This is a genomic window from Knoellia altitudinis (assembly GCF_042666355.1).
Lineage (GTDB): Bacteria > Actinomycetota > Actinomycetes > Actinomycetales > Dermatophilaceae > Knoellia > Knoellia altitudinis.
Genome location: NZ_JBHTDK010000001.1, coordinates 283,866 through 340,667, shown reverse-complemented (window position 1 = coordinate 340,667; position 56,802 = coordinate 283,866). Strand labels below are relative to the sequence as shown.

Genomic DNA, 56,802 nt, shown 5'->3' with positions numbered 1-56,802 from the left:
CAGTCCCTGGCGCCCGAGCTGGTCAGCCTGCGCCACGACCTGCATCGTCATCCCGAGCTCGGCAACGACCTGCCGCGCACGCAGCAGGCGGTGCTTGACGCGCTCGAGGGCGTCGACCTCGAGATCACCGTGGGGCAGAGCCTCAGCAGCGTCGTCGCGGTGCTCCGTGGTCGCGGCGGTTTGGGCGATGGGGGCGAGCGACCCGTCGTGCTCCTGCGAGGCGACATGGACGCGCTGCCCGTCACCGAGACCACCGGCCTCGACTTCGCCTCCGAGCGCGACGGACTCATGCACGCCTGTGGCCACGACCTGCACGTCGCTGGTCTCGTCGGTGCAGCCCGCATCCTGCACGAGGTGCGCGACCACCTCGCCGGCGACGTGGTCTTCATGTTCCAGCCGGGCGAAGAGGGCCCCGGAGGGGCCGAACCGATGCTGCGCGAGGGACTCCTGGACGTCGCCGGACGGCGGGTCGACGCGGCATACGCCATTCATGTGTATGCCGCGGAGCACCCCCGCGGTGTGTGGTTCGGTCGCCCCGGCCCCCAGATGGCCGCGGCCGACGAGGTGCTGATCACGGTTCAGGGCAGGGGCGGTCACGGCTCGCAGCCGCAGTACGCCCTCGACCCCGTGCCCGTCGCGTGCGAGATCGTGCTGGCTCTCCAGACCATGGTGACGCGGCGGTTCGACGTCTTCGACCCCGTCGTCGTCACGGTCGGTCGGATCAGCGCGGGCACGGTCAACAACGTCATCCCCGACACCGCCGAGATCGAGGCGACGCTGCGGACCTTCTCGCCGGAGCACCGCGACAAGGCGCACGCCGAGATCCGACGGGTGGCCGAGCACGTCGCCGCAGCGCACCACCTCACCGCCTCGGTCGATATCGGCGGGGGATACCCCGTGACGGTCAACGACGCGGAGGAGTTCGGCTTCGCGCAGGCCACCGTCGTCGACCTCTTCGGCGCGGAGCGCTGGGCCGACATGGTCAACCCTGAGGCGGGGGCTGAGGACATGTCCTTCGTGCTCGAGGAGGTGCCCGGCGCCTACCTCAACGTCGGCGCCTGCGTCGTGGACGACCACACGAGCGCAGACGACAACCATTCTCCGCGGGCGGCATACGACGACTCGGTCATCCCGGACATGGCCGCCCTGCTCGCTGAGCTGGCGTTGCGACGCACCGCCGCAGGAGCTCAGCCGCGCTGAAGCCGCACCGTCAGCGGCCGGCTCGTGAGGACGGCGACGGCGGCACGGTGGTCAGCACGACCGACGTCGAGGTCGCTGACCTGCATCGGACCCGGGAGGTGCTGGGCCGCCTTCCACTCGAGCAGCTCGGCGGGGGCGTCATGGGCGGACACGACGACCTGGCTGGGGTCGACCACGAGACCGTGCCCGGTGGCCTTGAGGATGGCCTCCTTGCGCGACCACAGCTGGGCACGCACACCGAGGAGGGCGTCGCCGTGCAGGTGGGCCAGCCGGGCCGCCTCGGTGGGGTCGAGGGTCACCGAACCGAAGCCGTCGAAGTCCGCGGACTCGAGGTCCTCGACGTCGACACCCACCTCGCCCAGGCGGGTCACGGCCGCCACGGCCATCCGCTCGCCGTAGGACACCGACACATGGACGTCACGCATGCCGACGACGTGGGGCTTGCCGTGCCGGTCGGTGCCGCACGTGGCGCACCGCCTCTCGAAGTCGATCGCCCGGGGATCCATACCGGTCTCGTCCGCGACGAGGCGACGCAGGAGGGCGTGGGCGGTGACGAACGGATGGGGATCCGCGCGGCGTTCGGCCCGCTCGCGCTCGCCGGCGTCGAGCAGGTCGAGCAGTCGCTGGTCGTCGACCACCTGGGTGGCCCGGATCGCGACGGACATGGCCCGATCATCGCATCTCTCCTGGCCGAGTCCACGGCGTCGCTGGACCAGGCCGAACCACGTGGCGCTCGACGCCTTCTCGCCTCGATCGCGGTCTCGGTCCGAGGCGGGGCTGCGAGGCGTGATACTTGACCCATGACGACCCCAAGCTCGCGCGAGACGACCTCAGCCTTCGCCTCCCTGGCGCAGCTGGTCTACACCGGCAACGGACCGGACGACGTGCTCGGCGCGATCTGTCGTACTGCGGTCGAGATCATCCCCGGCGCCGACCACGCCTGCATCTCGACGCTGCACAAGAACCAGCAGCTGGTGACCCGGGCCGCGAGCGACGACGTGGCCGCCCTGATGGACCGGCTCGAGTCCGAGGCGCACGAGGGGCCTTGCCTCGACAGCATCGTCGAGGACTCCGTGCAGCACGACCCGGACATCCGCAGCAACAGCAAGTGGCCCCGCCTCGCCGAGCTGACCCTGGCCCGCTCGACGGTGCGAGGGATGCTCGGCTACCAGCTGCTCGACGGTCTGAGCGGACGGGCGGCACTGAACGTCTTCTCCGAGACCCCCGATGCGTTGACGCAGGAGTCCGTGGACGTCGGCGCGGTCCTTGCGGCCTTCACCTCCGTCGCCCTGGCCGCGGCGGAGCGTGAGGCCAGCGCCGACAACCTCCGCCGGGGGCTGCACAGCAACCGTGAGATCGGCAAGGCCGTCGGACTGCTCATGGCGGCCCACAAGGTCGGCGACGAAGAGGCCTTCCAGATCCTTCGCAGTGCTTCCAGCCGGACGAACACCAAGCTCGCCGACCTGGCAGAGCGGATCAACGCGAGCCACCGCGACGGCCTGACCTGACGCGCGCTCCACGGGCACCAGTTCGGGTGGGTGATCGTCCGGACACCGCAGGGGGCGTTAGGTTGGCTGGACGTCCACGGCGGTCAAGAAGCGTGCCGTCTGCCCATCGGTCGCGCGACCATCCCCGCGCGCCTCGTCACGAAGGTCAGCCGTGATCAACGTCGCCTCGATTCCCTCTGCCCACGTCTACGTCAGACACCTGGCACACCCGTCTGCCGGAGCAGGCTCGGTCGTCCGCCTGGCCGATCCACCTTCCGGCGAGTCGGCGGACTCCCCGTGGTGGCCGCCGCGCATGCTGAGCCGGACGTGGATCTGCGAGCACGCCGCCGAGTTCGACGTCATGCACATCCACTTCGGCTTCGACGCCCTCTCTCCCGAGGACCTGGAGGACGTGGCAGCGGCCCTGCGAGAGCACGACAAGCCGTTGGTCGTCACCGTCCACGACCTGCGCAACCCGCATCATGACGCCGCGCTGCTGCACGACGCGCAGCTCGGTGTCCTCGTCGACGCCGCCGACGCCCTCATCACCCTCACCCCGGGGGCTGCGGCGGAGATCCGCCACCGCTGGGGGCGGGAGGCGACCGTGCTGCCTCACCCCCAGGTGGTGCCCGACGAGTGGCTGGTCCGGGACCGTCCGGAGCGTGGCGAGTTCGTCGTGGGAATCCATGCCAAGAGCCTGCGCGCCAACATGGACCCGTCGCCGCTCATCGACGCCCTGGTGACAGCACTTCCTGGTATGCCGGGTGCGCGGCTGCGCGTGGACGCCCACACCGACGTCATGACTGCGGGCTTCGTGCGTCACGACGCAGGGTTCTCGGAGCGTGTCACCTCCCTGGCCCAGCAGGGACTTCTCGAGCTGCAGGTGCACGACTACTTCTCCGACGACGAGCTCTGGGCGTACCTTCTCGGGCTCGACGTGTCGGTCCTGCCCTACCAGTTCGGCACCCACTCGGGCTGGCTCGAGGCCTGCCACGACCTCGGGACGTGGGTCGTCGCCCCGGACTGCGGGTTCTATGCGGAACAGCGACCCACCCTGTCGTACTCCGCCACCGGGCCCACGCGGCTCACGTCCCTCGTCGACGCCGTGCGCAGCGCTCACGACCGGTGGCTGTCCGGTGAGAGCGCGTCACGGGCCACCGCCACCGAGCGGCACGCTGAGCGCGTGAGCCTCGCCCGAGCCCACGAGGCGATCTACTCCGCGGTCCGGACCCTGGCTGCGTGAGCCCACGCTGACCTTCAGAGCGCGCTCAGCCGCCGTGGCCGAGGTCGAGCCAGCGGCAGCAGAGATCTGTCGACACGGTCGGTCCACGCCGCCGGACGGTTGCCGGCTCCTCCGCGAGGAGCGTGTCGGTCGTTTTGCACCCATCGACTCGGGTAGGCAGTCAGTGCACGTCGTCCGTCTCCAACAGCGTGGGACGGGCGGCGTGCCTCCACGGTGGATCAGCCATGCCTCGAGCCCGGCAGCCCCCGACCAGCAGCGGCAAGGGTCGTACACCTCTGGGCGAGCCCAGCGGTCAGGCAGCGGGCAAGCCACACGGTCACACGGTGCCCCCGGCGTGACTCGAACACGCGACCTAGAGATTAGAAGGCTCTTGCTCTATCCAGCTGAGCTACGGGGGCTGATCGAGAAGGGAGTCTAATGTCCGGTGGCGGCCGACCGTCGTGGACCGACGAACGACAACAACGCAGGTGGGAGCGTCGGCACGTCGGCGTGCGGCACCTCGCCACTTCGTTAGGCTGAGCGCGTGACCACATCCGAGACGACCGAGGCGAGTGTCCTTGTCGAGGCCGTGACCGGACTGCGCGACGCCGTCGAGTCCTCCGTGCTTCCACTCAGCACCCCCGGTCAGGCACGCGGCGTCACCGTACGCCGCGAGCTCATCCAGCAGCTCGACGACTACGTCCTGCCCCGACTGCGCTCCATCGACGCACCGCTCCTGGCGGTCGTCGGAGGGTCGACCGGCGCCGGCAAGTCCACTCTCGTCAACTCGATCGTGGGAGCCCAGGTGAGCCGCTCCGGCGTGCTCCGCCCCACCACCACGAGCCCGGTGCTCGTGCACCACCCCCAGGACCGGAAGTGGTTCGCCGACCAGCGCATCCTCCCCAGCCTCGCCCGAGTCACGGGTGGCCCCGGCGAAGAGTCGGCGCCGGGCACGGTGCGGCTCGTCGACTCGTCCTCGCTCCCGGCAGGCATGGCCCTGCTCGACGCACCTGACATCGACTCGGTCGTCCACGCCAACCGTGAGCTCGCCGGCCAGCTGCTGGCCGCCGCCGACCTGTGGCTCTTCGTGACGACTGCGGCCCGTTATGCCGACGCCGTGCCCTGGGACCTGCTGCGCACCGCCGCCGAGCGAGGCACCGCCGTCGCCATCGTCCTGGACCGCATCGCGCCCGAGGCCGTCGACGAGATCCGCCCCCACCTCGCAGCCATGTTGCGCGAGCAGGGGCTCCCGACGGCCCCGATCTTCACCGTGCCCGAAGCCACGCTCTCGCCCGAGGGCTTCCTCCCGCCCGAGGCCATGGGCCGGCTCAAGGCCTGGCTCGATGCCCTTGCCGGAGATGCCAGGGCCCGCTCCGTGGTCGTGAGCCAGACCCTCAAGGGCGCGATGAGCTCACTCTCGGGCCGCACGTCCACCCTCGCCGAGGTGTCCGACGAACAGGCCCTGGCGGCCGAGGCGCTGAAGAGTGCGGCCTCCGGCAACTACGAGCGCGCGACCCAGGGCGTCAAGGACGGCATGACCGACGGCACCCTGCTGCGCGGCGAGGTGCTCGCGCGCTGGCAGGAGTTCGTGGGCACCGGCGAGTTCTTCCGCCAGATCGAGTCGACCCTGTCCAAGTGGCGCGACAAGCTCACGGCTGCCGTCAAGGGTCAGCCGGCTCCCGCCGAGGACCTGGGCGAGGCGCTCCAGTCGGGCGTCGCCAACCTCCTCGTCTCGCATGCGTCTGCGGCATCGGCCGACACGGCGCGTGAGTGGCGTCGCCTGCCCGGTGGGGACACCCTGCTGGCCGACCACCCCGAGCTGGCCAAGCCGTCCGCCGACTTCAACCCACGCGTCGAGGCCATGGTGCGCCAGTGGCAGGGCGAGGTCTTCGACATCGTCCGCAACGAGGGCGGCAACCGACGCACCAACGCCCGCATCGCGGCATACGGCGTCAATGGCATCGGACTGTTCCTCATGCTCGTCTCGTTCGCTGCGACCGGTGGGCTCACCGGCGCCGAGGTGGGCATCGCGGGCGGCACGTCCGTGCTGGCCCAGCGCGTTCTCGAGGCGATCTTCGGGGACCAGGCCGTGCGTGAGATGGCGGCCAAGGCGCGAGCGAGCCTGCTGGCCCACGTCGCCGAGCTCTACGAGACCGAAGAGCAGAGGTATGCCGCAGTCGTCGCCTCCGTGGGTGACACCGCAGAGCAGTCGGCCGCGCTCCACGCCGCAGCGAACCGCGTGCGCGAGGTCTCCGCATGAGCCCACTGCGCATGGGCAGCGCCACGATCAAGGGTGTGTCCGCCGAGTCGCTGACCGCTGCCTCCACGTCGCTCAGCGCCGCCATCGACAGTGGCGGCTCCGAGCTGCCCGCCGCGCCCGTCGCCAAGGCCGCGGCCGTCGTCACCAAGGTGGGGGAGCGGACCTCGCTCGTCGGCGGTCACACGGTCGTCGCGCTGGCCGGCGCCACGGGTAGTGGCAAGTCGTCCCTCTTCAACCAGCTTGTCGGCTCCGACGTCGCCACCGTCGGAGCGCGCCGCCCCACCACGTCCAAGCCGGCCGCAGGCGTCTGGGGCGACGAACCCGCCGGACCACTGCTCGACTGGCTCGGTGTCGCGACCCGGCACCACGTCGCCGCTGACCAGATCAGCGACAAGGCCAGTAACAAAGCCAGTGACAAGGCCGGCAACACAAGGATCGGCTCCCTCGACGGGCTGGTGCTGCTCGACCTGCCCGACTTCGACTCCCGCGAGACCTCGAACCGGGTCGAGGCCGAGCGCGTCCTCGAGCTCGTCGACGTGTTCGTCTGGGTCACCGACCCGCAGAAGTATGCCGACGCGCGCCTCCACGACGACTACGTCTCCGCGCTGGCGACCCACGACGCCGTCACCATCGTCGTGCTCAACCAGGTCGACCGCCTCAGTGACGCCGAGGTCGACCAGTGCGTCACCGACCTCACCCGGCTCATGGCCCGCGACGGCATCGCCAAGGCCACCGTCATCCCCACCTCGGCCCGCACCGGCGCAGGCCTGGACGTCCTGGGCCAGCGACTCAGCAACGCCGTCTCCGGCTCGAACGCCGCCAGGGCCCGGCTGGCTGCGGACGTGCGACAGTCGGCTGCCGCCCTGCGTCCTGGGGTGGCCGACTCCGAGCCGGCCATCAAGGCCAAGGGGGAGGGCGAGCTCGTCGACGCCCTCGCCCGGGCCGCCGGTGTCCCGACCGTCGTGCGGGCCGTCGAGCGCGACTACTCGATGCAGGCCGTGAGCCACACCGGGTGGCCGATGACGCGATGGGTGCAGCGCCTCCGACCGCGACCGCTGCGGCGGCTGCGCCTCGACCCGGGTCGTGACGACATCAGCGTGACCCAGGCCGATGTCCGTTCTGTGCTGGGCCGCTCGTCCCTGCCGCCGCCCACGCCGGCGGCACGCGCCGCAGTCGACCTCGCAACCCGACGGCTCGCCGACAAGGCTGGTTCGACGCTGCCCACACCGTGGGCCGACGCCATCGACGTCGCCGCTGCGCCCCCCGGCCATGCGATGTCGGACGCCCTCGACCAGGCCGTGATCCACACCTCGCTGCGTTCGCGCACTCCCGTCTGGTGGCGGGTCGTCGGCTTCGTCCAGATCCTGCTCGCCCTTGCTGCACTCGCGGGGGCACTGTGGTTCGTCGTCCTCTGGGTGCTGGGCTGGCTGCAGTTCCCCAGCATCGAGACTCCCATGTGGGGGCCCCTGCCGTGGCCGTTCGTGCTGCTCTTCGGCGGGATCGCGGCGGGTCTGCTGCTCGCGCTGGTCTCACGCTTCCTCGCGGGCATCGGAGCCCGACGTCGAGGAGCGGTGATCAACAAGCGGCTGCGCGACTCCATCTCGGTCGTGGCCGACGAGCGGGTCCTCTCGCCGGTGACGGCGGTCCTGGAGCGGCATCGCCAGACGCGCCAGCACATCGACACGGCCGCGAAGGTCTGACCCCTTCCACGCACAGGCCGCTGTCCACAGCGCAGCGGTCCAACCGGGGCTGTCCACAGATCCGCGACTCAGGGTTGTCCCGTCGATCCGCCTTCCCGAGGCTGGCTCCAGCGCACCGCACGAGCGGTGCCTGATCAGCAGAGGAGCAGCCATGCAGGACACCATCGTGACCGTCCACGGACGCCTCGTCGCCGACCCCGAGGTCTGCGTGGGGCGTAGCGGTCAGCCCTACGCGAAGTTCCGGGTCGCCTCGACCCCACGTCGACCGGTCTCCGGTCACCCGGGTGCCTTCGAGGACGGCGACACGGCGTTCTACACCGTCTACGCCTTCCGCAACCTCGGTGCCAACATCGTGAAGTCCTTCACCAAGGGCGAGCCGGTCGTCGTCCACGGACGTCTGCGGGTCCGCGAGTTCCAGCGGGAGGACAAGTCCTACGGGACGTCGGTCAACATCGACGCCAACGTCGCGGGGCACGACCTGAGCTGGGGGCAGGCCGTCTACGAGAAGGTCGCCAAGCCTTCCTACGGTTCGGGGGACCGGATGGACGACGCCTTCGGAGCGGAGGAGGAGTCGGAGGGCTACGGGGACCCGGAGCGTGACGAGTACCTCCTGGCGGAGCGTCCGGCCGACGTCGCCTCGGGGCCGTTGGTCCAGGAGGCGGCGGCCTGACCGCAACGGATTCGGGTATGGGGCGGGCAGTCGATAGCCTTGCCCCATGCCCGAGTTCATTTATGTCATGTCGCGCGCCCGCAAGGCCCACGGCGACAAGGTCATCCTCGATGACGTCACGCTGTCGTTCCTGCCCGGCGCCAAGATCGGCGTCGTCGGCCCCAACGGTGCCGGCAAGTCGTCCGTCCTCAAGATCATGGCGGGCCTGGACCAGCCCAGCAACGGCGAGGCGCGACTGACCCCGGGCTACAGCGTCGGCATCCTCATGCAGGAGCCCGAGCTGAACGAGGACAAGACCGTCCTCGGCAACGTCGAGGAGGGCGCCGGCGAGATCAAGGCCAAGCTCGACCGCTACAACGCCATCTCCGAGGAGATGGGTGAGCCGGACGCCGACTTCGACAGCCTCATGGTCGAGATGGGCAAGCTGCAGGAGGACATCGACGCTGCCGACGCCTGGGACCTCGACTCCCAGCTCGAGCAGGCGATGGACGCGCTGCGCTGTCCGCCGCCGGACTCCGACGTCACCGTGCTCTCCGGGGGCGAGCGACGACGAGTCGCCCTGTGCAAGCTGCTCCTCCAGAAGCCCGACCTGCTCCTTCTCGACGAGCCCACCAACCACCTCGACGCCGAGTCGGTCCTGTGGCTCGAGCAGCACCTTGCCGCCTACCACGGCGCCGTCGTCGCCGTGACCCACGACCGCTACTTCATGGACAACGTGGCCGAGTGGATCCTCGAGCTCGACCGAGGTCGCGCCTACCCCTACGAGGGCAACTACTCGACCTACCTCGAGAAGAAGCAGGCCCGCCTCCAGGTCCAGGGCAAGAAGGACCAGAAGCTCTCCAAGCGCCTCGCCGACGAGCTCGAGTGGGTGCGCTCCAACGCCAAGGCCCGCCAGACGAAGTCCAAGGCCCGCCTCGCCCGCTACGAGGAGATGGCCGCCGAGGCCGACCGCACCCGCAAGCTCGACTTCGACGAGATCCAGATCCCGCCCGGCCCGCGCCTGGGCAGCAAGGTCATCGAGGTCAAGGACCTCAAGAAGGGCTTCGGCGACCGCGTCCTCATCGACGGACTGTCGTTCTCGTTGCCGCGCAACGGGATCGTCGGTGTCATCGGCGCCAACGGTGTCGGCAAGACCACGCTCTTCAAGACGATCGTCGGCCTCGAGTCAGCCGACGGTGGCGTCGTCGACGTCGGCGAGACGGTGAAGATCTCCTACGTCGACCAGAGCCGCGGCGGCCTCGACCCCAACAAGAACCTCTGGGAGACGGTGTCCGGGGGGCACGACTACATCCAGGTCGGTCAGGTCGAGATCCCGTCTCGCGCCTATGTGTCGCAGTTCGGTTTCAAGGGGCCCGACCAGCAGAAGAAGGCCGGAGTCCTCTCGGGTGGTGAGCGCAACCGCCTCAACCTCGCGCTGACCCTCAAGGAGGGTGGCAACCTGCTCCTCCTCGACGAGCCGACCAACGACCTCGACGTCGAGACCCTCGGCTCGCTCGAGAACGCCCTGCTCGAGTTCCCCGGCTGCGCCGTGGTCATCAGCCACGACCGGTGGTTCCTCGACCGGGTGGCGTCGCACATCCTCGCCTACGAGGGCACCGAGGAGAACCCCGGCAACTGGTACTGGTTCGAGGGCAACTTCGAGGCCTACGAGGCCAACAAGATCGAGCGACTGGGCGAGGATGCGGCTCGACCGCACCGCGTCACCTACCGCAAGCTCACCCGCGACTGAGGTCAGCGCCGAGAGGGCAGGCCGCCACGGCTTCGTAGTGGGGCCTGCCCTTTCCCGTGCCCCGGTGCGACACGAAGACCGTCACCTCGTCCGCGGTCCAGGGTGGGCCGACATACGCATCCATGACACGCAGCCAGCGGGTCGCCTCGAAGGGGCGTCGCGAACGCGCAAGGGTGAGGTGGGGGCGGTAGTCGCCGCCTGCGGGTGAGGCCCCGATGCGTCCGCAGGCACGTCGCACGCCGAGCGCAAGGTGCTCCAGGTCGCCGAGGCCGCCGGATGCGTCAGAGCTGACGTCCATCCACACGACCCGGGTGTCAGCGACCGACGGGAAGACGCCAGCACCGCTGAGCTGCAACGGAATTGGCTGGTGCTGGATCGCCACGCCGGCGATCTCGTCGATGACCTCGTCGACGATGCGCTCCTGCACGTCGGCCATGAAGGCCAGCGTGACGTGCCAGAGGTGGGGTGGGGTCCAACGCAGCCCGGACTCGACGTCACGTCGCACCTCGACGAAGGCGTCGAGGTCGGCGTGGGCGGTCGGCGGCGGCACGATGGCGGCAAACATTCGCACCGCGCCATTGTGCTGCCACCACGAGCTCGTGGGTGAGCTCGTCCGTCAGCTCGGCCCGGTCAGCTCGGGCACGTGGTGACCCGCTGGGTCAGCGCGGGTCGCTGACCTTCGTCGCGGCCACGAAGACGGAGCTGCCGAAGGGGAGGTCGGCACGCCGGAGGACGGCGTGGTCGAGCTTCGTGAGTCCCATGAGCACGTGGTGCAGAGCCCGCGGGACCGCGGGGACCTCGACGACGTCGGCGGGACCCGTGTGCTTGCGGTCGCGCAGCCTGCGCACGATGCGTTCGGCGACGAACCCCGGAAAGACCGAGGTGAAGGCGTAGGTTGCCCGCTCGACCCGGAAGCCCGCCTTCTCGACGGCGGTCGTCGCGCGACCCCTGGTGTAGCGGCGGAAGTGCCCGTTGGCCACGTCGAAGTCAGTCCACGCCCACTGGTAGGCCGGCACCGCCATGAGGAAGCGCCCTCCCGGCCGGAGCACCCGGCTGACCTCGGCCAGCGCCTCGGCCTCGGGGTCGCAGTGCTCGATCACGTCGAAGGCGGAGACCATGTCGAAGCCCGAGTCGGCGAAGGGGAGCGCGAGCGCAGAGCCGCAGACCCCGTTGGCGCGAAGACCGCGCGGGTCGATGTCGAGGGAGGCGAGGTGTCGCGTCCCGTCATGGAGCCAGCTCGCGCTCGGGCCGTCGGCGCTGCCGATGTCAAGGACCGTCGTGCAGTCGGTCGCGAAGTCGCTCAGGGCCGCGTGGAGGAGGTCGGTGCGGGCGAGGTACCACCAGTAGTCGGGCTGGGCGATCGACGGGGAGCCCCCGTGTCCTCCGGCGTCGGTCATGGGCCGAGAGCCTAGCGTCGGGCGACGAGGCGCACCGCAAGGTCCCCGTTGGTGCGGCCGATGTCCTCGGGGGTGCGGCGGATCTCGGGGGAGTACCAGCGCGCCACGTCCACGGCCATGGAGAGCAGGGCCAGAGCGGTGCCGGCGACGTCGTCCACCTCGAAGTCGCCGCGCGTCACACCGTCGGTCAGGACGCCTCGCACGACCTGGTCGATCTCCTTACGCAGCGTGAGGACCGTGTCGCGGTGCTCGGGGGTGAGGTGGCGGAACTCGTACTGGACGATCCGGCCCAGCTGGTGGTGCTCGGCGTGCCACCTGGAGAAGCCGGCGATGATCGAGCGCAGTGCCTCGGTCGGTGAGGCTGCGGCTCCGGCGGCGGCGACGAGCTGGTCGCGGGCCGTCTGGTGACCGCGCCGGCTCAGCTGGAAGAGGAGGTCCTCCTTGGACGTGAAGTGCACATAGACGCCCGCGGGGGAGAGGCCGGCGCGCGAGGCGATGTCGCGGGTCGTCGTGGCGTGAAAACCCCTCTCGGAGAACGCATCGGCCGCCGCCATCATGAGACGGAGCACGGTGGCGCCGGCCGTGTCACCGGAGTCCTCGAGGGTCGCGAGGATGCTCTGCTCCGACTGCGGTGCTCCCGTGGTGGCCGACATGTTGACAGCATGCCCGAGGCCCGGTTGACTAAGCAAGCGCTTAGTCATCCGTGTTCTTCCGAGGAGTGTCATGCCCCGCAACATCTATGACGACGACCACGAGGCCTTCCGCGGCTCCGTTCGTGAGTTCGTCGAGCGGACCCTCAAACCTCGTGCCGAGGAGATGATCCGCGAGCACGTCATCCCGCGTGACATCTGGGTCGAGGCAGGCAAGCAGGGCTTCTTCGGTCTGGGCATCCCCGAGGAGTTCGGGGGCGCGGGCATCGTCGACTACCGCTTCAACGCGGTCGTGGCCGAGGAGCTCGCCAAGTTCAACGCCGCGACGTCCTCGTGCTTCGGGATCCACTCCGACATCACCGCGCCCTACATCGTCGCGCTGGGCACCCAGGAGCAGAAGGAGCGCTGGCTGCCACAGGTCGTCACCGGCGAGAAGATCCTCTCCATCGGCATGACCGAGCCCTCGGGTGGCTCCGACCTCGCCGCGCTCAAGTCGTCGGCGGTCAAGGCCGACGACGGCAGCGGCGACTGGATCATCAACGGGTCCAAGACCTTCATCACCAACGGCCACCAGTGCGACCTCGCCGTCGTGGCCATCCGCACCGACCCGACCAAGGGCGCCAAGGGCATCTCGCTCTTCGTGCTCGAGGCGGAGGACGAGGGCTTCTCCAAGGGCAAGCCGCTCGACAAGGTCGGCCAGCCCGAGTCCGACACCTCCGAGCTCTTCTTCGAGAACGTGCGGGTGCCCGCCGACCGGCTCCTCGGCGAGCCCGGCATGGGGTTCATCTCGATGATGCAGAAGCTCCCGCAGGAGCGGCTCGGCAACGCCATCGCCAACATCGCGAACTGCCGCCAGATCCTCGAGGAGACGATCGACTACACCAAGGAGCGCAAGGCGTTCGGTCAGCCGATCGGCGCCTTCCAGCACAACAAGTTCAAGATCGCCGAGCTGGTCACCAAGGTCGAGGTCACCGAGGCCTACATCGACGACTGTGTCGCCGCGCATGCCGAGGGCAAGCTCACCGCCGTCGACGCGGCCAAGGCCAAGTGGTGGGCGGCCGAGGTCCAGTGCGACGTCCTGGACGAGTGCGTCCAGCTGCACGGCGGCTACGGCTTCATGAACGAGTACCGCGTGGCTCGCGCCTGGAAGGACGCCCGGGTCCACAAGATCTGGGCCGGCACGAACGAGATCATGAAGGAGCTCATCGGCCGCGACCTCGGTCTCTGAGGACTCCGCCCCCCGTTCCGGAGGTCGAGAGGAGAGAACACGCTGGGTATGCCGGCCGGCATACGGCGAGTTCTCTCCTCTCGACTGCTGTGGAGCAGGTGAACGGGGTCAGGTGATCATCAGGGTCGAGGGGTCGAGGCCAAGCATCCGCGCTACCGCCTCCATGGTCGTGATCCGCCGTGGTCGGCGGTAGACGTCCTCGGCGAACAGCTCACGCACGAACCACCCCATGTCCTCCAGGAGGTCGCGACGGTTCGCGTCGATGCTGCGGCGTCCGATCGGCGCGTGGTCGGCGCCTTGGTACTCGGCGATGACGCGTTCGCGTCGCCACACCAGGTCCCCTTCGGCAAGGAACTCTCCGGTCTCGTCACGGACCACGCCGCCCGGCTCCGGCTCGGGGAACCCGGCACGCACGAACATCAGCCTGGCCCGGGTCTCCATCGGGGAGCGAACTCTGGGGCGAATCAGCTCCAGGGCCTGACGCAGAAGGACTTTGCCGCGTGGTCTCACCCGTGCGTGCAGGGCTTCCTGCAGGGCGCGCGTCCCCGGTGAGGTGCGCGACCCGGACGGCACCTCGATGCCTGACTGCTGGTCCACCCGAGCCACGACGGCATCTCCGACGACGACGAGATCGTCGAGAGTCAGACGCCCTCGGCGCAGTTCGCCGAGGTCGACCCACGTGTCTGCCGGGCCCACGACTCGCACGCCCGCGAGCTCGAGTGTCGAGCGGAGCTCGAGACCACGGTGACCCGCGCAGCCCTTGCGCAGCACCCGTCCGTCCTTCGTGCGAGCCATGACATGGAGCGGTCCGGTGCTCGCCTCCTCCTCGAGGAGGGTGGGAAGTGGAAACGACTGCAGCACCGCGGAGGTGACGTGGGAAAAGGCCCGATCGGACGGCATCCCCACGCTGTAGGCCGCGGCGCGCGTCGCGAGGGTGCTCGGAGGGGTGCAGACATGTGCCCCTCGCGTCGGATGCTCGAGATCACCGCGGCGCAGGCGAGAAGCCGTCAGGCCCAGCTCGCGGGCTCGGGCCGTGCTGAACGGTCCGGCCGCGAGCTCCTCGGGAAGGGGCGACGGCTGCATCCGCCGAGAATGCCGAAGATCGCAGATCCCGCTGTCGAGTCATCCACAGGCTCGGTCGAGAGGAGAGAACACGCTGCGTGTGCCTGGCGGCATGTGGCGTGTTCTCTCCTCTCGACTGGTGGTGCCGGTTGGCCGGCTTCGCAGGCTCAGCCGGCGAGCTCGAGCACGACGTCGTCGATGGCGTCGTAGGAGGCCTGCATCCCGCTCTCCATGCCGGAGTCGAGGACGGCCTGGACCGTCTCGGGGGAGTCGTAGGTGATGACGGCTCGCAGCTCGGTCCTGCCGTCGGTCTCGGTGTAGGTCGTGTCGATGACGGAGTAGGGGCTGTCGATGTTGTCGAACTTCTCGGTGTGCACGAGCCGGCCCGGACGCTCGATCTCCTTGTAGTGGCCCGAGAACGACACCTCGTCGCCGGTGGAGCCGGCGGTCTGGGCGAAGTGCCAGGCACCACCGACCCGGAGGTCGACCTCGCAGGCGGTCATGGTGCCGTGGCCGGCGCCCCACCACCTGCGGATGTGCTCGGGGTTGGTCATGGCCTCGAAGACGAGCTCGGCGGAGGCCGGGAAGGTGCGGGTGATGACCATCTCCGAGCCGGAGGTGGTGATGGTGGCGCGCTCGTGGGCGCCCGTGGCGTGCTGGCTGGACTGCTGGACGGACTTGGTGCTCATGCTGGGAACTCCTTGGGTTCGCCCTCGCCGGAGGGCTCGTGGATGGTCGCGAGGTAGGTGCCGAGGTTGTCGAACTGCTCTTCCCAGTGCTGGCGGTAGAGCTCGAGCCACGACGTCGCGTCCTTGAGGGGGGCGACCGAGATCCGGCAGTGGCGCCGCTGCCCATCTCGGCTCTTGGTGACCAGGCCGGCGCGCTCGAGGACCGAGAGGTGCTTCGAGATCGCTGGCAGTGACATCGCGAACGGCTCGGCGAGCTCGCCGACCGTGGCCTCGCCCGAGGAGAGACGAGCCAGGATGGCCCGCCTCGTCGGGTCGGCCAGGGCGGCGAACGTGGAGCTGAGTGCGTCGGTCACGTTGTTAACCTAACGGATAATTAACCAAGCGGTCAAGAGTCTTTTGAACGTTTCCGCGACCCGCCGCGACGACGCGTCACGGGGTGTGGCAGGGCATGACGAAGCGTTCTGAGCCGGGGCAGGTGGACGACCAAGGAGCAGGACCGCCGTCAGTCGAGCGGTCCGCCAGCCACGTAGATCACCTGACCGGACACGAAGCCGGCCTCCTCGGAGCAGAGGAACGAGATCGTCGCCGCGATGTCCTCGGGCTGGCCGACCCGCTGCACGGGCGTCTGCGAGGCCGCGTGGGCGAGGAAGTCCTCGAACGGGACGCCCATCCGCTCCGCCGTCGCCGCCGTCATGTCGGTCTGGATGAAGCCGGGGGCCACGGCGTTGGCGGTGACGCCGAACTTGCCAAGCTCGATGGCCAAGGTCTTGGTGAAACCCTGGAGCCCCGCTTTGGCCGCCGAGTAGTTGGCCTGACCGCGGTTGCCCTGCGCCGAGGACGAGGAGAGGTTGACGATCCGGCCGAACGTCGCGGCCGTCATGTGCGCCTGGCACGCCCTGGCCATGAGGAACGCCCCGCGCAGGTGCACGTCGATGACCGAGTCCCAGTCGGACTCGCTCATCCGGAAGAGGAGGTTGTCGCGGATGATGCCGGCATTGTTGACCAGCACGACGGGCGGACCGAGCTCGTCGGCGATGCGGGCCACCCCGGCCTCGACCTGCTCGGCCTCGGTGACGTCGATCCCCACCCCCAGGGCCGACCCTCCGGCCTCACGGATGTTCGAGGCGACCTCGTCGCAGGCCGACTCGTCGAGGTCGACCACTGCCACGGCGAAACCGTCCGCGGCCAGGCGTCGGGCGGTGGCTGCACCGATGCCCCGAGCGGCTCCGGTGACGATGGCGGTGCGACCGTGCGTCAAGACGGATTCCTTGGGGTAGGGGAACGTTGGGTAGGTTGGCCAACTGCGCGAACCATACCCAGCCAAGTCCTTGACGGCTGCCCGCGCCACGTGGGCCGTCGTCGTCCCGGGTGAGGACTGAAACCCAGCTTGATACACCACACGACGCGGAAGGCGGCCATGGAGATCTGGCCCGGAACGGCATACCCCTTGGGTGCCACATACGACGGCAGCGGAGTGAACTTCGCCCTGTTCAGCGAGATAGCCGAGAACGTCGAGCTGTGCCTCGTCGACGACGAGGGGGTGGAGACGCGCATCGACATGCCGGAGGTGGACCACTTCGTATGGCACTGCTACCTCCCGAGCCTGCAGCCGGGACAGCGCTACGGCTACCGCGTGCACGGGCCCTACGAGCCCGAGGCCGGGCACCGTTGTGACCCGAGCAAGCTCCTGCTCGACCCCTACGCCAAGGCGATCGAGGGGCAGGTGTCCAACGACCAGGCCCTGTTCTCCTACGACTTCCTCGACCCGTCGCAGCGCAACACCGAGGACTCCCTCGGCAAGACGATGCTCAGCGTCGTCATCAACCCCTACTTCGACTGGGGTCACGACCGGCCGCCGCGCCACGAGTACCACGACACCGTGATCTACGAGGCCCACGTCAAGGGCCTGACGATGACCCACCCGGACCTCCCTGAGGAGATCCGTGGGACGTATGCCGCGATCGGCCACCCGGTGATCATCGACCACCTCAAGGGCCTCGGCATCAACGCGATCGAGCTCATGCCGGTGCACCAGTTCGTCCAGGACACCTCGTTGCAGGCCAAGGGTCTGACGAACTACTGGGGCTACAACACCATCGGGTTCCTCGCGCCGCACAACTCCTACGCGCAGGGGCAGCAGGGCCAGCAGGTGACCGAGTTCAAGGCGATGGTCAAGGCGCTGCACGAGGCCGGTATCGAGGTCATCCTCGACGTCGTCTACAACCACACCGCCGAGGGCAACGAGTTCGGCCCGACGATCTGCTTCCGCGGCATCGACAACGCGAGCTACTACCGCCTCGTCGACTCCGACAAGCAGCACTACTACGACACGACCGGCACGGGCAACAGCCTGCTCATGCGCAGCCCACACGTCCTGCAGCTCATCATGGACTCGTTGCGCTACTGGGTCACCGAGATGCACGTCGACGGCTTCCGGTTCGACCTCGCCGCCACGCTCGCCCGCCAGTTCCACGAGGTCGACAAGCTCTCGGCGTTCTTCGACCTCATCCAGCAGGACCCGGTCATCTCCCAGGTCAAGCTCATCGCCGAGCCGTGGGACGTGGGCGACGGCGGCTACCAGGTCGGCAACTTCCCGCCACTGTGGACGGAGTGGAACGGCAAGTACCGCGACACGGTCCGTGACTTCTGGCGTGGTGTGCCGGCGACGCTCGGCGAGTTCGCCTCGCGCATCACCGGCTCGAGCGACCTCTACGAGCACAGCGGTCGCCGGCCCATCGCGTCGATCAACTTCATCACCGCCCACGACGGCTTCACCCTGCGTGACGTCGTGTCCTACAACGACAAGCACAACGAGGCCAACGGCGAGGACGGGAACGACGGCGAGAGCCACAACAACTCCTGGAACCACGGGGTCGAGGGGCCGACCGACGACCCCGAGATCCGCGCGCTCCGGCTGCGGCAGGTGCGCAACTTCCTCACGACCCTGCTGCTCTCGCAGGGCGTGCCGATGATCAGCCACGGTGACGAGATCGGTCGCACCCAGGACGGCAACAACAACGTCTACTGCCAGGACAACGAGCTGGCGTGGGTCGACTGGGACCTCGACGAGGACCAGCTCCAGCTGCTGGAGTTCACCAAGGCGGTCGTGCGGCTGCGCCTGAGCCACCCCGTCTTCAAGCGCCGGCGCTTCTTCGCCGGGTCCGCTGACCACGGCGGCCAGTCGACTCTGGGAGACATCTACTGGCTCCAGCCGTCCGGCGAGCCGATGGCCGAGGATGGTTGGGACGGGTCCGCCCTGCAGGTCACGATGTGGCTCAACGGCGGTGCCATCTACGAGCCCGACAGCAGAGGTCAATCCATCACCGACGACGACTTCCTCGTCTTCTTCAACGCCGACCACAAGGAGACGTCGTTCACGATCCCCTCGCAGCAGTGGGGCGAACGATGGGTCACCGAGGTCGACACGTGCGCCGACGTGGTGGACGCCGAGTGGCACGAGGCCGGGTCGCAGATCTCCGTCGGCCCACGCGCGATGGTCGTCCTGCGCAGCCCGCGTGAGCCCATCACGCACCCGGTGGGTGCCGCGAACCCCGACCGCGTGCTCTGATGGGTATGCCGCCCGCCCCTGTCGTCGTGCACGGCTCCCGTCGCGCTGTCCCCACCTCCACCTACCGCCTCCAGGTCCACGGCGGTTTCGGCTTCGACGCGGCAGCGGAGCAGGCGGCATTCATCGCGTCGTTGGGTGTCTCGCACCTCTATCTGTCGCCGATCCTCCAGCCGGCTCCGGGTTCGACGCACGGCTACGACGTCGTCGACCACGAGGCGCTGAACGCCGAGGCCGGGGGGCGCGAGGCGTTCGACCGGCTCGTCGCCGCTGCGCACCAGCAGGGGCTCGGGGTCGTCGTCGACGTCGTGCCCAACCACATGACGGTCCCCGAGGCGACCCATCTCAACGCTCGCCTCTGGGCGCTGCTGCGGGACGGGCGCGGCTCGGCGGCGGCGGCGTGGTTCGACATCGACTGGGACGTCGACGGCGAACGGGTGCTCATGCCCGTGCTCGGGTCCTCGCTCGACGAGGTGCTGGCGGCCGGCGAGCTGTCGGTGGCCCACGACGGCGGACCTGACGGCGGTGAGACGGTGTTGCGCTACTACGACCACGACTACCCGGTCCGCCCCGGGACCGAGGACCTCGACCTCCCGGATCTCGTTGGCGCACAGGCCTACCGGCTCACGAGCTGGCGCGACGGCGCGACCGAGCTCAACTATCGCCGGTTCTTCGACGTCACGACGCTGACGGCGGTGCGGGTCGAGGACCCGGCCGTCTTCGACTCCAGCCACGCCCTGCTGCTGTCCCTGTTCCGCGACGGGTCCATCGACGGCTTCCGGATCGACCACCCCGACGGCCTCGCCGACCCCGGGGGCTACCTCGCCCGCCTCGCCGACGCCACCGGCGACGCGTGGGTCGTGGCCGAGAAGATCCTCGAGGGGGAGGAGCAGCTGCCGGAGTCCTGGCGCTGCGCGGGGACCACGGGCTACGACACCCTGCTTCGAGTGCAGCAGGTGCTCACCTCGGGCGAGGGCGACGAGGTGCTCGACGGCCTCTGGGCCGAGCGCGCACCGAGCCGGGAGTCGCTCGACGACGTCGTGCCCGAGGCCAAGCAGCACGTCGTCGGCTCGGTCCAGGCCGCCGAGGTCAACCGCCTCATGCGGCTGGTCGACCGGGTCCTCCCCGAGTCGGACCCGGCCCGCACCCGTGAGGCCCTCGGCGCGCTGCTCGTGTCGATGGACCGCTACCGGGCCTACGTCGTGCCCGGTGCCCCGGTTGACCCCGAGCAGCGCGCCGTCCTCGAGGGGGCGGCGGCCCGCGCCCGCGGACTGCTGTCGCCGCAGGCGCACGAGGACCTCGACCGTGTGGTCGCCCTGGCGCTGGGTGAGGCGCCCGAGGATGCTGACCGCACCCTGGTCGACGACTTCGTCGTGCGCTTCCAGCAGACGTGTGGGCCCGTCATGGCCAAGGGCATCGAGGACACCGCCTTCTATCGGTGGTTCCGCATGACCGGCGCCAACGAGGTCGGTGGCCACCCCTCGCATCTGTCGATCGGCGCCGACGAGTTCCACGCGTTCGCCGCGCGCCAGCTCGCCACGTGGCCCTCGACGATGACGACCCTGACCACCCACGACACCAAGCGCTCCGAGGACGTCCGGGCCCGGCTCATGACGTTGGCCGAGAGTGCGCCAGAGTGGGCGGAGTGGGTGCGGGAGGCGTCGGACCTCGCCGCGGCGCACCGCGACCCGCTCCTCGACGACGCGACCGAGTACTTCGTCTGGCAGAGCGTCGTCGGCTCCTGGCCCATCACCCCGGACCGCATCGAGGGCTACGTCCTCAAGGCCGTGCGCGAGGCCAAGGACCACACGGCGTGGGTCGACGGGAACCCCGACTACGAGGCGGCCGTGGTGCGCTTCGCGCGAGCCGCCGTCTCCGACCCCGCCGTCGTCGCGCACGTCGAGACATGGTTGTCGCTGCACGGTGCGTCGGTCCGGACCAACGTTCTCGGCCAGAAGCTCCTCCAGCTCGTCACCGTCGGTGTGCCGGACGTCTACCAGGGCGCCGAGCTGCAGGCCCTCACTCTCGTGGACCCGGACAACCGGGGATCCGTCGACTATGCCGAGCGGGTCGAGCGGTTGGCCCGGCTCGATGCCGGTGAGCGACCGCGCGACCTCGACGACGAGAAGCTGCTGGTGACCTCGACCGCCCTCCGGCTTCGTCGGGAGCACCCCGAGTGGTTCGTCGGCGACACGGCGACCTACTCGGGTCTCGACACCACGTCCGACTTCGCAGTCGCCCTCTGTCGTGGTGACGACTCCGGGCCGCGGGTCGTGACCGTCGTCACCCGCGGAGCCGACAGCCTCGCCGCGTCAGGTGGCTGGGGCGACGCTGACATGGAGCTGCCTGCCGGGGAGTGGCGGAACCTCTTGTCGGAGAGCGAGACCCAGCGCTTCTCCGGTCCTGTCGAGATGGCCGACCTGCTGGTCGACCTGCCCGTCGCGCTGTTGGTGAGGACGTCATGATCGAGGTGTGGGCGCCCGACGCCACAAAGGTCGAGATCAGCTTCGGCGCTCCCGGTGAGGAGCCGACGCGAGAGCCGATGGTGCGGGGCGACGGAGGCTGGTGGCGCTGGGACGGTGACCACGCGGCATACGCCTCCAAGGACGACGGCGCCTTCGACTACGCCTTCGTCCTCGACGGCGAGGAGCCGGCCCTGCCGGACCCGCGCAGCGCCTGGCAGCCGCACGGCGTCGACGGGCCGAGTCGCCTCTTCGACGTCAGCGCCCACGAGTGGGGCGATGCGCACTGGCGCGGGCCCCGTGACGGGGCCGGCACGCTCGGCGGCGTGATCTACGAGCTGCACATCGGCACCTTCACTCCCGAGGGCACCTTCGACGCCGCGCTCCAGCGGCTCGACCACCTCGTCGACCTCGGTGTCGACGTCGTCGAGGTGCTTCCGGTCGCGGCCATCCCGGGACGGTGGGGATGGGGCTACGACGGTGTCGACCTGTATGCCGTCCACGACGCCCTCGGCGGTCCGGCCGCCTTCCAGCGGTTCGTCGACGCCTGCCACTCCCGGGGTCTGGGTGTGTGCCTCGACGTCGTCTACAACCACCTCGGTCCCAGTGGCAACTATCTCGGACGGTTCGGTCCCTACTTCACGCAGACCCACCTGACCCCGTGGGGTCCGGCGGTCAACCTCGACGCACCAGGCGCTCCCGAGGTGCGCGCATTCATCGTCGAGAACGCCCTGCGCTGGTTGCGTGACTTCCACGTCGATGCCCTTCGGCTCGACGCCGTCCACGCCCTCGTCGACGACAGCGAGCGTCACCTGCTCGTGGAGCTGTCCGAGGACGTCGCGGAGCTCGCCCTGGCTCTCGGGCGACCGCTCGACCTCATCGCCGAGAGCGACCTCAACGACACAGCCATGGTCACCCCGACCGCTGACGGTGGACGCGGCATGACCGCGCAGTGGGCCGACGACGTCCACCACGGCCTGCACGTCGCGCTCACCGGTGAGACGCAGGGCTACTACGAGGACTTCGGTGGTGGCACCCGCAGCCTGCCGGACGGTGGTCCGCTCGACGTGCTGGCCCACGTGCTGACGCGGGGCTTCCTCCACGACGGCCGCTGGTCGACGTTCCGCGACAGGGAGTGGGGCCGGCCGGTGGACGTGGACACCCTCGACGGCCGTCGGCTCGTGACCTACCTCCAGACCCACGACCAGGTCGGCAACCGAGCGACCGGTGACCGGATCGGCGCCAGCATCACGCCGGGCCGGGCCGCCATCGGTGCCGCGCTCTATCTCCTCGGCCCGGGCACGCCGATGATCTTCATGGGTGAGGAGTTCGCTGCATCGTCCCCGTGGCAGTTCTTCACCGACTTCACCGACGAGGGCATGGCCGAGGCCGTGCGGGCCGGTCGCCGGGCGGAGTTCGGCGGGCACGGCTGGGCCGCCGTCGACGTCCCCGACCCGCAGGCGCCAGCGACCCGGGACGCCAGCGTGCTGCGCTGGGACGAGGTCGGGGCGCAGCCGCATGCCTCCCTGCTCGAGTGGTACCGGCAGCTGATCCGCCTGCGTCGCACCGTGATCGGCACCGACGAGACCCGCTTCGCCGACGTCTCGTGCGCCATCGTCGACGAAGGCGCCGGCTTCGAGATGCGGCACCGGGACATCACCGTCCGCGCCGACCTCGCACGCGACACGGTCACGGTGTCGGCACCCGGCATACCCGATCTCGTCTTCCCCTGACGGCAGCGGGACTGACGGCGCGCGTCCGTCTCGGCACAAAGTCACGAACCGGAGTCGATCACCGACGCTGACTGCCGCACCGGGGCCCGGTCAGTAGGTTGGCAGAACGCGGTCGCCAGGGCGCTCGCGGCGTTCTGCGTGAGGAGCGCGAGGAGCGTGCCAGGGCAGCGAGGGAGGTCGGGGATGGGCGTGCTCACGCTGCTGCGTCGGCGCCTCGGCACCCATCCGCTCGCCCTCACCGCCGTCGTCGTCGCCGCCTTGCTCTCCATGGTGGTCGTCGCGACCCTCCAGCTGCTGTCCGTGGCGATCTCGGACGCCGGCGTGCGCTCCAGCCTGGGGGTGGGCGGACCCGGTGGAGACCCCGTCGCCCGCACCGTGAGCGCGGCGGCGGCGATCCCACCCGGATCGCTGCCGGCGGCCGACGCCGTCGTCCGCCCCCGGCTCGAGGCGCTGGCGGACGACGTCGACGTGCACCGCGTGGCCTACCCCACGGTGCGAGGCCTGCGAGGCGGTGATGCTCGGGCCCGGATCCAGCTCGCCGACATCACGGGTCTCCAGGAGCACAGCGAGCTCGTCGCGGGCCGGTGGCCGACACGCACCGACTCGACGGTCGAGGTGTCCCTGCCGGAGGAGGCGGCCGGGGCGCTCGGACTCGCCCCCGGTGGCTCGCTCCGGCTCATGAGCCTCACCGACACGGCGGCGCCCGACCTCACCGTCACCGTCGTGGGGACCTATCGGGTCCGGGATCGCGCGGCGGCCATCTGGATCGACGACCCGCTCAGCCCCGTGGGTGTGCGCGAGACCGAGTTCACGACCTACGGCCCTCTCGTCCTCGGGCCGGGAGTGTTCGAGACCGGGGTGGTAGGCCAGACCCAGGTCACGTGGCGGGCGTCCACGCGGTTCGACGAGGCGACGGCTGCTTCGGTCGACGACCTCCGCAGCTCGCTCACCGACGTGCTCACCCGCCTGCGCGCCGAGGTCGGCGACACCCGTGGCGCCGAGCCGGGCACGAGCGCACCACCATCCACGGCCATCAGTGACGGACGGGTCGAGACCGGGTTGGCCGAACAGCTCGACGCAGCCGCCCTCGTGGCCGCTCGCATCCGCGCCTCCCTCCTCACCCCGACCGTCCTCCTCGTCCTCCTCGGTGCTGCCTCGCTCGTCATGGCGGCCCGGCTGCTCACGTCGCTGCGGGCCGACGAGACCCGGCTGATGCGCACGCGTGGCATGTCCACGAGCCAGGTGGCGCTGCTCGCACTGGCCGACTCCGGGCTCATCGTCGGCGTGGGAGCCGTGGGGGCCTTTGCCGTCGCGCCGCTGCTGACGCGGGCCATCGGGCTCACCGCGGGGGTGGAGCTCGGTGCGGCGGACCACGGAGACGCCCTGGGCAACTGGCAGCTCTGGCTGGCACTCGTGACGATGGCGCTCCTCGCCACGGTCGTCGTGGTGGCGACCAGTGTCCGCTCCGGGCGGCACGGCGACGCCGGCTCCGCTTCGGGTGGTGGTGGCCGCACCCCTGCCGCCCTCCAGTTCGCGTCGGGATCAGGGCTCGACCTGGCCCTCATCGGGCTCGGGGTCCTCGCGGTCCTGCAGCTGCGTCGCTACGACGTCGCCGGGTCGGCCACCGTGGACCCGCTGACGATCGCGGCCCCGGCATGCGTCATCGCCGGCCTGTCGGTCCTCTGCCTGCGAGCCCTCCCCGGAGCCACGCACCAGGTCGAGCGCGTGTCGGTGGGACACGTCGGCCTGGACCGGGCGTGGGGCGCGTGGCAGCTCTCGCGACGGCTCGCCGCGCAGGGAGGCACCATCCTGCTCATCCTGCTGTGCATGGCCATGGGTGCGCTGGCCCTGTCGCACCTGGCCACCGCAGGTCGGGCACTCACCGACCAGTCGGCGTTCGAGACCGGGTCCCCGGTCCGCGTCGACACGTCGGTGGGTCGCGCCCTGGCCGAGCGAGCTGCCGGCGCGGACACCCGAGCCATGCCCGTCCTGCGCGAGACCACCGACCTGCGCACGGTCCGGGGAGTGTCGGTGCTCGGCGTCGACGCCACCCGGGCCGGGGGCATCGTCGACCCGCGACCCGACACCCTCGCCGCAGGCACCTGGCGCGGCATGATGTCCGATCTCGCCCGCGAACGCCCGACCCCGGGAGGGGTCGCCCTGCCGCCACGAGCCACGGAGCTGACCTTCACGTCCAGGATCCTGGTGCGGTCGGGTTCCGGGGACTTCATCGAGGGTGTCAGCGCGTCCGGTCAGGTGCTGCTGCTCGATGGCCGGGGCATGGTCACGTCGGTGCCGACCGGGTCGGTGACCACGGACCCGACGTCGTTGGCGGTCAGCCTGCCCCAGGGTGACCGGGTGCTGGCAGAGCCGGTGTCCGTCATCGGGTTCGCCATGAGGATGCCCGAGTTCATCCGGGAGTTCGGAGCTGCCGACCTCGTCCTGGGGCTCGAGGTCAGCGACCTGCGCGCGGACGGTCGACCGGTGGCCGGCACGGACCGGCTGACCGACCAGTCGCAGTCCATCGACCTCCGGCTCACCACTGCAGCCTCGACGGCGAAGCACGCTCCGGTCGTGATGACCCGGGCGCTGAGCTCCGAGCTCGACGTCCCCATCGGTGGCACGTTGCCCCTGCCGGTCGGTGGGCGGACGGTGCCCGCCGAGGTCGTGGCGCTGATGGACTCGGTCCCGACGGCCGCGGACCCCACGCGGGCCGTCATCATCGACCTGCCCACGCTCTATGCCACGACCGACCGCCCCGGCGTCGACAAGGGCTGGCCGACCGCCGTCCCGACACCGGGGGAGTGGTGGCTCGCCCCGGTCGACACCGGTGCCGCCGTCGAGGTGCTGCGGGGTCGCGGGGTCCGCAGCGACGCGGTGGTCGTCCGGGAGGACGTCGAGGCAGCACGCCGGGCCAACCCGGTCAACGCCGGCATGCAGGGAGCGATGCTCCTCGTGACCGGCGCTGCCCTCGTGCTCGCAGCGGTCGGCTTCGCGGCGACGACGGCGTCGCTGGCGCGGACCCGGCACCACGAGAACGCGATCCTGCTGGCGCTGGGCATGCCGCCCGCCCGGATCCGGCGTGTGCTCACCCTCGAGCGCATCTGTGTCGTCGTGCTCACCGTGCTCGTCGGCCTCGTGATGGGCGCCGTCGCAGCGTTCGTCGTCGTCCCCTTCCTCGTCGGCGGTGACGGCCACGCACAGGTGCCCGACGTCCTCGTCGTCATCCCGTGGTGGCAGCTGGGGGCGCTGGCCGGTGCGATCACCGCCGTGCTCTCGGCGATCGGCGTGCTCGTGCTGCGCCGCACCGGTTCCGACCTGGCCATGGAGCTCCGGATGGGGGCGCCGCGATGAGTGGACGGCACGAAGCCAGGCCCGTGCGCAGGCTCCGGGTGCTCGCCCTCGTCCGGCGCGGCGCGCGCAGCACCCTGCTCGTCTCCTTCCTCTTCGCCCTGCTCACGGCGACGGCGACGGCATACCTCGTGGTGACTCCGCGACTGCAGGGGACGGCATACGACCAGGCCTTGGGCGACGAGCTGCGCGACGCGACCCAGCTCCAGCGCGACCTCACCCTCTCGCTCCTGCCCCGGGACCTCGGGAGTGGCGTGACAGCGCCACCCTTCGACGGCACGGAGGGCCCCAGCGGTCCCGGGGAGGGCACGTTGCCGCCGTTCGACGTCGTCACCGACGCCGCACGACGGGCGATGGGACCCGACGCCAGCCTCGTCGGCGAGGCACTCGTCGCCGCCCAGACCTCACCCTTCGCGATCCAGCGGGAGGACGGCTCGGAGCTCCCGGGTCAGCCGCAGGCCGTCGTCCGGGTCCAGGACCGCCTCGCCGAGCACGTGCGCTGGACGTCGGGAGCGGCTCCGGGCGCGCCGACGCAGACGCGGGTCCTGCTGAACGAGGGCGTGGCGATCCGCCGGGTGCACCTCCTGCCCGTGGGGGTGTCCGACGTCGTCGCCAAGGGACTGGGACTGAGGACGGGTTCGGTCCACTCCCTCTTCCCCGCGGTGGACTCGTTCCGACGAGCCCGCGACCAGGTCTACGTCGTCATCACCGGCACCTTCGCGCCGCGTGACCCCCTCGACAGCCTGTGGGAGTCCGACGCCCGCATGCTCGATGTCGCCTCGATCCCGACGCCGCAGGGTGGCGCCGTGCGACAGGGGGCCCTGCTGGTCCTGGCGGAGAACTATCCGGCGCTGTCCGACAGCCTGCGCGGTGGGCTCACGCCGGAGCTGGCCCCCATGGGGAACCCCCTGCTCACCCACACGTGGCGCTACACCGTGCGCGACGACCTCACGCGCGCCGATGCCGCCCCCCTCGCGCGCATGGCGTCGCGCCTCGACACCTCCTCTGCGATGACGAGCCTCCCGGAGCGACCGCGCCTCACCACGGGCGTCCTCACGCTCCTGGAGAAGTACGAACGTTCGCTCGCGAGCACCGGTGTCGTCACGTCGTTCGCCACCGCGGGCGTCACCGCGCTCGCGGCCATCGTGCTCATGCTCACGGGGCTGGTGGCGACCGGGAGGCGACTTCGTGAGCTCACCCTCCTGGCCTCCCGTGGAGCGTCGAGCACCCACCTGCTCACGATGGCGATGGCCGGTCCGACCTTGTCGGGGCTCCTCGCAGCCGCGGCCGCCGGCGCCCTCGCGGTGCTGCTCGTCGACGGAGTGACGCCGCTGGCCACCTGGGCCCAGGTGGCTGTCCTCGTCGCTGCGCCCGCACTGGCCATCGCGGCCCTCGTGCTGGGCACCGTGCGGGTCGGGGCGGCCGCCGCCGGCGACACGGTGAGCCGGGGGCGTGCCTGGCGTCGGATCGTCGCCGAGGCCGGCCTCGTCATCATCGCGGTCCTGGCCATCTCGACGGTGCGGGCCCGGGGTGACGTGATCTCGGGTGGACAGACCGACTGGTATGCCGCCCTCTCGCCCGTGCTCCTGGCCGCCGCTGCCGCTGTCGTCGTGTTCCGGGCGCTCCCGGCGCCGATACGGGCGCTCTCGCGACTGGCCGGACGAGGTCGCGGCTACGTGTCGTTCCTCGGGCTGGCGCGCTCCTCGCGAGCGACCGGCACCGCCGGGCTGCCGCTGCTGGCGCTCGTCGTCGGGGCAAGCATCCTCACGGTGGTGGCCACGATCGCCGCGACGATCGGCGACGAGCGCTCACTGGCGGCCTACCGGACGGTCGGTGCCGACGTGCGCGTCGACGGGGCCCGGATCGAGGACGCAGACCTGGCCGCGCTGCGTGAACGGCCCGGTGTCTCAGCCGTCAGCGGGGCCTACGTCGACCACACCGCCCAGTTCGCCCGGCTGAGCGACGCGTCCGGGGCCGACGGAGGCTCGGTCAGGCCCGTGACGCTCATCGGGACCGACCCCGCAGCCCACGCCGCCGTCGTCGGAGGGACGCCACTGGACTCGGGTGAGCCGCCGCCCGAGGACGGGTCAACCGCAACTCCCGGGGGCCGGCTGCCCGCGATCGTCAGTGGGGGTGCCGATGTCGGCGACGAGCTCGAGCTCGTCGTCCTCGGTGTGCGAGTCCCCGTCACGGTCACTGCCATCGACCCGGCTCTGGCCCGGATCCACTCCGGCCGACTCATGCAGACGGCGCTGGTCCCGCTGGACTCCCTGGAAGCCAAGCTGCCCAGGGCGCGGCCCAACACGGCATACGTCAAGGCGTCTGCCAAGGCGAGCGCCGCGCTCCTGGCGCAGGGCACGGACGACCGGGCCGCGATCGGTGGGCTCGTCACCGGCGTGGTCTCGGCTCAGTCCCTCGTCGAGTCGGCGGCGGGTCGGGCCCTGCCGTCGTTCGTGACGAGCAGCTATGCCGTCGCGGCGGCCCTCGCGGGACTGCTCACGTTCCTCACGACCGTGCTGCTCCTCGTCGCGGGTCGTCCGGAGCGTCGCACGCTGATCCTGCGCCTGCGCGCGATGGGTGTGCCGCGGCGGGCAGAGGCAGGTCTGCTGGCCGTCGAGGTCCTTCCGCTCCTGGTCGCCGCCGTGCTCGTCGGTGCCGCCGTCGGCATCGCCGTCCCACCGCTGGTGTCCGGGGCGATCGACCTCGAGGGATACACGGGCGGTCCGCGGCCCGAGCTCAGCCCCAGCTGGGTGGTGGGTGGGCTCGCGGCCCTGGGTGCCTTCCTGCTCGCCGTCCTCGCCCTCGCCATCGAACAGGTCCGAACCCGCCGTGCCTCGGCTGCCGAGCACCAACGTGCAGGAGGAAACCCATGACCCCGACCCGCCCCGTGCCAGCCGCGGACGCGGCCGCTTCCGGCGGTCCCCCCGGGCTCGACATCGTCTGCGACGGTCTCGTCCGCATCTTCACGTCCGAGGGAGTGGAGGTGGTGGCGCTGCAGGGCCTCGACCTCGAGGTCCGGCGCGGTGAGCTGGTGGCCGTCGTAGGGGCCTCCGGATCGGGCAAGTCGACCCTGCTCAACATCCTGAGCGGGCTCGACGTGCCCAGCGCCGGCTCCGCATCCGTGGCTGGGCACGACCTGCTGACCATGGGACGGGCCGAGCGGCTCCGCTACCGTCGCACGACGGTGGGCTTCCTGCACCAGCAGGCGACCGCGAACCTGCTGCCCTACCTGTCGGCCATCGAGAACATCCAGCTCCCGATGCTCTTCGCCTCGGGCCAGCGGGACGAGCGGACCACGCGAGCACGCGAGATCCTGCAGGTGCTCGGCATCGAGGAGTGCGCGCCCCGCATGCTCGGCGAGCTCTCCGGCGGGCAGCAGCAGCGGGTGGCGCTCGGGGTGGCTCTCGCGAACCGTCCGATGGTGCTCCTGGCCGATGAGCCCACGGGAGAGCTGGACTCGCGCAGCAGCGACGAGGTCTTCGGGGCGATCCGTCGTGCCAACGAGGAGCTCGGGACGACCGTGGTCGTCGTGACCCACGACGTGCATGTGAGCGAACAGGTCTCCCGGACCGTGGCGATCCGGGACGGGCGGACGGCGTCCGAGGTGCGCCGCCACGTGACCCGGGGAGCCGACGGTGGTGAGCTCGTCATCAGCCAGGAGTACGCCGTGCTGGACCGGGCCGGTCGGCTCCAGCTGCCCAAGGCCTTCGTCACCGCTCTGGGTCTGCGCGACCGCGTCCGTCTCGAGCTCGAGGGCGACCACATCGGGGTGTGGCCCGAGCAGCCCAGGGAAGGCCAGGGGGAGGAGAAGCCATGACGACGGCATACCTCGATGTGGTGGACGTCCACCGGACGTTCGGGACGGGAGCGACCACGGTGCACGCCCTTCGTGGGGTGTCGCTCACTGCAGATCCTGGCGAGGTCGTCGCCGTGCGCGGTCGCTCAGGGTCGGGCAAGACCAGTCTGCTCAACATCATCGGTGGGCTGGACCGTCCCGACTCCGGCACGGTGCACGTCGACGGTGTGGAGGTGACCGCCTTGGACGATGACGCGGTGCTGGCCCTGCGACGCACCTCGGTGGCCTACGTGTTCCAGTCGTTCGGTCTCGTCCCCATCCTCACCGCTCACGAGAACGTCGAGATCCCGTTGCGGCTCAGGGCAGTTGACGCCACTGAGCGCGAGGCCAGAGTCGCCGAGGCCCTCGACCACGTGGGGCTCACGAAGCATGCCCGGCAGCGTCCCGGCCAGCTCTCCGGCGGCCAGCAGCAACGGGTGGCGTTGGCCCGGGCCCTGGCGTCCAGACCGGGACTGCTGCTCGCGGACGAGCCCACGGGTCAGCTCGACTCGGAGACCTCACGCGAGATCATGGAGCTGGTCGTGCGACTGGCCAAGGAGGCCGACATGACGACGATCGTGACGACGCACGACCCGGTGCTGCTCTCCCTCGCCGACCGCGTCGTGGAGATCGCCGACGGGCGTGTGCAGGAAGGTGCGGAAGCCCTTCGACCCTGACCTCCGGTCAGCCGAGGTCCTCGCGAACGCGGAGCATGCCCTCCTGGGCGACCGACGCGACGAGGGTGCCGTCGGCGGTGAACATCCGCCCCAGCCCCAGGCCCCGGCCGCCCTGGGCCGACGGCGACTGCTGCGCATAGAGGATCCACTCGTCGGCCCGTGCGGGGCGGTGGAACCACATCGCGTGGTCGAGACTGGCGACGTTGAGTCCGCCGCCGACCCACTGCCGGCCGTGGCGTCGCAGCACCGGCTCGAGCAGGGCGTAGTCCGACGCGTAGGCGAGGACGGCGGCATGCAGCAGCGGGTCGTCGGGCAGCCGACCCACGGCCCGGGTCCACACGCTCTGGCGTGCCACCTTCTCGTCGCCGGGCGCCAGGAAGAGCTGCCCCTCGACGTGCCGCTGCTCGATGGCGCGGCCCTCGGCGAGGTGCTTGGCGCCGGGGTGGTCGATGCCGCCGAAGACGTCCGTGAGCGACCTCAGCTCCTCGGGACGCGGCACGTCGGGCATCTCGTCCTGGTGGTCCAGGCCGCCGGAGGGCTCCTGGAACGAGCAGCTCATCGACAGGATGGGCTTGCCGTTCTGGATGGCGTGCGCGCGCCGCGTCGAGAAGGATCGGCCGTCGCGCATCTTCTCCACCGAGAAGTGGATCGGCTGCGTGTCGTCACCCGGACGCATGAAGTAGGCGTGCAACGAGTGGATCGGACGCGGGGCCTCACCCTCCGCCGGCGTGACCGTGCGACCGCAGGCCACGAGCCCTTGAGCCAGGACCTGCCCACCGAAGACCCTCCCGTGCGGCATCTTCTGGCTCTGGCCGAGGAAGAGCGTGGTCTCCTCGGCGAACGTGGTCGGCACCGAGGCGGTGCCACCACCACCGGTCGGGTTGGCGCTGACCGTGACTGCCGCCGTCCCGACCTCCTCGAGGTCGAGCACCCGCAGGAGCTCGGCCAGGGCGGGCGGGGTCTGGTCGTCCACGACATCGTTCACAGGCGTCACCCTAACGACGCTGGCCGCCTCGCCCGTCCTCAGGCCACCAGCGGACCGTGGCGGTGTTCGGAGCGACCCCGCCGGGAGACCGTGCCCCCGGCGGCGACCCGGTCGACCGCCCGTGCAAGTCGCGTCGCGGCCTCGACGAGCTCGTCGGGCGTCAGCACGTAGGGCAGCCGGATCCACCGGTCGAGGCCGCCGGCGGCCGCGAAGCGTGGGCCGCTGGCGATGAGCACGCCCTCGTCCTCGGCGGCCAGCGTCACCTCGGCGGCCACCGGGTCGGGCAGCTCCAGCCACAGGGACAGGCCGCCGCTCGGCAGGACGAACCGCAGCTGTGGCAGCCTCTCCCGCAGCGCGCCGGCCAGGGCGTCACGACCGGCCACGAGGTCACGTCGCCGCTCCGCGGTGATGCCGGGAGTGACCTGCATGAGCTGGAGCAGCACGAGCTGGTCAATGACCGGCGCCCCGATGTCGAAGGGGACACGGGCCGCAGTCAGTCGCTCCAACATCGAGCCCGACGCCCTGATCCAGCCGATCCGCAGGCCGCCCCAGTGCGACTTCGAGGCGCTGCCGACCGAGATGGTGTCGGGGTGGTGGGTGGCGAACGGCAACGGCATCGGACCCTCGTGGTCGAGGGCGATCTCGACGACCGTCTCGTCCACGATGGCCGTGATCCGCTCTCGTGCCAACGCTTTTGCCACGACGGCGCGCTGCTCGTCGGACATGAGGTTGCCCGTGGGGTTGTGGAAGTCGGGGAGCAGGATCGCAGCTCGTGCCCCCGAGGCTCGGATGGTCGAGACCATCGTCGCGACGTCCCAGCCGGTCGGCTCGACCGGGACGGCGGCGATGCGCGACCTCAGCTGGGTCAGGGTCGGGAAGATGTTGGGATAGGTCGGCGTCTCCATGACGACGGTGTCGCCGGGGGAGAGCAGGGCCCGTGCCGCGATGGCCGTGCCGACGACCGCGCCGGTGGTCACGATGACCTCGTCGGCCGTCGTGGGCAGGCCGCGTGCGGTGTAGCGAGCCGCGATCGCCTCGCGCAGCTCCGGGACCCCGTTGAGCAGGTAGCCACTCCCACTGAGGTAGCCGGGCGACGCCGCGATCGCCGCCTCCGCGGCCTGGGTCATGCCGGCAGGCGCGCGTTGTGCCGCGCAGGTGAGGTCGATCATGCCCTCCGGGACCTGGGCCGACATGTGCAGCCCGGTGTCCCGACGCATGGCCCCGGCCGGGAGGCTCGCCACGCTGCCCGAGCCACGACGCGAGGTGAGGTAGCCGCGCTCGCGCAGCACGGCATACGCGCTGCTCACGGTCGTGCGGCTGAGCGCCAGCGCGCTTGTGAGGTCGCGCTCGCTCGGGAGCCGCGTCCCGACCGCGATGCGGCCGTCCGCGATGAGGAGGCGGAGCGAGTCGGCAACCACCTGGTATGCCGGCCGGTCACCTGACGTGGGACCGATCAGCTCTGCGGTGCGGACGGCGGAGAGCACGGGAGCAGCCATGAGGCCACTGTCCCACAAGTGGCCATGGAACAAAGGGCCACTTGGGGGGCAGGATGGGGCCATGAGCCCGATCCAGACCCTCCGCGCCGGTGCCCGTCGCCGGGTGGACCTCGTTCCGATGACCCCGATGGAGCAGCTGCGCGCCGGCCGGACGTTCCGTCGCGTGACGCAGCTGGTCGTCGGGCTCTGGCTCTACGGCACGGCGATGGCGATGTTCATCCGCGCCGAGCTGGGCCTGGACCCGTGGGACGTCTTCCACTACGGGGTGCAGCAGCACATCGGGCTGAGCTTCGGGACCATCGTCGTCATCGTCGGAGGCCTCGTCCTGCTCCTGTGGATCCCGCTCAGGCAGTGGCCCGGGCTCGGCACGGTGGCCAACGTCTTCGTCATCGGCATCGCGACCGACGTCATGCTCGCCGTGCTCGACGCGCCGTCCGAGCTGTGGCTGCGTTGGGTCTTCCTCCTCGGCGGCATCGTCGTCAACGGCATCGGAGGCGCGATGTACATCGGCAGCCAGTACGGCCCCGGCCCGCGCGACGGACTCATGACCGGGTTGGCGCGACGCAGTGGCTTGTCGATCCGGTTGGTGCGCACCGCCCTCGAGATCTCGGTGCTCGCCATCGGCTGGTTGCTCGGGGGCATCGTCGGGGTCGGCACGGTGCTCTATGCGTTGCTCATCGGACCGGCGGTCCAGGCCTTCCTGCCGCTGCTCACCGTGCGGCTGCCCGCGACCTCACGGAGCGAGGCTCAGAAGGACCTGATCCGCGAGCCGTAGCGGTCCTTCAGGGTCTGGTTGTGCTCGTCACCGCCGGGGATGTTGGCCGACAGGAACACCGGCGGCACCTCGTCGGCCTCGAGCATCCTGCTCACCACGCCGAGCGTCAGCGCCTGGGCGATGAACGCCGCCGTCAGCGAGGAGACCGCGCCCACCTTGATGCCGTGCGGCAGCTCGAGGGTGGCATCGCCGAAGGGCGCCAGGTTGTCGATGACGACATCGGCGATCTCGCTCAGGCGCTTGCCGCTCTCGTGCTTGGGCTCGACCGCCATGGTGTGCTCCAGACTGGTCACGGCGATGACGCTGTGCCCACGCTCCTTCAGGGCGAGCGCCATACCGACGATGGACGAGTTGACGCCGGAGTTGCTGGCGATGACGAAGACGTCCTGAGGTTGGATCTCGGTGTGGGAGAGCAGCTCCTCGACGACGCCCGGGTCACGCTCCAGCTCGGCCCCGAACAGCTCCTCGGGGTCGCGGCCGCCGACGATGACGACCTCGCGCAGGGTGATGCGCCGGGTGGGGATGAGACCACCGGCGCGCCCGGCCACCTCCATCGAGAACCCCTCCGAGTGGCCGGTCCCGAACGCCTGGATCACGCCGTTGGACCGCACACACGTGGTGAGGAGGTCGATCGCCTCGTCGAGGCCGCCGCCTGCGACGTGGTCCTGCAACCGCCCGAGACGGCCGGTCACCTCGGCGGCGAAGTCGGCTTGGGCGGTCTGGGGCGTGCTGTCGGTCATGTCGTCCGCTCTTTCGAGGTTGATGGTCGGTGTGGGTGGCGCCGCCCTGCGGCCGTTGCGGCTCCGGAGCGGAGCACCCGGCAAGATGGTCCTGTGATCCTTGCAGCAGTCGACGCCGGAGGCACCCGAACCCGCGCCTCCATCGTGCAGGACACGCTCGAGTGCCGTGGCATCGGTCTCGCAGGCCGCGGAAACCCCATTTCCGGCGGTGGCCCCGAGGCGGCGTTCGGCGAGGTCGCGTCAGCCATCGGGCGTGCCGCTGCTGACGCAGGGGTCGCGCTCGCCGAGATCGAGGCCGTCACCCTCGCCAGCGCGGGTGGAACCGCCTTCGAGGCGGGATTCCTGACAGACGCCTTCGCCGCCGTCGGCATCCGGGCACCGTTCTCCAAGAGGGGTGACCTGGCGGCGTTGTTCTGCTCAGGCACCCACGAGACCGATGGCTACAGCCTCGTCGCCGGGACGGGTGCCACGGCGGTGCGCATGGTGGACAGCGCTGAGGCACAGACCATCGACGGCCTCGGCTGGCTGCTGGGCGACACCGGCTCAGGTTTCTGGATCGGCCACCGGGTGGCCCGCGCGGTCGCGGCGGCGCTCGACGGCAGGATCTCGACCTCGATGGTGGAGCCCGCTCTCGAGGTGATGGGGATCGCGCCGGACCTCGCACTGCGGACCGGACGCCCCATCGCGAACCACGAGCTGGTCCGAGTCGTCTACACCCAGTCGCCCTTTGCCCTCGCAGCGCTGGCGCCGGTCGCCTTCCTCGACGACGGTGACCCGGTGAGCGCCGCGATCGTCGACGAGGCGGCGCGCGGACTCGCCCAAGCGGTCATCGACGTTCATGCCGACGACGTCACCGGGCCGCTCGTGGTGGGCGGTGGCGTCATGGCCGGCCAACGCCGGTTGCTGGAGGGGATCGTGGCGGTGTTGCGGTCCTCCGGGCTGGACCTGCCGGTGATCAGGGCGACCGACGGTCTGGTGGGAGCCTCCGTCCTCGCCCTGCGCGGTGCCGGCGTGACGGTCGATGCGGAGGCCTTCGAGACCGTCAGGGCGACGACGGCCACGCAGCTCGCGCGGCAGACAGGGCTCTAGCGGGGCGGCCCAGGATCCCGAACGTCGACCAGTCGGGGGTTCTGTGGCCAGTCGGGGTGTCCAAAACCCCCGACTCGTCACGCGGGGCCCGACCGGCCGCGCAACCTCCGGCGGGTCGTGGTGTCTGGAACCGGGACGGTGTCGCCCACCCACCCACGCCCGACCGTTCGCGGGGGGACCGCGCACGACCTCAGCCGCTCGCGGTCAGCCGTCGACCGCGAGGGCGAAGGGGAGGACGTCGTCGGCACCCGCGCGTCGAAGCTCGCGGGCAGCGACGGTGAGCGTCCAGCGTGAGCTGACGAGGTCGTCGACGAGCAGCACGGGGCCACCCACTCGACCGAGCGTCTGGGCCAGCTCGGGTCCGACGACGAGCCGCTCCCACACCCCGGCAAGGCGGAAGGCGCTGTTGCCACCCGGCTCGCCCGTGGGCCCGCCGTGCTCGAGGTCGAGTGTCCCGAGGAGCGGCAGCCGCCCGATCTCGGCCAGCCCTGCCGCGAGCGACTGCACGAGCTGGGGATGGCTGCGGGACGGCATGGCGACGATGCCGGCCGGCCGCTGCGACCAGCCCCACTCGGCAAGGACACCGACGCAGGCGCGGAGCAGCTCGGGAGTGGCGGGTGCGTCCTCGCGCAGGACCTGGCGCAGACGGTTTCCCCAGCCGAGGTCGCTCAGCCGGGCCAGCGCTCGCCCACTCGACATCGCCTCGTCGGCCGGGATCTTGCCCTTGACCGGCACCCCGAGGCGGTCCATGCCGGTGGGCCACTGGGCACGCGGGTCGAGGTCGACTCCGACCCGGGCCAGCCGTTGCCGGGCCGCGCCGATGACGTTGTCGGGCACGTCGGTGGCGTACCAGGGGCTCGCGCACGTGTCGCACTTGCCGCACGGCACGGCCGTCGCGTCGTCGAGCGTGCGCTGGAGGAAGGCCATCCGGCACTCGGTGGTGCGTTCGTAGTCGAGCATGAGCTGCTGCTCGTCGGTGCGGGACTGGGCGACCCGGGAGTAGCGCTCGGCGTCGTAGGTCCATGGCTGCCCCGTCCCGGTCCAGCCTCCCTGGACGCGTGTCACGGCCCCGTCGACGTCGAGGACCTTGAGGAGCAGCTCCAGTCGGGTGCGGCGGACGTCGACGATCGTCTCGATGGCCGCCGTGGACAACGGGCGACCGGCCTCCGCCAGGGCCGTGAGCACCGCATCGGCCTGCTCCTGCCGGGGCATCGACACGGACGCGAAGTAGAGCCAGATGTCCTTGTCCTCCGGCCCGGGCAGCAGGAGCACGTCGGCCCGCTCGGTGGCTCGTCCGGCGCGGCCGACCTGCTGGTAGTAGGCGACGGGCGACGACGGCGCGCCCAGGTGGACGACGAACCCGAGGTCCGGCTTGTCGAACCCCATCCCGAGGGCCGACGTCGCGACGAGGGCCTTGACGCGGTTGTCGCGCAGCTCGGCCTCGAACCGCTCACGGTCGGCGGGGTCGGTGCGGCCGGTGTAGGCCGCGACGCGCTGACCGGCCTCGGTGAGCGCGGCGGCCACCTCCTCGGCGGCGGCCACGGTGAGGGTGTAGATGATGCCGCTGCCGGGGAGCTCGTCCAGGTGGGCGAGGAGCCAGCCCAGGCGCTGCTCGGGAGACATCGAGCTCAGCACGCCGAGCCGCAGCGAGTCACGCGCGAGCCCACCGCGGACGGTCAGGACCTCTCGCCCGCCCACCCCGAGCTGCTCCACCACGTCCGTCACGACGCGGGCGTTGGCGGTCGCGGTCGTGGCGAGCACCGGCACGTCGCCGGGGAGCTCGCTCAACAGGTCACGGATGCGGCGGTAGTCGGGCCGGAAGTCGTGTCCCCAGTCGGAGACGCAGTGCGCCTCGTCGACGACGAGCAGACCGCAGCGACGGGCGAGGTCGGGCAGCTGCTCGTCACGGAAGCGCGGGTTGTTGAGCCGCTCGGGGCTGACGAGCAGGACGTCGACCGAGTCGGACGCCAGGGCCTGGCGCACCTCGTCCCAGTCCTGGGCGTTGGCGGAGTTCATCGACACGGCCCGTATGCCGGCGCGCTCGGCGGCCGCGATCTGGTCCCGCATGAGCGCCAACAGGGGGGAGATGATGACCGTCGGCCCGGCCCCCTCGGCCCGGCGCAGCGCAGTGGCAACGAAGTAGACCGCCGACTTGCCCCACCCCGTGCGCTGGACGACGAGGACGCGGGACCGGTCGGCGACGAGTGCGGTGATCGCCTCGAGCTGGCCGTCGCGGAAGTCCACGTCGTCGCGTCCGACGAGCCTGCGCAGGGTCGTCGTGGCGTCGGTGGCCAGCGTGGTGGTCTGCGTTGGTGACACTGCTGATGCGTTAGTCATGATCACCCCACCGTAGGCGCGTCACCCGACAGGCGGACCAGCTGCTGTGGACAACGACCCGAGGCGCGGTCGCTGTGGACGACCAAAGACCTAGCGCCACCCCTGCTCGTCGACCCCACCCGGCACGTCGGCCTCGGGGTCGTAGGGCGTGCGGGTGAAGCGGAACGTCGCGAGGTCGAGGTGCGACACCGACCCGTCGCCGCGACGCAGCACTCGCAGCGGCTCGCCCGTGTAGTAGCCGTCGAGCCCCACCCACTCGTCCGCCCCTGGCCCCACCCGCCGGAAGCGCGACCCGCGACCCTTCCCCGGCGCCCCGAGCACCAAGTCCTCACCGACGAACCGCGCCGTCTCCACGCTCGGGCCCCAGTGCCACGTGCCCGCAAGCTCCAGCAGGTCCGCGGACCCACTCGCCACCCACGGCGCCACCGACGGGGCCTCGAGCTCGCGCAGGGTCCGCAGCAGCTCCTTGGGCAGGTCCTTGAGCGCCGCGCTCGCGGTCGTGTTGGTGAAGAGGACCACGCCGTCACCCACCTCACCGGCCGGTCCCTCGCCACCCTCGGCGTCGAGGTGGACGAGCTGCTTCGCGAGGAACCCGGGCATCGAACCACCATGACCTGCGGACCGTGCGCCCGCGTCGTTCCAGATCTGCCAGCCGAGCCCATGCGCGCCGGTCCACGGCTGGCCGGGCTCGTCGACGACGTGGTGCGGCTCGACCATCTCGGCCAGCGACTCGGCCGAGATCACCCCGTCAGTGCGGCCGCCCAGCAGCGCCGCCCAGCGCGCCAGGTCGGCAACCGTCGTCCACAGCTGACCAGCAGGCGCCATCGCACCGGCGTCGTGCTCCGGCTCGGCGAGCAGCACGTCGGCAAAGGGGTGCACGGCGAACCCGAGTGCCGCCTTGCCCGTGGGCCGCAACGTCGTCCGCGTCATGCCCAGCGGCTCGAGCAGCTGCTCGCTCACGACCTCGAACCAGGGACGCTCCAGGACCACCTCCAGAAGGCGACCGAGGGCGGCATACCCCGTGTTGGAGTAGTGGAAGCGCCGTCCCGAACGGAAGCGGGTCCCGACGCCGGACGCCACCAGCGCGTCCCAGTCGCTGCCGGGCGTGCGCTCCCACCAGTCGCCCGCCGACTCTGCCTGGACGCCGCCCGCGTGGCTCAGGAGCTGTTCGATCGTCACGTCGTCGAGGGCGCTGCCGGGCACGTGCGCCCCGAAGCGGTCGGACAGCTCGAGCCTCCCTTCGTCACGCAGCCTCATCACGGCCACGGCGACGAACGTCTTGGTGATCGACCCCATCCGGAACTGCGTGTCCGCGTCGACGGCGACTCCCTCTGCGCGCCCGTCCACGGTGCCCACGGCGCCCGACCAGACGAGCTCTCCGCCACGGATGAGTCCCGCTGCGACAGAAGGCAGTCGGTGCGTGCGCTGCCCGGTGGCGAGGAGGTGGTCGAGGCGTGCGGACGTCGTCGGTGAGACTGGCATCAGACCACCCTAGGTCTGGCTACGGGACGGGCGCTGCCGGGGATGCGCGGTGCTGCCAGACTGGGGCCATGTCGCAGGTCGATCCCGTTCCCGAAGTCACCGCGCGCCCCTACCGCACCCGGGTCCCGCTGCGATGGTCCGACATGGACGCCTACGGTCACGTCAACAACGTGCAGTACCTCCGCCTCCTCGAGGACGCCCGTGTCATCGGCTTCCGCGAGTGGTTCGGGACCGACCGCTCGCTCCTCGACAGCGGAGTGATCGTGTCGCGTCACGAGATCGAGTACGTCGCGCCGCTCACCTACCGACCGGAGCCCATCGAGGTCGACATGTGGGTCACCGGCGTGCACGGTGCGGGTTTCAACCTGGGGTATGCCGTCCGCGACCCCGAGTCGCTCGGCAAGACCGTGTATGCCGTCGCGGAGACCGGCCTCGTGCTCTATGACTTCGCCGCGAGCAGACCGCGCCGACTCACCCCGCAGGACCGAGAGATCCTCGCGCAGCACGCCGGCGACTCGGTCGCCTTCCGGTGGTCGCGCCGGTGAGCGCTGTCGTCGCGTCCGAGCTCGTCCTCGCCGATGCCGAGTCCCTCCAGGACCTGGGCCGGTATGCCGCCCGCGCCCGTGCGCTCGATGCTGACGGTGCCGTTCGTCTCCAGGCCGTGGGGCTCGTCCTTGCGTCGTGGGTGGGCGTGCTGCCCGGTTCGGGGTTGCTCAGCACCGGGGTGACGATCGGACTGCGGACGTCGGAGCTGGCCGAACCGGCCCAGCTCGATGTCGTCGTCCCGCTCGCCTCGGTGAGCGACCGGGTGGCTCGGCCGGGGGAGCGGGCCGTGTTGCCGATACCGCCCATGACGATGTCGGCGGCCTGGGCTGCGGTGTCTCCGCCCCGGTCGGGTTGGCAGCCGGTGGGTGTCATTGACGCAGAGGCGTTGCAGCACAGCGCTTCCGAGGGCATTGCCGAGGTCGCAGACGGCACCCCTGCCGGTGCCGGAGCCCCGGCCCTCGCGGCCCTGCGTGAGCAGGTCTGGCGGCGTCCGATCGCTGGGACGTCTGACGGCGTGCCCGTGCCTGCGGCCCTCGCGTTTGCGGCGTACGCGCTCGGTTTCCTCAGCCAGGACGTGGAGGCGACGGTGGCGACGAGCGGCCGCTGGACCCGCCTCACCACCCCGGCCGGTCACGCCCTCACCCGCTCCTGACGCACGCCTGATACGCCCATGGCCCAACGCCGTTGAATTGTCGGGGTGCGGGGCGGGGTCATGGTCGGTGCCAGAGGTGGGGGTCGCCGGAGGCTCGGTGGCGCTCACGGGGGTGGTCGTGCGGTGGCTGGTCGGTGAGGCGTGACGGACTGCCTCGCCTTTGGCCGGAGTGGAGTCGTTCGAGGGCGTGGTCGCAGGCGCCGCGGGTGCGGTCCCACACGACGTATCTAGCCCCGTTCGTGTCGGGTTCGATCCAGCCGTGGTAGCGCTGGGTGTGGACGGTGGTGTGGTGGCGCCCGCAGAGGAGGGCGGCGTTGTCGAGGTCGGTGGGCCGCCGTCGGCCCAGTGGATGAGTGCAATGCAACGGTATTCGCCTGACTGCATACGAGCCGTCTCTTCAGTCACAACAGTCCCGGGTGTTGCGCTTCACCCCGGAAAGGTCCGGCCAGGAATGAATAGAAATTCACGAGGTCCCAAAGGCTCAGTCGCGGATGCGCCGTCCGGCCGCGATGACGAGCATCGCAACCGCCGCTGTCCCCAGCCACATCGCGACGAACGCCGGCACGTCCTCGCCCGCACGTGTGTGCAACGCAGCGAACACCGCCCCCGTCGCCGCGATGCCGATGACCGACCCGAGGACGTCCGACAGCTGGAGGTTCGACGACGCCGAGCCGTGGTCCGCAGGAGCGGTCAGCGAGAGCGCCAGCACAGACAGGCTCGCCGTGCCCAGCCCCATGCCGAGACCGGCCAGCGCCAGAGGTGCCGCAACGAACCATGGCCACCACCCGGCCCAGGTCACCAGGACGACACCGACCAACCCCGTCGCCAGCGCCGCCCCACCGAGGCTCACCAGGCGGTCGCGTTGACCCGAGAAGCGGTCACGGCCCTGGACCCATGAACCCACGGACCAACCGATGGAGCCGATCGCCAGCACCATCCCTGCCTGGGCCAGCGAGAGGCCGCGCTCCCCGGTGAGCATGAGCGGGATGTAGGTGATCGTCCCGAAGAAGGCACAGGGAAGGAAGAAGCGGCTGAGCATGACCGACGGCAATCCGCGCCGCATGGTGAACGTCCCGGGCGGCAGCAACAGAGGCGCACACACGAACACACCCACCAACCCGACGAGCGCGGCCACAGTCTGGACCGACCAACCGAGCTCGAGCTCGTGGGTGCCCCACTGCATGACACCGGCCGACACCGCGATCCCCACCCCGAGCCTCGCGGCTCGTGCATGCTCCCGGTGGTCTCGGCTGGAGGGCTCGAGGCCGACCTCGCTCGCCCGCACCTGGTGCCGTCGCAGGAGCAGCACGATGAGAGCGACCACGACGGGCGCGATCACCATCCAGAACACCCATCGCCACGACCACGTGCTCGTGACCCAACCGGCAAGGACAGGGCCGACGAGCGAGGGGACAACCCAGGCGGCGCTGATGATGCTGAAGACCTTGGGCCGAAGTGCCTCCGGATAGGTGCGGCCGATGACGACGAAGGCCGCGACGAACGTCACCCCTGCGCCGAGGCCGGCGACGGCTCGGCCGAGGAGGAAGGGCGCGAAGGAGGTCGACGCTCCGCAGACGGCACACCCGACGGCAAAGAGCACCTGTCCGGAGAGCAGGGAGGGCAGCGCACCGGCTCGGTCGCACCACACGCCCGCGAGCACGATGCCGAGCAGCTGCAGGGTGAGCATCACGGAGAACGCGAGGCCGTAGGACCGGACGGCGTCCAGCTCCCGCGCCACCTCGGGCATCGCCGTCGAGACGGCCATCGACTCGAAGGCGATGACGGTGATGAGGGCGAGGAGGGCGAGGGTCAGCGCGGCATACGTCGGTCCGAAGACTCCCTCACGCGTGGGTGACTCGACCGCTGTTCCTTCGACTCCCCGGGTGCTCACCCGGTCACGCTACGGGAGACCACGACGCTTCAGACGACCGGCACGAGGGGGTGGCCGCGCTCGGCCAGGACGTCGCGCAGGGTGTCGATGTGGTCGGTCACGATGCCGTCGACGCCGACGTCGAGGAGCCGGTGCATCTCGGCAGCGGACTCGTCGCTCCACGGATGGAACCACACGTGGACCTGCTTGCCCAGGCGGTGGGCCACGGACACGAGCCGCGGTGTCACGAGGGTGATCTGGCGACCGCGGAGGCGATGGGCGACGGGGAGCTGCAGCACAGGAGCGGGCGTGTGCAGCCACCGTGACACCAGGCCCGGGGCATAGCGCAGCGCACCCGTCCCGACCTGTCCCGCAGCCGTCGCCAACGCCGGCCCGAGCGCACGCCGCGCGGCTCGCACCCGCCGCTCGCTGAACGACGCGATGCACACCCGCTCGATGGCCCCGTGCGCCCGGATCGTCTCGACTGTGGGTGCCAACGCCGAGTCCGCCTTGACGTCGATGTTGAGCCGCACGGTGGGCAGCTCCTCGAGCAGCTCGGTCAGCAACGGCACCGCATCGGTGCCGTTGATGCGGGCCTCGCGCACCGCGGCATACGGGAGGTCGATGATGGCGCCGACGCAGTCCGTGGTCCGGTCGAGATGGGTGTCGTGGAAGGCGATGAGCTCACCGTCCGACGTGGCGTGCACGTCGGTCTCGAGGTAGCGGTAGCCCATGGCCACGGCCCGACGGAAGGCGCCCATCGTGTTCTCGAGACCGACGTTCGGTCCGTATGCCGCACCGCCCCGGTGTGCCATGCCGATCGGTCCGCTGTGGTCGAAGTAGGCGAACTCCGAGGCCCTGGCCATGGTCAGATCGTGGCCCAGATGGCGACGTCGGTCGGCACGAGGCCCTCTGCGGTGAGCTCACCCGACTGGTGCGTGACGGTGGCGCCGTCGGGCAGGGCCACGGCGTCGGCGCCGAGGTTGACGAGGACGAGCGTGCGACGGGAGTCATCCTCGGTCGCGTTGACGAACGCCACGACGTCACGATCCGAGAGGTCGTGCCGGGATGCCGAGCCCAGGCCGAGCCGACCCGCACGCCGTGCAGTCAGCATCGACCGGTAGAGCTCCAGCGTGGAGCCGGCGACACCTGCCTGCTGGTCCACGGCATACGCACCATAGGACTCCGGCTGCGGCAGCCAGCTCGCGTCACCCGGACCGAAGCCGTGGCTCGGCGCGTCCTTGACCCAGGGGATGGGGATCCGGCATCCGTCACGCCCGATCTCCTTGCCCTCCGTGCGGTGGAACGTCGGGTCCTGCCGGAACTCGTGCGGCAGGTCGGTCGACTCCGGGAGCCCCAGCTCCTCACCCTGGTAGAGGTAGGCGCTGCCGGGCAGGCCGAGCATGAGCATCGTCGCCGCGCGGGCGCGCCGCAGGCCGAGCTCGGCATCCGGCTGCGCCTGGTCGGCTGCGATGCCGTTGGGCCGGGGGAGCGACTGGTCGAGACCGAGCCGCGAAGCGTGGCGGACGACGTCGTGGTTGGACAGCACCCAGGTCGTTGGAGCACCCACCGCGTCGTTGTCGGCGTAGGACCGCTCGATGACCGCGCGGAGGTTCTCGGCCCGCCAGTGGGTGTCGAGGAAATCGAAGTTGAAGGCCTGGTGCATCTCGTCGGGCCGCACGTAGCGGGCCAGCCGGTCGCCCGGCTTGACCCAGGCCTCGGCGCACAGAATCCGCTCGGGAGAGGGCTGCTCGTCCAGCACCTTGCGCCAGCGGCGATAGATCTCGTGCACGCCCTCCTGGTCCCACATCGGTGGACGCGACCCCGGTCCGGCCTCGTGGATGCGGGCCGGCTCGTCCTCCTCGGGAGGCAGAGCGGCCTCCTCCGAGCTGTCTAGCATCGTGAGCGGAGCACCCCAGTCAGGGAGGCCCTCCTCCTTGACGAGACCGTGCGCGACGTCGACCCGGAAGCCGTCGACCCCCCGGCCGCACCAGAACTCGAGGATCGAGGCGAACTCGTCGCCGACCTCGGGGTTGGTCCAGTCGTAGTCGGGCTGGGTCGTGTCGAAGATGTGGAGGTACCACTGCCCGGGCGTCCCGTCGGCGTTGGTGACGCGGGTCCAGCCCTCGCCACCGAAGACGGACGGCCAGTTGTTGGGCGGCTCCTCACCGTGCTCGCCCTTGCCGTCCCGGAAGATGTAGCGACCGCGCTCGGCGCTTCCCGGCTCGGCGGCCAGCGCTGCCTTGAACCACTCGTGCTCGCTCGACGAGTGGTTGGGCACGAGGTCGACGATCACCCTGATCCCGAGGTCGTGCGCCCCGGCGATGAGGGCATCGGCGTCATCGAGGGAGCCGAAGACCGGGTCGATGTTGCGGTAGTCCGCCACGTCGTAGCCGGCGTCGTGCATGGGCGAGACATAGAACGGCGACAGCCAGATCGCGTCGACACCGAGGTCGCGCAGGTAGGGCAGACGGGCCGTGATGCCGGGCAGGTCACCGATGCCGTCGCCGTCGGAGTCCGCCCACGACCGAGGGTAGATCTGGTAGATCACCGCGTCGCGCCACCATGGCGCGTCGGTCGGGTCGGCGGGATGGAGGGTCGTCTCGGACAGGGCGTCAGGGGTGGTCAGGGTCACGTGTCCCATGCTTCCGTATGCCGTCCGCCCATCCAAGCGGGCGTCTCACCTCCTGGTGACCTCACGTCGGGTTCAGGCCAGTGTGTGGACGAGCTCGCGGTGGTCCTCGTTGCGGCCGTGGCGGGGGCACGGCTGTCGAGCGGCTCGTGGGCAGAGGACCCAGACGTGGCTGGCCCGGGCGCGATAGAGCCGGTAGGGCGCCTCCCCGGTCACGTCGTCGAGGGTGAGCGTGCTGCCACCGCGCGACTCCGGACCGGGGTAGACACCCAACCCGTGCTCCAGCTCGCTCTCGTCGACGACGGCAGCCGCGCCCACGGCATACAACGCGCGTCCGTGGTAGGCGGGAACCGTGGAGTCGAAGACGACGAGGCTCACCTCCCGGTGGTCCTCGAGGTTGACCGAGTGGCGGGCTCCACGGTTCGACGCCCAGTAGTAGTCGCCGAGCCCGTCGGCGGCGAAGTAGACCGGGGAGGTCCACGGCTGCCCGTCGGCACCGACGGTGCCGAGCGTCAGGTAGGCGTTGCGCTCGAGCAGGGCCCGTGCGTGGTCCGGGAGGGGTGCGGTCAGCGACTCGTCCGTCATGCCACCAGTCCTACCGCACGGCGGCAACCTGCCGACGGGCGAGGAACCCGGGACCCACCCTGCGGCCGAGGATCGCGCCGAAGGCGATGCCAAGGACTGCGAGGGTCACCGCGAGCCACCACGGAGCACCGGTGGCGGGTGCAGCCACCGTCGTGTCGGTCGCTTGCGTGGCGAGGGCTCCGAGCCCAGCAGCAGCGGCATCTGCGGCCGACGACCCGGCCCCCACGACCCCCAGCGTCGTGAGGACCGTGACGAGTTCGGCACCGCGGGTGGGCTGGTGCCAGGTCGGGGTCCCTGCGTACGGATCGGCGCCGCCGGGGTTGAGGTAGGTCTCGACCCAGACGTCACCCCCGTCGAGGTGGACGTTGTCGATGCGCCACGGACTCACGTCGTGGATCAGCCAGACCATGCGAACGGTGGGTTTGGCGGACTCGCTGAGTGCTGATGGCGCCTTCGCGGCCGTAGGTGGGTTCTCGTCGCCCAGGATCGACTGGAGGTCGGTGTAGTCGGAGCTGCCGTTGAGGGCCGCGGCCGAGCGGCCGGTCTCGTAGTTGGCGAGGAGGACCGAGGTGGGGCCTCCGGCGACCGCAGACGGGACGCCGACGACGAAGAGGCCCGCGACCAGGGCCAGGGTGAGGGACAGGAACCTGCGCATGTCGTGCCTCCGCGGTGAGTTGGGGTGCTGGTGTGGATACACCGCCGCGACCCAGCTGGTTCACCGGTCGGGCATCACCGGGCAGACTCGGCGATCGTCGTCGCGGCCTCGAGCGACTTCGGTCCCTCGAGGCGGTAGGTGAGCTCGCGCCCGGTGCGGTCGCGGTCGACCCAGACGAGGGTGGGTCCGGCCACCCGCGGCGCGCTTGCCACGGTCACTCCGGAGCGGTCGGTCCACTCGATGAGGTGCGTACCCGCGAACCACACGGCTTCCTGCCCCGCGACATCGGTCGGCGTGACCGCCTGCCAGACGCTCTTGAGGTAGCCGAACGACAGGCTGCCCTTGAAGATGTCGAGCCGGGTCGAATCCGGGCCGGTGCCCCAGGTGAGCTCGACGACGCGTCCTTCCCGGGTCACGGCGATGCTCGTGGGCGACCCGAGCTGCGCGGGCGCCGTCACGTCGAACCCCACACGGTCGGACGCCTCGGCCAGGGACCCGACGACGATGGAACCCGACGTCGTCGGCGCTGATCCGGTGGTTGCCTCGACCCCCGAGGGCGTCGGCACCTCTCGCACCGTGACCCCGCCGATCCGGAAGAGCTCGAGGACAGCGGCTCGAACGGGTGGCACGAGAACTACCACCAGCAGAGCGGCGACGGCCACTGCTGCTGCCCGCCGACGGCGAGCACGCAGCCTGTCGAGCCACGACGAGAAGGTGGAGCCGATGCGTGAATCGGCGCTGCCGGCATACTCACCGTCTGTTTCTGAGATCTGGGTCATCACGCGCGCGGCCAGATCGGCGGACGGTGGGTCGATCACGAGCGTGCGTCCCAGGGCGATGAGCTCCGCCTCGAGCGGATCGGGCGTCAGTATCTGCTCAGACATGCGCAAGCTCCTCTCGTAGTCGAGTCAGACCTCGGCGGAGTCTGGACTTCACGGTTCCGTTCGGAATGCCGAGCGACTCGGCGGTCTCGATCTCGGAGAGCTCGAGCAGGTAGCGACAGGTGACGACCTCGCGCAGATCCTCTGGCAGTGCCCGGATCGCGGCGAGCAACGTCTCACGTCGCTCGTGAACCACGGCCACCTCGGCCGGGTCGGAGTCGGCGACGAGCGAGGCTCCTCGGCGCACGTCGCGCAGCTCGCGGGCCACCCGACGGGACTGACCGCGGTGCAGGTTGCGGGTCTCGTTGACGACGATCCGCAGGAGCCAGGGGCGGAAGTCAGCGCCGTCTCGGAAGGACGAGAGCGAACGGTAGGCCTTGACGAACGCCTCCTGGACGACGTCGTCAGCGTCCGAACCGGCCCCGGAGAGCACGGCCAGCCGCCTGGCGATCGGGGCATGAAGGTTCACCAGCTCTGCGTAGGCAGCCGTCTCCCCGGCACGAACGCGAGCCAGCACCATCGCTTCGTCGGCCGTCTCGATCGGTCCTCCCCTCGCCACTGGTGTCGAGTGTCACCAGTCCTACACCGCGGAGGGAGATCGCGTTCACGGCACGGGAGTGCCGCGTGGTCACATTCGCTGCGCCGGTGGCGCCGACAACGCAGAAGTCTCAGAGGGTCGGGCGTCCCTCGGGACCAACGGGGGAGGACGACGGTGCGCCCGTGCCAGCAGGCGGAGGAGTCTCATCGGTGTTGACGAGCATGTGTGCCGCGCGCATGAAGTAGTCGCGCATCGCCTCCGCGTGTGCCTCGGGCAGGTCGAGGGTCTCCATCGCCGCGAGCATGTGACGCATCCACCGGTCGCGCATGTCGAGCGTCACCGGAAAGGGAGCGTGCCGCATCCGCAGGCGCGGGTGGCCGCGCTCCTGGCTGTAGGCGTTCGGGCCGCCGAAGTACTGCTCGAGGAACATCCGCAGCCGCCGCTCGGCCGGTGCGAGGTCCTCCTCGGGATAGAGCGCCCGCAGCTCGGGGTCGGCCGCGACCCCGACATAGAAGGCATGGACGAGCCGGTCGAACGTCTCCGCCCCACCGACTTCTTCGTAGAACGTCATGGTCGGGCTCCTCCGAACGGGTTCACGGGCGGCGCCTTGACGCCGGCGACGTCGAGCGCCGACTTGATGCGCTGGCGCAGCTCGCGCTGGATGTCGATCTTGTCGCCGGGTGAGGCCTCTGCGAGCACCCTGATGGTCATGGTCTGACCGACGATCGACTCGATGCCGGCGACCTTGGGGGTGTCGAGCAGCCGCCCGTCCCAGGCCTCTTCGCCCGCCATCGCAGCCGCCGCCTCACGGATGACGGTCGTCACGTGGGCGACGTCCTCGTCGTAGGCGACCGGTACGTCGATGATCGCCGTGGCCCGGTGCTGGCTGAGGTTGCCGATCCTGATGATCTCGCCGTTGCGGATGTACCAGGTGACACCGTCGGCGTCGCGCAGACGGGTGACCCGAAGCGAGACCTCCTCGACGGTGCCGATCGCCTCACCCGTGTCGATGACGTCGCCGACGCCGTACTGGTCCTCGAGGATCATGAAGATCCCGGACAGGAAGTCCTTGACGAGGCTCTGCGCACCGAAGCCGAGGGCCACGCCACCGACACCGGCCGAGGCGAGCAACGGCCCGAGCGGGATCCCCACGAGGGCCATGACGGTCAGCACGGCGACGAGCCCGACGACGAAGGTCACGATGCTCCGCAGGAGCGAACCGAGCGTCGCCGTCCTCTGTTGGTGCCGAGCACGCGCGGTGATGGACGCCTCGGCGAAGAGCCGCCCGGTGAGCGACCGGTCGCGACCCTCGCTGTCGCGCTCGCTCGCCTTGGCCGTCATCGTCCGCACGACGCGGGTGATGAGGCGGTGGAGCAACCAGCGCACGAGGACGGCGAGGACGACGGTCAGCAGGATCCGCAGACCGTCGGTGAGGAGCCACTCCTGGATGCGGTCGGCGGTCACCAGGGTCGTGGTGAGGTCGACTTGGGTCATGCCTGGGCGTCACGCTCCTGCGCCGCGAGGGCGCGCGTGATCGGGTCCCGGTTCTCGGCGACGATCCGACGGAGGGCGTCGGGCGAGTCGGTGTGGGCGTCGAGCCACCCCTGCGTCGCGTCGCGCAGCTCGGCCGAGGCCAGGCCACGGGGATAGAAGCCGAGCACGATGGACTCGATGAGAGCCATCGAACCTCTGTCCTGCAAGGACCTCAGCGCGTCGTGGTAGCGCGCGACGAACGGCTCCAGTGCGCTCACGTCACCCAGTCGGCCGAAGCCGAGACCGTAGGCGTCCACCATCGAGTTCGAGAGCCCCTCGTCCTCGACGGCGGCCTTCCAGGCGGCTTCCTTGGCCTCAGCGGTGGGGACCGATGCGCGCGCCCGGGCGGCGCGCTCCTGACCGGTGGCCGTGGCGTCGCGCGCGAGCTCTGCGTCGATCTCGCCGTCCTCGAGCGCGTTCGCCCCGGCGAGACCCGTGAGGAGCGTCCAACGCATGTCGGTGTCGAGCTCGAGCCCGTCGAGGCTCTCGTCCCCCGAGAGCAGACCACGCAGGTATGCCGTGTCGTCACCCGTCGTCGTGAACCCGGCTGCTGCCGTGACGAGCTGGAGCTGCGCGTCACTGCCGGGTTCTGCGGAGGTGGCGGCGCTCCAGAGGCGCTCGAGCGTGGCGCGACGGGTCGCGTCACGGTGCTCGGGAGCGACGTACAGGTGCACCGCCGTGGTGAGCTGGGCGAGGAGGGTGCGGATGAGCGTCGAGTCCGACTCGCCCGGAAGCACGTCGAGGACGAGCTCGGCGAAGGTGCGCGAGCTCATCTCCGCGTCGCGGGTCATGTCCCATGCCGACGCCAACACGAGTGACTTCGGCAGGGAGCTCTCGAAGCCGCGCAGGTGCTCGATGGCGGTGGCGAGCGAGCGCTCGTCGAGCCGGATCTTGGCGTAGGTGAGGTCGTCGTCGTTGACGAGGACGAGGTCGGGCTGCACCCGCCCGACGAGCTCCGGGACCTCGGTGCGCTCGCCGACGAGGTCGAGCTCGAGACGGGCGGTGCGCACGAGCCGGGCGCCCTGGGCGCCACCCAGCTCCACGGCATACAGGCCGATGGCGAGACGGTGAGGGCGCAGGGTCTCGAAGCCGGGAGCGAAGGTCTGCTCGACGACGGCGCTGGAGATGCGGCCGCGGTCGTCCACCTCGATGACCGGACGCAGCGTGTTGACGCCGGCGGTCTCGAGCCAGGCCTTGCTCCAGGTGCGCAGGTCGCGCCCCGACGTGGCCTCGAGCTCGTCGAGGAGGTCGTCCAGCGTGGTGTTGCTCCACCGGTGCTTGGCGAAGTAGGCACGCAGCCCGTCGCGGAACGCCTCACGCCCGACGTAGGCGACGAGCTGCTTGAGGACGGAGGCACCCTTGGCGTAGGTGATGCCGTCGAAGTTGACCTCGACGTCCTCGAGGTCGCGGATCGGCGCGACGATCGGGTGGGTCGAGGACAGCTGGTCCTGGCGGTAGGCCCAGTCCTTCTCGTGCGTGCCGAACGTCGTCCAGGCCTCGGTCCACTGCGTGGCCTCGGACTGGCAGGTCGTCGAGGCCCACTCGGCGAAGGACTCGTTGAGCCAGAGGTCGTTCCACCACTTCATCGTCACGAGGTTGCCGAACCACATGTGGGCGAGCTCGTGGAGCACGGTCAGGCCGCGGCGCTCGACGATCGCGTCGGTGACCTTGGACCGGAAGACGTACATCTCGTTGAACGTCACGCACCCCGCGTTCTCCATCGCGCCCATGTTGTACTCGGGCGTGAAGATCTGGTCGTACTTCTCGAAGGGGTAGGGCTGGTCGAACTCCGCCTCGAAGAACTCGAAGCCCTTCTTGGTGAGGTCGAAGAGGTTGTCGGCGTCGAGGAACTGGGTGAGCGACCTGCGGCAGAAGATGCCGAGCGGCACCTCACCGCGACGGCTCGTGAGGCTGTCGCGCACGACGTCGTAGGGCCCGGCGACGAGTGCGGTGATGTAGCTCGAGATCGGCTCGGTCGCGCTGAACGTCCACGTCGCGACACCGTCACGGTCGGTCGGGGTCGGCTCCGGCGTCGGGGAGTTCGAGAGCACCTGCCAGTGGCTCGGCGCCGTCACCGTGAAGGTGAACCGCGCCTTGAGGTCGGGCTGCTCGAACACGGGATACATGCGCCGCGAGTTGGGCACCTCGAACTGGCTGTAGAGGTAGACCTCGTCATCGACCGGGTCGACGAAGCGGTGCAGTCCCTCGCCCGTGTTCATGTAGCGGCCCGTGGCCTCGATGCGCAGCTCGTTGAGCCCTGCCACGGGCGACACCGGGATCCTGGACCCGTCGTATGCCGCCTCGACCTCCTGGCCGTTGAGCGTCACCTTCTCGACGGACTCGCCGAGGAAGTCCACGAAGGTGGCTCCTCCTTCGGTGGCGGTGAAGGTGAGGGTGCTCGTCGTGGCGAACGTCGTGTCGGACGTCGTGAGATCGAGCTCGACGGCATACGCCTGCACCGACACGAGCGCGGCGCGCTCCTCGGCCTCGACGCGGGTGAGGTTCTTTCCGGGCACGAGGGATCTCCTGGTCTGCGGCGGAACGACGTGATGGGGTGGCCTCAATCCTCGCACGCGCACCGGACGGCACGAGGCCGCTGGGGGAGTGGCACGATGAGCGCATGAGCGAGACACAGCGCCACACCGCCGAGTTCTGGTTCGACCCCCTGTGCCCCTGGGCCTGGATGACGTCGCGATGGATGGGTGAGGTCGAGCAGGTCCGCCCCGTCGACGTGACCTGGCACCCGTTCAGCCTCGCGGTGCTCAACGAGGGTCGCGACCTGCCGCCGCAGTACCGCGCGCTCATGGACCGCGGCTGGGGACCGGCGAGGGTCGTCACCGCCGCTCGTGAGCTGCACGGACAGGATGCCGTCAAGCCGCTCTACGACGCCATCGGCACCGCCATCCACCCAGGGGGCGTCTCCGACCTCGACGTGGCGGTCAAGATCGGGCTCGACCAGGCCGGTCTGCCCGCCGATCTCGCAAAGCACGCGTCCTCGGACGAGTACGACCCGCAGATGCGCGCCTCGACGCAACGAGCCCTCGACCTCGTCGGCGACGACGTGGGCACACCCGTCATCTCCGTCGACGGCGTCTCCTTCTTCGGGCCCGTCGTCACCCCGGCTCCTAAGGGTGAGGACGCCGGCCGACTCTGGGACGGAACCGTGCTCGTCGCCGGCACCCCCGGCTTCTTCGAGATCAAGCGCAGCCGCACCGCCGACCCCCAGTTCGACTGACCTCTCCCGCTCGACCCTCTTCGACCCTGACGTCCCGACACAGGAGCACGACCAGACATGCGCGTACACATCGGCGGCGACCACGCGGCATACCAGCTGCACCAGGAGCTCATCGCCTTCCTCGAGGGCGAAGGGCACGAGGTGAACGACCACGGTCCCTTCGACCTCGACCCGGAGGACGACTACCCCGTCTTCGTGCTGCGGGCGGCCGAGGCCGTCGCCGCGGACAGTGGCTCCTTCGGGATCGTCCTCGGTGGGTCGGGCAACGGCGAGCAGATGGCGGCCAACAAGGTCGTCGGGGTGCGCGCGGCCCTCTGCTACAACGACGAGCTCGCGCAGCTCGCGCGTGAGCACAACGACGCCCGGATCATCTCCATCGGTGCCCGGATGAACACCGTCGAGCAGGCACGCTCCATGGTGCGGACCTTCCTCGCGACACCGTTCTCCGGTGAGGAGCGTCACCGTCGCCGGATCGACATGGTGACTGGCTACGAGGGCAGCAAAACACTGCCTGAACTGCACTGACGCGTCACTGCTCGGAGCCTTCCGCCGGTCGTTGACCGTGGGTTACTGTGATCCGCACGCAGCCCACGACACAGGAGAATCGCTGGTGGCTTCGGACGTCGGCGTCCTCACGCGCAGAGCACCTTGGACGCTCGCGCGTCGTCTCGTCGGAGCGGTTGCGGCCACGGGTCCACGTCGTGACCGGATCGTCTTCGTCGCTCTCGCGCTCATCGCACTCACCTTCCTGCTGCTCGTCGTGGGTGCACCGGCCCGTGTCCCGACCGTCACGCTTGCTCCCTTGATCCTGCTCAGCGGTCTCTATCTCACCCGCCGCCACCTGGTCGGGCTCTACGTCGTCATCGGCATCGGCATCGCCACGACCATCCCGCGCCAGGCCGGCACGGCCATGGCCAAGACCCTCATGGTGTCGGCGATGGTCGCGCTCATGGCCATGATGGTCATCGTCGCCTCCTCGCGCGTGCGGGTCGGGTCGACCGGCTTCCACGGCGAGAACCTCTTCGTCGAGCTGCGCGACCGCATCGCCCGGTCGGCCCGTCTCCCGGCCCTGCCCGCCGGCTGGACCGCCGAGTCGGCCGTCCGGTCAGCCAACGGTGAGGGGTTCTCCGGCGACTTCATGGTGGCCGACCGCACCCACGATGGTCGCCACCTCGAGGTGGCGCTCGTCGACGTCAGCGGCAAGGGCCGCGAGGCGGGCACCCGCTCGCTCCTCCTGTCCGGTGCCCTGGGCGCCCTGCTCGGGTCCCTGCCTCCGTGTGCCTTCCTCGACGAGGCCAACCGCTACCTCGTCCGGCAGTCGTGGGACGAGGGCTTCGCCACCGCCGTCCACGTCGACATCGACCTCGACACCGGCGAGTTCTCGATCGGCAACGCCGGCCACCCCGCGCCCGTCCGCTACTCCTTCGGCACCGGGAACTGGGAGATCCTCGAGGGTGGTCGGGGACCGGTGCTCGGGATCATGGAGGGGGTGGCCTTCGCCCGGACCCACGGCACCCTCGCCATGGGCGATGCGCTGATGATCTACTCGGACGGCATCATCGAGTCCCGCGGCCACGACCTCAGCGAGGGCACCGACCGCATGCTCGGTGCCGCCTCCGAGGCCATGGTCCGCCGCGGTGACTCCGTCGCAGACGCCGTCGTCTCGTCGGCCAGGTCGGGCGAGGCCGACGACCGTGCCGTGTTCGTCATCGTGCGGGCCTGACGACCCGCTAGCACGCCCGGGTTAGCCTCGATCCGTGCCGTCCTCGCGCTCGACCCTCGACCACCTGCCCCGAGAGGGTGTGCGGACCTACACCCCTCGGTGGCGCAAGTCGCCCCTGACCACCGAGCGGATGGAGCGCTTCCTCCCCGCGCACGCCATCCCGGCGGACGGGCCACTCGACCCCCAGTCCTGGTTCGGGCGCACGGCACCCGTCGTGCTGGAGGTCGGCTCCGGTCACGGTGCCGCCGCAGTCGCCTATGCCGCAGCCCACCCTGAGCATGACCTCATCGCGGTCGAGGTCCACGTCCCCGGGGTCGCACGGATGCTCGCCGACGCCGAGCCGTTCGCGCTGACCAACCTCTGGGTCGAGGTCGGCGACGCCATGGAGCTCCTCACGGAGCGCATCCCCCGTGGCTCGCTCGCCGGCGTGCACCTCTGGTTCCCCGACCCCTGGCCCAAGCTCAAGCACGCCAAGCGTCGGTTCGTGCAGCAGCACACCCTCTCTCTGGTCGCCGACCGGCTCGAGCCGGGAGGTGCGCTGCGGATCGCCACCGACCACGAGGTGTATGCCGCTCATGTCCGTCAGCAGGTCGCTCACCACGCAGGGTGGCACGTGGTGGAGGGCGAACGCCCCGACTGGCGTCCGAAGCACGGGTTCGAGGCCAAGGGCCTGCGCGCCGGGCGGAGCATCCACGAGTTCACCCTCACGCCGGCCTGAGGGCCGCGGCCGCAAGTGCGACGGGCCCCTGCGTGTCGCGCTTCGCGCCGCAAGGGCCCATCACCTGTCGGGGTAGCCAGATTCGAACTGGCGACCTTCCGCTCCCAAAGCGGACGCGCTACCAAGCTGCGCCATACCCCGGCTCGCCCTGCGGCAGAGCGACATCCGCGACACGTGGAGGTGCCGGCCGATTTCGGATCCCGCGGAGGAGGCCATTAGGCTAACCCCTGCTCAGACCGGCCGACGCACGTCGACCGCGACGAGCACGCGGGCGTAGCTCAATGGTAGAGCCCCAGTCTTCCAAACTGACTACGCGGGTTCGATTCCCGTCGCCCGCTCCACCACAAGAGGTATGCCGTCCGCCCACGTGAGCGGACGGCATACCTCTTGGTCGTTCCGGAGACGTCAGGCGCGGAAGGCGATCCAGGCGTCGTTCATGCGCTCCACCTGGCCCGGCGTGAACATGTTCATGCAGGAGTCCTGGGTGTAGTCCATGAAGTTGTGGATGGGGTCGAGCCCGGGGGCCGTGCAGGTGTCGGCACCGGTCGGGCAGTTGAACTGCGGGACGGCCTCGCGGGGGGTGTCGGCGACGAAGTCGCCGGCGGCCGAGCACCCGTGGGCGAAGGTGTGCTCGAGCATCATCCAGTGGCCGACCTCGTGGACGAGGGTGTCGCCGAGGGCGTACTTGCCGGCGGTGCCACCGGGCATCGACTCGTCGAGCATGACGACGCCGTCGACGTAGTCGCGGCCGGCGTTGTAGCCCTTCGGGAAGTAGGCCCAGCCGAGCAGGCCGCCACCGATGTCGGCGACGTAGACGTTGAGGGTCCTGGAGTCACCCTCGTGCAGCGCCTTCTTCATGTCGCGCTCGACCTTGCCCGGGACGACGGTGTTCCACGTCGGGTTGACCGTGTGGGTCGTCTTGACGAGGTCGAAGCGGAACGGTGAGTCAGCGGCGTCGGCCGCGGTCGTGCCGGCGAAGGCGTCGTTGAGGACGTCCATCTGGGCGGAGATCATCGTGTCCATGCGGGTCTCGGCGGCGCCGGTGAGCGTCTGCTTGGACACGACGTGGAACACCGTCGGGATCGTCACCGAGCCAGCGGCCATGAGCGGGCTGTCCTTGAGGACGCCGTAGGCGTTGGCCTCGTTCTTGCTGTAGAGCTCGGGCTCCTTGGCGCCCTTGGCGTCATCCCGGACCCGGGCGGCCGAGGGGGCGCCCGTTGCCGGGTCGCACTCGGCGACGGCCGGCGAGGGGGCCGAGGCGGCGCTCACGGTGGCGGGAGCCGAGACGGCGAAGGTGGACGCTGCGAGCGCGATGACGCCGAGCGCAGGACGGATGAGACGACGTGTCATGGGTGATCTCCTCGAGGATGCGGGCCCGTTCGGGCCGCTCCGGGGACGCTACGTGAGAGATCG

Annotated in this window: 47 protein-coding genes and 3 tRNA genes (1 of these 50 cut by a window edge); 24 read left to right on the top strand and 26 right to left on the bottom strand. The window is 70.5% G+C overall.

Features of this window, described 5'->3' with window-relative positions; translation table 11 throughout:
- Positions 1 to 1,200, top strand: the 3' portion of a protein-coding gene (locus ACFQW8_RS01585; protein ID WP_380085230.1) for a M20 metallopeptidase family protein. 33 nt of this gene lie to the left of the window's left edge; the window shows 1,200 of its 1,233 coding nt (coding positions 34-1,233); its start codon lies beyond the left edge, outside the window; the stop codon is at positions 1,198 to 1,200.
- On the opposite strand, the gene ACFQW8_RS01580 is transcribed toward ACFQW8_RS01585, so the two are convergent.
- On the bottom strand, positions 1,188 to 1,865 hold the full coding sequence (locus ACFQW8_RS01580) for a 4'-phosphopantetheinyl transferase family protein (protein WP_380085229.1): 678 nt from the start codon (positions 1,863 to 1,865) through the stop codon (positions 1,188 to 1,190). The two genes, ACFQW8_RS01585 and ACFQW8_RS01580, sit on opposite strands and share 13 nt — an antisense overlap.
- A 135-nt stretch (positions 1,866 to 2,000) precedes the next feature.
- Here ACFQW8_RS01580 and ACFQW8_RS01575 point away from each other — a divergent pair, with 135 nt between their 5' ends.
- Positions 2,001 to 2,708, top strand: coding sequence for a GAF and ANTAR domain-containing protein (locus ACFQW8_RS01575; RefSeq protein WP_380085228.1), 708 nt, complete (start codon positions 2,001 to 2,003; stop codon positions 2,706 to 2,708).
- A gap of 151 nt (positions 2,709 to 2,859) precedes the next feature.
- A complete protein-coding gene (locus ACFQW8_RS01570) occupies positions 2,860 to 3,930 on the top strand; it encodes a glycosyltransferase family 1 protein (protein ID WP_380085227.1) in 1,071 nt (356 codons plus the stop codon).
- Positions 3,931 to 4,254: 324 nt separating this feature from the next.
- Here ACFQW8_RS01570 and ACFQW8_RS01565 read toward each other — a convergent pair.
- A tRNA-Arg gene (locus tag ACFQW8_RS01565) sits at positions 4,255 to 4,328 on the bottom strand.
- 125 nt (positions 4,329 to 4,453) lie between these two features.
- Here ACFQW8_RS01565 and ACFQW8_RS01560 point away from each other — a divergent pair.
- The 4 genes from ACFQW8_RS01560 (at position 4,454) to ettA (ending at position 10,268) form a co-directional block, all read left to right on the top strand.
- Complete coding sequence (locus ACFQW8_RS01560; protein ID WP_380085226.1) at positions 4,454 to 6,169, top strand: dynamin family protein; 1,716 nt, start codon at positions 4,454 to 4,456, stop codon at positions 6,167 to 6,169.
- Positions 6,166 to 7,869, top strand: a complete 1,704-nt coding sequence (locus tag ACFQW8_RS01555) for a YfjP family GTPase (protein WP_380085225.1) — start codon at positions 6,166 to 6,168, stop codon at positions 7,867 to 7,869. The genes ACFQW8_RS01560 and ACFQW8_RS01555 overlap by 4 nt, the downstream gene beginning before the upstream one ends.
- 151 nt (positions 7,870 to 8,020) lie before the next feature.
- On the top strand, positions 8,021 to 8,539 hold the full coding sequence (locus ACFQW8_RS01550) for a single-stranded DNA-binding protein (protein WP_380085224.1): 519 nt from the start codon (positions 8,021 to 8,023) through the stop codon (positions 8,537 to 8,539).
- 46 nt (positions 8,540 to 8,585) lie between these two features.
- Positions 8,586 to 10,268 (top strand): energy-dependent translational throttle protein EttA, encoded by a 1,683-nt coding sequence (ettA, locus tag ACFQW8_RS01545; RefSeq protein WP_380085223.1) that lies wholly within the window; start codon positions 8,586 to 8,588, stop codon positions 10,266 to 10,268.
- Here ettA and thpR read toward each other — a convergent pair.
- From thpR to ACFQW8_RS01530, 3 genes are all read right to left on the bottom strand, one after another.
- Entirely contained in the window at positions 10,255 to 10,833 is a 579-nt protein-coding gene (gene thpR / locus ACFQW8_RS01540; RefSeq protein WP_380088554.1) for an RNA 2',3'-cyclic phosphodiesterase, read from the bottom strand. The two genes, ettA and thpR, sit on opposite strands and share 14 nt — an antisense overlap.
- A gap of 94 nt (positions 10,834 to 10,927) precedes the next feature.
- Positions 10,928 to 11,665 carry a class I SAM-dependent methyltransferase gene (locus ACFQW8_RS01535; protein ID WP_380085222.1) on the bottom strand — a complete coding sequence of 246 codons (738 nt, stop codon included), beginning with the start codon at positions 11,663 to 11,665 and terminating at the stop codon, positions 10,928 to 10,930.
- Positions 11,666 to 11,676: 11 nt separating this feature from the next.
- On the bottom strand, positions 11,677 to 12,318 hold the full coding sequence (locus ACFQW8_RS01530; RefSeq protein WP_380085220.1) for a TetR/AcrR family transcriptional regulator: 642 nt from the start codon (positions 12,316 to 12,318) through the stop codon (positions 11,677 to 11,679).
- A 70-nt stretch (positions 12,319 to 12,388) separates the two neighbouring features.
- Here ACFQW8_RS01530 and ACFQW8_RS01525 point away from each other — a divergent pair, with 70 nt between their 5' ends.
- The gene (locus ACFQW8_RS01525) at positions 12,389 to 13,543 is read left to right on the top strand and encodes an acyl-CoA dehydrogenase family protein (protein WP_380085218.1); all 1,155 of its coding nucleotides are present in this window, start codon (positions 12,389 to 12,391) and stop codon (positions 13,541 to 13,543) included.
- A gap of 108 nt (positions 13,544 to 13,651) precedes the next feature.
- Here ACFQW8_RS01525 and ACFQW8_RS01520 read toward each other — a convergent pair whose 3' ends face one another.
- From ACFQW8_RS01520 to fabG, 4 genes are all read right to left on the bottom strand, one after another.
- Positions 13,652 to 14,626 carry a hypothetical protein gene (locus tag ACFQW8_RS01520; RefSeq protein ID WP_380085217.1) on the bottom strand — a complete coding sequence of 325 codons (975 nt, stop codon included), beginning with the start codon at positions 14,624 to 14,626 and terminating at the stop codon, positions 13,652 to 13,654.
- A 146-nt stretch (positions 14,627 to 14,772) separates the two neighbouring features.
- Positions 14,773 to 15,294: an SRPBCC family protein gene (locus ACFQW8_RS01515; protein ID WP_380085215.1), complete on the bottom strand. Its 522-nt coding sequence runs from the start codon at positions 15,292 to 15,294 to the stop codon at positions 14,773 to 14,775.
- Positions 15,291 to 15,647, bottom strand: a complete 357-nt coding sequence (locus tag ACFQW8_RS01510) for an ArsR/SmtB family transcription factor (RefSeq protein ID WP_380085214.1) — start codon at positions 15,645 to 15,647, stop codon at positions 15,291 to 15,293. The genes ACFQW8_RS01515 and ACFQW8_RS01510 overlap by 4 nt, the downstream gene beginning before the upstream one ends.
- A gap of 149 nt (positions 15,648 to 15,796) precedes the next feature.
- A complete protein-coding gene (fabG, locus tag ACFQW8_RS01505; RefSeq protein WP_380085213.1) occupies positions 15,797 to 16,552 on the bottom strand; it encodes a 3-oxoacyl-ACP reductase FabG in 756 nt (251 codons plus the stop codon).
- A gap of 159 nt (positions 16,553 to 16,711) precedes the next feature.
- Between fabG and glgX the strand changes: the two genes are divergently transcribed.
- The 7 genes from glgX (at position 16,712) to ACFQW8_RS01470 (ending at position 30,917) form a co-directional block, all read left to right on the top strand.
- Positions 16,712 to 18,862: a glycogen debranching protein GlgX gene (glgX, locus tag ACFQW8_RS01500; RefSeq protein ID WP_380085212.1), complete on the top strand. Its 2,151-nt coding sequence runs from the start codon at positions 16,712 to 16,714 to the stop codon at positions 18,860 to 18,862.
- 5 nt (positions 18,863 to 18,867) lie between these two features.
- Positions 18,868 to 21,324: a malto-oligosyltrehalose synthase gene (treY, locus tag ACFQW8_RS01495; protein ID WP_380085211.1), complete on the top strand. Its 2,457-nt coding sequence runs from the start codon at positions 18,868 to 18,870 to the stop codon at positions 21,322 to 21,324.
- Entirely contained in the window at positions 21,321 to 23,054 is a 1,734-nt protein-coding gene (gene treZ / locus ACFQW8_RS01490; protein ID WP_380085210.1) for a malto-oligosyltrehalose trehalohydrolase, read from the top strand. The genes treY and treZ overlap by 4 nt, the downstream gene beginning before the upstream one ends.
- A 183-nt stretch (positions 23,055 to 23,237) precedes the next feature.
- Positions 23,238 to 26,408: an FtsX-like permease family protein gene (locus tag ACFQW8_RS01485; protein WP_380085209.1), complete on the top strand. Its 3,171-nt coding sequence runs from the start codon at positions 23,238 to 23,240 to the stop codon at positions 26,406 to 26,408.
- Positions 26,405 to 29,278 carry an FtsX-like permease family protein gene (locus ACFQW8_RS01480; protein WP_380085208.1) on the top strand — a complete coding sequence of 958 codons (2,874 nt, stop codon included), beginning with the start codon at positions 26,405 to 26,407 and terminating at the stop codon, positions 29,276 to 29,278. The genes ACFQW8_RS01485 and ACFQW8_RS01480 overlap by 4 nt, the downstream gene beginning before the upstream one ends.
- A complete protein-coding gene (locus tag ACFQW8_RS01475) occupies positions 29,275 to 30,222 on the top strand; it encodes an ATP-binding cassette domain-containing protein (protein WP_380085207.1) in 948 nt (315 codons plus the stop codon). Before ACFQW8_RS01480 ends, ACFQW8_RS01475 begins: the two co-directional genes overlap by 4 nt.
- Positions 30,219 to 30,917: an ABC transporter ATP-binding protein gene (locus tag ACFQW8_RS01470; protein ID WP_380085206.1), complete on the top strand. Its 699-nt coding sequence runs from the start codon at positions 30,219 to 30,221 to the stop codon at positions 30,915 to 30,917. Before ACFQW8_RS01475 ends, ACFQW8_RS01470 begins: the two co-directional genes overlap by 4 nt.
- Positions 30,918 to 30,924: 7 nt before the next feature.
- Here the strand turns inward: ACFQW8_RS01470 and ACFQW8_RS01465 are convergent, their stop codons facing one another.
- Positions 30,925 to 31,902, bottom strand: coding sequence for an acyl-CoA thioesterase (locus ACFQW8_RS01465; protein WP_380085205.1), 978 nt, complete (start codon positions 31,900 to 31,902; stop codon positions 30,925 to 30,927).
- A 38-nt stretch (positions 31,903 to 31,940) separates the two neighbouring features.
- Positions 31,941 to 33,398 (bottom strand): MocR-like transcription factor YczR, encoded by a 1,458-nt coding sequence (yczR, locus tag ACFQW8_RS01460; protein ID WP_380085204.1) that lies wholly within the window; start codon positions 33,396 to 33,398, stop codon positions 31,941 to 31,943.
- A gap of 61 nt (positions 33,399 to 33,459) precedes the next feature.
- Here yczR and yczE point away from each other — a divergent pair, with 61 nt between their 5' ends.
- Positions 33,460 to 34,173: a membrane protein YczE gene (gene yczE, locus ACFQW8_RS01455; RefSeq protein ID WP_380085203.1), complete on the top strand. Its 714-nt coding sequence runs from the start codon at positions 33,460 to 33,462 to the stop codon at positions 34,171 to 34,173.
- On the opposite strand, the gene ACFQW8_RS01450 is transcribed toward yczE, so the two are convergent.
- Positions 34,146 to 34,913 carry a sugar isomerase domain-containing protein gene (locus ACFQW8_RS01450; RefSeq protein ID WP_380085202.1) on the bottom strand — a complete coding sequence of 256 codons (768 nt, stop codon included), beginning with the start codon at positions 34,911 to 34,913 and terminating at the stop codon, positions 34,146 to 34,148. The genes yczE and ACFQW8_RS01450 overlap by 28 nt on opposite strands.
- A 93-nt stretch (positions 34,914 to 35,006) precedes the next feature.
- On the opposite strand from ACFQW8_RS01450, the gene ACFQW8_RS01445 reads away from it, so the two are divergent.
- On the top strand, positions 35,007 to 36,002 hold the full coding sequence (locus ACFQW8_RS01445) for an N-acetylglucosamine kinase (RefSeq protein WP_380085201.1): 996 nt from the start codon (positions 35,007 to 35,009) through the stop codon (positions 36,000 to 36,002).
- A 204-nt stretch (positions 36,003 to 36,206) separates the two neighbouring features.
- On the opposite strand, the gene ACFQW8_RS01440 is transcribed toward ACFQW8_RS01445, so the two are convergent.
- Both ACFQW8_RS01440 and ACFQW8_RS01435 read right to left on the bottom strand, forming a co-directional pair.
- The gene (locus ACFQW8_RS01440; protein WP_380085200.1) at positions 36,207 to 38,339 is read right to left on the bottom strand and encodes a RecQ family ATP-dependent DNA helicase; all 2,133 of its coding nucleotides are present in this window, start codon (positions 38,337 to 38,339) and stop codon (positions 36,207 to 36,209) included.
- 90 nt (positions 38,340 to 38,429) lie between these two features.
- Complete coding sequence (locus tag ACFQW8_RS01435; RefSeq protein ID WP_380085199.1) at positions 38,430 to 39,821, bottom strand: serine hydrolase domain-containing protein; 1,392 nt, start codon at positions 39,819 to 39,821, stop codon at positions 38,430 to 38,432.
- Positions 39,822 to 39,889: 68 nt separating this feature from the next.
- Here ACFQW8_RS01435 and ACFQW8_RS01430 point away from each other — a divergent pair, with 68 nt between their 5' ends.
- Both ACFQW8_RS01430 and ACFQW8_RS01425 read left to right on the top strand, forming a co-directional pair.
- Positions 39,890 to 40,366, top strand: coding sequence for an acyl-CoA thioesterase (locus tag ACFQW8_RS01430; protein WP_380085198.1), 477 nt, complete (start codon positions 39,890 to 39,892; stop codon positions 40,364 to 40,366).
- Positions 40,363 to 41,019 (top strand): hypothetical protein, encoded by a 657-nt coding sequence (locus ACFQW8_RS01425; RefSeq protein ID WP_380085197.1) that lies wholly within the window; start codon positions 40,363 to 40,365, stop codon positions 41,017 to 41,019. Before ACFQW8_RS01430 ends, ACFQW8_RS01425 begins: the two co-directional genes overlap by 4 nt.
- 481 nt (positions 41,020 to 41,500) lie before the next feature.
- On the opposite strand, the gene ACFQW8_RS01420 is transcribed toward ACFQW8_RS01425, so the two are convergent.
- The 10 genes from ACFQW8_RS01420 to pepN all read right to left on the bottom strand — a co-directional run bounded on the left by ACFQW8_RS01420 (position 41,501) and on the right by pepN (position 52,229).
- Positions 41,501 to 42,910 (bottom strand): MFS transporter, encoded by a 1,410-nt coding sequence (locus ACFQW8_RS01420; protein ID WP_380085196.1) that lies wholly within the window; start codon positions 42,908 to 42,910, stop codon positions 41,501 to 41,503.
- A gap of 29 nt (positions 42,911 to 42,939) precedes the next feature.
- Positions 42,940 to 43,755, bottom strand: coding sequence for a glycerophosphodiester phosphodiesterase family protein (locus tag ACFQW8_RS01415; RefSeq protein WP_380085195.1), 816 nt, complete (start codon positions 43,753 to 43,755; stop codon positions 42,940 to 42,942).
- Positions 43,756 to 43,757: 2 nt separating this feature from the next.
- A complete protein-coding gene (locus tag ACFQW8_RS01410) occupies positions 43,758 to 45,533 on the bottom strand; it encodes a glycoside hydrolase family 13 protein (RefSeq protein WP_380085194.1) in 1,776 nt (591 codons plus the stop codon).
- Positions 45,534 to 45,596: 63 nt separating this feature from the next.
- Entirely contained in the window at positions 45,597 to 46,106 is a 510-nt protein-coding gene (locus ACFQW8_RS01405) for a pyridoxamine 5'-phosphate oxidase family protein (RefSeq protein WP_380085193.1), read from the bottom strand.
- A 10-nt stretch (positions 46,107 to 46,116) separates the two neighbouring features.
- A complete protein-coding gene (locus ACFQW8_RS01400; RefSeq protein ID WP_380085192.1) occupies positions 46,117 to 46,761 on the bottom strand; it encodes a hypothetical protein in 645 nt (214 codons plus the stop codon).
- 74 nt (positions 46,762 to 46,835) lie between these two features.
- Positions 46,836 to 47,645: a hypothetical protein gene (locus tag ACFQW8_RS01395; RefSeq protein ID WP_380085191.1), complete on the bottom strand. Its 810-nt coding sequence runs from the start codon at positions 47,643 to 47,645 to the stop codon at positions 46,836 to 46,838.
- Positions 47,638 to 48,201, bottom strand: a complete 564-nt coding sequence (locus ACFQW8_RS01390; RefSeq protein ID WP_380085190.1) for an RNA polymerase sigma factor — start codon at positions 48,199 to 48,201, stop codon at positions 47,638 to 47,640. The genes ACFQW8_RS01395 and ACFQW8_RS01390 overlap by 8 nt, the downstream gene beginning before the upstream one ends.
- A 109-nt stretch (positions 48,202 to 48,310) precedes the next feature.
- Complete coding sequence (locus ACFQW8_RS01385) at positions 48,311 to 48,751, bottom strand: globin (protein ID WP_380085189.1); 441 nt, start codon at positions 48,749 to 48,751, stop codon at positions 48,311 to 48,313.
- Entirely contained in the window at positions 48,748 to 49,674 is a 927-nt protein-coding gene (locus tag ACFQW8_RS01380; protein ID WP_380085188.1) for a mechanosensitive ion channel family protein, read from the bottom strand. The genes ACFQW8_RS01385 and ACFQW8_RS01380 overlap by 4 nt, the downstream gene beginning before the upstream one ends.
- Positions 49,671 to 52,229 carry an aminopeptidase N gene (gene pepN, locus ACFQW8_RS01375; protein ID WP_380085187.1) on the bottom strand — a complete coding sequence of 853 codons (2,559 nt, stop codon included), beginning with the start codon at positions 52,227 to 52,229 and terminating at the stop codon, positions 49,671 to 49,673. Before pepN ends, ACFQW8_RS01380 begins: the two co-directional genes overlap by 4 nt.
- A 104-nt stretch (positions 52,230 to 52,333) precedes the next feature.
- Between pepN and ACFQW8_RS01370 the strand changes: the two genes are divergently transcribed.
- The 4 genes from ACFQW8_RS01370 to trmB all read left to right on the top strand — a co-directional run bounded on the left by ACFQW8_RS01370 (position 52,334) and on the right by trmB (position 55,389).
- Positions 52,334 to 52,948 carry a mycothiol-dependent nitroreductase Rv2466c family protein gene (locus ACFQW8_RS01370; RefSeq protein WP_380085186.1) on the top strand — a complete coding sequence of 205 codons (615 nt, stop codon included), beginning with the start codon at positions 52,334 to 52,336 and terminating at the stop codon, positions 52,946 to 52,948.
- Between the two features lie 57 nt (positions 52,949 to 53,005).
- The gene (locus ACFQW8_RS01365) at positions 53,006 to 53,473 is read left to right on the top strand and encodes a ribose-5-phosphate isomerase (RefSeq protein ID WP_380085184.1); all 468 of its coding nucleotides are present in this window, start codon (positions 53,006 to 53,008) and stop codon (positions 53,471 to 53,473) included.
- Between the two features lie 85 nt (positions 53,474 to 53,558).
- Positions 53,559 to 54,671 carry a PP2C family protein-serine/threonine phosphatase gene (locus ACFQW8_RS01360; RefSeq protein ID WP_380085183.1) on the top strand — a complete coding sequence of 371 codons (1,113 nt, stop codon included), beginning with the start codon at positions 53,559 to 53,561 and terminating at the stop codon, positions 54,669 to 54,671.
- 34 nt (positions 54,672 to 54,705) lie between these two features.
- The gene (trmB, locus tag ACFQW8_RS01355; RefSeq protein WP_380085182.1) at positions 54,706 to 55,389 is read left to right on the top strand and encodes a tRNA (guanosine(46)-N7)-methyltransferase TrmB; all 684 of its coding nucleotides are present in this window, start codon (positions 54,706 to 54,708) and stop codon (positions 55,387 to 55,389) included.
- Between the two features lie 67 nt (positions 55,390 to 55,456).
- On the opposite strand, the gene ACFQW8_RS01350 is transcribed toward trmB, so the two are convergent.
- A tRNA-Pro gene (locus tag ACFQW8_RS01350) sits at positions 55,457 to 55,530 on the bottom strand.
- Between the two features lie 126 nt (positions 55,531 to 55,656).
- On the opposite strand from ACFQW8_RS01350, the gene ACFQW8_RS01345 reads away from it, so the two are divergent.
- Positions 55,657 to 55,730: transfer RNA gene (locus ACFQW8_RS01345), tRNA-Gly, on the top strand.
- A 64-nt stretch (positions 55,731 to 55,794) separates the two neighbouring features.
- On the opposite strand, the gene ACFQW8_RS01340 is transcribed toward ACFQW8_RS01345, so the two are convergent.
- Positions 55,795 to 56,739 (bottom strand): zinc metalloprotease, encoded by a 945-nt coding sequence (locus ACFQW8_RS01340; protein WP_380085181.1) that lies wholly within the window; start codon positions 56,737 to 56,739, stop codon positions 55,795 to 55,797.
- Between the last annotated feature and the right edge of the window lie 63 nt (positions 56,740 to 56,802).

Excerpts from the sequence above, each read along its gene's own strand:
- ACFQW8_RS01580 (WP_380085229.1), bottom strand. The coding sequence starts at position 1,865 with ATGTCCGTCGCGATCCGGGCCACCCAGGTGGTCGACGACCAGCGACTG.
- ACFQW8_RS01575 (WP_380085228.1), top strand. The coding sequence starts at position 2,001 with ATGACGACCCCAAGCTCGCGCGAGACGACCTCAGCCTTCGCCTCCCTG.
- ACFQW8_RS01555 (WP_380085225.1), top strand. The coding sequence starts at position 6,166 with ATGAGCCCACTGCGCATGGGCAGCGCCACGATCAAGGGTGTGTCCGCC.
- ACFQW8_RS01550 (WP_380085224.1), top strand. The coding sequence starts at position 8,021 with ATGCAGGACACCATCGTGACCGTCCACGGACGCCTCGTCGCCGACCCC.
- ettA (WP_380085223.1), top strand. The coding sequence starts at position 8,586 with ATGCCCGAGTTCATTTATGTCATGTCGCGCGCCCGCAAGGCCCACGGC.
- thpR (WP_380088554.1), bottom strand. The coding sequence starts at position 10,833 with ATGTTTGCCGCCATCGTGCCGCCGCCGACCGCCCACGCCGACCTCGAC.
- ACFQW8_RS01535 (WP_380085222.1), bottom strand. The coding sequence starts at position 11,665 with ATGACCGACGCCGGAGGACACGGGGGCTCCCCGTCGATCGCCCAGCCC.
- ACFQW8_RS01530 (WP_380085220.1), bottom strand. The coding sequence starts at position 12,318 with ATGTCGGCCACCACGGGAGCACCGCAGTCGGAGCAGAGCATCCTCGCG.
- ACFQW8_RS01525 (WP_380085218.1), top strand. The coding sequence starts at position 12,389 with ATGCCCCGCAACATCTATGACGACGACCACGAGGCCTTCCGCGGCTCC.
- ACFQW8_RS01520 (WP_380085217.1), bottom strand. The coding sequence starts at position 14,626 with ATGCAGCCGTCGCCCCTTCCCGAGGAGCTCGCGGCCGGACCGTTCAGC.
- ACFQW8_RS01515 (WP_380085215.1), bottom strand. The coding sequence starts at position 15,294 with ATGAGCACCAAGTCCGTCCAGCAGTCCAGCCAGCACGCCACGGGCGCC.
- glgX (WP_380085212.1), top strand. The coding sequence starts at position 16,712 with ATGGAGATCTGGCCCGGAACGGCATACCCCTTGGGTGCCACATACGAC.
- treY (WP_380085211.1), top strand. The coding sequence starts at position 18,868 with ATGCCGCCCGCCCCTGTCGTCGTGCACGGCTCCCGTCGCGCTGTCCCC.
- treZ (WP_380085210.1), top strand. The coding sequence starts at position 21,321 with ATGATCGAGGTGTGGGCGCCCGACGCCACAAAGGTCGAGATCAGCTTC.
- ACFQW8_RS01485 (WP_380085209.1), top strand. The coding sequence starts at position 23,238 with ATGGGCGTGCTCACGCTGCTGCGTCGGCGCCTCGGCACCCATCCGCTC.
- ACFQW8_RS01480 (WP_380085208.1), top strand. The coding sequence starts at position 26,405 with ATGAGTGGACGGCACGAAGCCAGGCCCGTGCGCAGGCTCCGGGTGCTC.
- ACFQW8_RS01475 (WP_380085207.1), top strand. The coding sequence starts at position 29,275 with ATGACCCCGACCCGCCCCGTGCCAGCCGCGGACGCGGCCGCTTCCGGC.
- ACFQW8_RS01470 (WP_380085206.1), top strand. The coding sequence starts at position 30,219 with ATGACGACGGCATACCTCGATGTGGTGGACGTCCACCGGACGTTCGGG.
- yczR (WP_380085204.1), bottom strand. The coding sequence starts at position 33,398 with ATGGCTGCTCCCGTGCTCTCCGCCGTCCGCACCGCAGAGCTGATCGGT.
- yczE (WP_380085203.1), top strand. The coding sequence starts at position 33,460 with ATGAGCCCGATCCAGACCCTCCGCGCCGGTGCCCGTCGCCGGGTGGAC.
- ACFQW8_RS01450 (WP_380085202.1), bottom strand. The coding sequence starts at position 34,913 with ATGACCGACAGCACGCCCCAGACCGCCCAAGCCGACTTCGCCGCCGAG.
- ACFQW8_RS01440 (WP_380085200.1), bottom strand. The coding sequence starts at position 38,339 with ATGACTAACGCATCAGCAGTGTCACCAACGCAGACCACCACGCTGGCC.
- ACFQW8_RS01435 (WP_380085199.1), bottom strand. The coding sequence starts at position 39,821 with ATGCCAGTCTCACCGACGACGTCCGCACGCCTCGACCACCTCCTCGCC.
- ACFQW8_RS01430 (WP_380085198.1), top strand. The coding sequence starts at position 39,890 with ATGTCGCAGGTCGATCCCGTTCCCGAAGTCACCGCGCGCCCCTACCGC.
- ACFQW8_RS01415 (WP_380085195.1), bottom strand. The coding sequence starts at position 43,755 with ATGGCCAGGGCCTCGGAGTTCGCCTACTTCGACCACAGCGGACCGATC.
- ACFQW8_RS01410 (WP_380085194.1), bottom strand. The coding sequence starts at position 45,533 with ATGGGACACGTGACCCTGACCACCCCTGACGCCCTGTCCGAGACGACC.
- ACFQW8_RS01405 (WP_380085193.1), bottom strand. The coding sequence starts at position 46,106 with ATGACGGACGAGTCGCTGACCGCACCCCTCCCGGACCACGCACGGGCC.
- ACFQW8_RS01400 (WP_380085192.1), bottom strand. The coding sequence starts at position 46,761 with ATGCGCAGGTTCCTGTCCCTCACCCTGGCCCTGGTCGCGGGCCTCTTC.
- ACFQW8_RS01395 (WP_380085191.1), bottom strand. The coding sequence starts at position 47,645 with ATGTCTGAGCAGATACTGACGCCCGATCCGCTCGAGGCGGAGCTCATC.
- ACFQW8_RS01385 (WP_380085189.1), bottom strand. The coding sequence starts at position 48,751 with ATGACGTTCTACGAAGAAGTCGGTGGGGCGGAGACGTTCGACCGGCTC.
- ACFQW8_RS01380 (WP_380085188.1), bottom strand. The coding sequence starts at position 49,674 with ATGACCCAAGTCGACCTCACCACGACCCTGGTGACCGCCGACCGCATC.
- ACFQW8_RS01370 (WP_380085186.1), top strand. The coding sequence starts at position 52,334 with ATGAGCGAGACACAGCGCCACACCGCCGAGTTCTGGTTCGACCCCCTG.
- ACFQW8_RS01365 (WP_380085184.1), top strand. The coding sequence starts at position 53,006 with ATGCGCGTACACATCGGCGGCGACCACGCGGCATACCAGCTGCACCAG.
- ACFQW8_RS01340 (WP_380085181.1), bottom strand. The coding sequence starts at position 56,739 with ATGACACGTCGTCTCATCCGTCCTGCGCTCGGCGTCATCGCGCTCGCA.